The sequence below is a fragment of the Vibrio sp. B181a genome (genome assembly GCF_030248375.1).
Classification (GTDB): domain Bacteria; phylum Pseudomonadota; class Gammaproteobacteria; order Enterobacterales; family Vibrionaceae; genus Vibrio; species Vibrio campbellii.
Map to the genome: position 1 here is coordinate 115,343 of NZ_JAHGAD010000024.1, position 57,671 is coordinate 173,013.

Sequence of the window (57,671 nt, forward strand, 5' to 3'; positions counted from 1 at the left end):
GTACTCTTTTGCTTGATGATCAAGATTCCTATCATTCACTTATCAGCTTGAAGTCGCTTTCAATTAAGTTGACAATGTCAACTATAGTCACCTAGTTGACATTGTCAACTACTTTAGTTTGGAGTGTTACATGTCGAATCCAAAATCGCTGGATAATCTGTTCCATCTCGTGCACGTTTTAAAGCGCCAACTGCACGAACAGGTTGAGCAACTTGAACTCCCTATTGCGCCTATGCATGTGCGAGTTATAAAAATTATTAGTAAGCAATCACCTTGCACGGCAATGGATGTAGTGAACTTCTTAAACCGAGATAAAGCACAAGTCACACGCTTGATAAAAACGCTGATAGAAGAGGGGTTTATTGAGAAAAGACCAAACCCTGAAGATAAGCGCAGCCAATGTTTATTGACCACCGAGAAAGGCAATAGAGTACTTGATAAGATCAAAACTGTTGACGCTGAGATCTTTCAAAAAATGACGTTAGGCGTGTCAGACGAAGAACTAGCAGCATTTCAAATCACAGCTGGAAAGTTAGCTGAGAATTTGGCGAAAAAATAAAGTGAGTAACCTCACGTATCTTAAGCTGATGTTGAGTTTGATTGTTAGCAATGACCGCTTGTATTTACCTTAAACGACAAGGCCTCACCTTATCCAACATAGGGTAGATGAGTTTTCCATCTACCCGTTGGCTCGCCACTATCTTGTTATCTGAATACGAGTTTCTAACGTTTCCTCGTAAATATCTTCAACATGATATGGCTCTATCGGTTCATTAGAAATAAGCCATTCACCTAAGATAGAATCGTCTTCCGTTTTGATCGAGATACAATCGCCATCAACAAATACAATGTTGAAGCCAAAGTCATAAATGACAACCTCTGAAGAAGGGACAAAGACTTTATCAGTAAAGTTTTCTTTTACTGCTTTACGACTGCGTAAGCTAAAGACTTCTATAAATTCTATTGCCTTAGATGCTTCGAAAAGCTTTACGCCCTCAAGTTTCCCTGCCTTAACGTCTTTTGGATTCAATTCATGAATAAATCTTGCAATGGGCAAATGAAAGTCATGCCCTTGAGGGCTGGTATACCAATCGTTGCTTAACTCAATAAAACCGGTAGGTATCTGGAAAAATAAAGGAGACAGACTCGTCACTGTATTCGATTCAAAGCCAGCGCCCTCACTGCTCATCATCACTTTACATTCTAGTCCTATGATGGATCGCAGCGCCTGCACTGATTCACCATCCATCTGATAATTCAGAGTTTCCATTCTCTACCTTCCTAGCTCTAGCTAACACGATCAATAACGTAAATTTTATCCTGATGACTAACAAGTAACTTCTGCAATTGCTCGATAAATCAATTTACCCTCTACCGTTTTACTTTCCATCAGTGCGATAGCGTCAATCGGTAACGGCAGTGGTGAGATCTTTACATCATCCAGTGGCGCTTGCTTATCGATATGACGAGCTAATGTAATGTGCGGAACGTAGTGTCGTGACTCCGTCGCGAAACCATCCTGTTCCAATGCTTCTATCAGTTCATTTTGCAGATTGGTCACAGCACGATTGTCTTCAATACCCAACCACGCTAATTGTCTGCCATTTTGGTGAAACGAACCTAGATGGTCCACAGTAACCCGGTTGCAAGAAGGCTTCAGGTTATGAAGAATCTTCGTTAGTTGCTCAGACTCCTCCTGTGTCGATTCACCAATAAAAGCTAAAGTAATATGGAAGTTTTCCTTGCGAGTGTAGCGCCCTACTATCTCATGCTGTTTTAACTTTTCTTGAATTTGCTTGAGCTTTGATTTGCTTGTTTTATCAAAGGTAAGCGCGAAAAATAATCTCATCTACACGCTCCTAAAGCCACTCTAACCCTTCATAAGGCTGATGCTTTATGCTCTCTAATCGCGAGTATAAATCGCCAGTGTGGATTTCTAACTTGTGGCCATCAGGATCAAGGATGTATAACGAATCCCCTTCACTTTTATTCTCTTTCCATTGGCGAATACCCAACTCGATAATTGTGTTGGTAAAGTCGGTAAAATTTTGCTGTGAAACAGTAAAAGCAATGTGGGTGTAATCATGTTTTTCGTCGGGCTTGTCGACCGATAAACAAAGCCATAGGTCACCCAATGAGAGATACGCACCGCGCTTCCACTTTACATGCCCTTTAAAACCGAGCGCTTTAATATAGAACGCTAGCGACCGTTCTAAATCACTCACCGCTATCGTAATGTGGTTCAATCCTGTCAGCATGACTCGTCCTTGGTAATTCATCATCGCTATTGTGGCAAACAACTATGCAGAATTGAATCGACAGATAAAAGAAAGCCCAGAACAATGTCTGGGCTTGGTATTTACATTGCCGGAGCAAGTCTAGGTTTATACAAACAGCATTCGCCATCCGGTCGTGTTTTAAAACGGCGATGTAGCCACATGTATTGACTCGGACTCGCCATAATGGACTGCTCGACAATCTTATTAACGAACACGGCCGCTTGGTCTGGGTCGTTTTTAGGGAAACCTTCAACTGGAGCGCTAATAGTTAAGGTGTATTGCCCATTACTTTCACGAACCATAGTAAATGGCACAATGGCACAATCCGTAGCATCCACCAGCAAACTGGTTCCCGTTGTTGTACAAGCGCGCTTTACCGCAAACAAAGGCGCAAACGTAGAACGACGAGTACCGTAATCATGGTCTGGTGCGTACCATACACGATGCCCCGTTTTGAGCGCTTGAAGCATCCCTTTAACGTTTTTACGATCGATTAAAGTTCGATTCGAACGAGAACGTCCTTTGTATTGAAAGTAATCAAAACATGGGTTGTTGTTTGGGCGGTAAACCCCAGAACCTGATTTTTTGATACCAAACGCACGAGCGCCTAGCTCTAGGTTCATCGAGTGAACCGCTAACATTAAAACGCCCTTACCTTGTTTTTCGAGCGCTTCAATGTGTTCCATTCCTTCAATCGTTACGTGCTTACTGACACGTCTGTCTGACCAAAACCACGCCATGGCGGTCTCAAACAAGGCGATGCCCGCGTTATCGATATTGTCTTTTAAAATCGCCTCACGCTCTTGTTGGCTTATGTCTGGAAAACACAGCTCTAAATTACGTTTGATCGTGACTTGTCGTTTTTTCATTAATCGCATCGCAATACGACCAATTCCGCTTCCTAGCGCGAGTTGTACACGAAATGGGAGGAGGCTAAGAAGGTACATGATGCTAATAATGATCAATGTGCCCCAGTAGCGAGGTGCCAAAAATTCTACCTTGAATTTTGGTGCTGTGTGCTTATTCATGAATGTGTCATCAGACGAAATCGTCTTATTAATCCTTAAAAACAATGCTAAATGCGAATAGCAGTTACCATTGACTGTACTTATTACAAAAACTAAAGCGCGCGGATTCTATGGCGCTTTAATACGTTACACAATAAGAACTTTCTGAGATTGCGGTGGACACTATCAAGTTGAACAAAAAGGGCGTGATATTCGTCGAATTGAAACAAATTGCTAACTATTTTGCTAAAAGAAGAGAATAGGAAGAATCAAGTCATAGGGAGAAAAGTGCACTTGGCTTCTTTTGGGGGCAGGTTTGCATCCTCGATGATATGCCCCTTCTTTTTCTATTAACACTACTCGATGTAAACGTTTGTTTTTCTGCATTCAGAAGTGTACAGTCTCGCTAACTAATCATTGATGCCAATCCTTTGCTGTAATTGGAACCTCCATGAACTTCGACACCTTGCTGGCTTTCGGCGGAATCGTCTTCTTTTTGGCCATTATTCCCGGCCCTAACGCATTACTCATTTTATTTACCGCACTTACGCAGAGTCGTCGCTTTGCTATTGCCAATATTTTCGGTGTGGCACTTGGCTTTCTGATCCACGCTTTTGTCTCCGCAAAAGGGTTGAGCTTGTTGCTTTCACAATCAGCGCTGGCGTTCAACATATTAAAGTGGATGGGTGTTGCGTACTTAATTTGGTTGGGCATCAATAACCTAAGAAGTGGACTTAAACTGGCAGACCAAAAGTTAAAACTCGACCGTAAAATCGAAGAACAGACTCTCAAGCAAGCCTTTGTGAAGGGGCTATTGACTAACCTGCTTAATCCAAAAATCGTGTTGTTCTACCTCTCTATCTTCCCTCAGTTTGTGCAACCTGAACATATTCTCGAGCAAAGCATCATGTTGGGTGCTCTTCAAGCAAGCATCGTTGCTAGTTGGTTTTTGTTTGTGATTTTCTTTGCCACTAAGGTTAAGGCCATGCTCACTTCTTCGAAAACCAGCAAGTGGCTAAACTACGTAAGTGGGGGTTTGTTTATTTTCTTCGGCATCGGTTTAGCTAATACCCGTTTTTAAAGCCAGCCTAAAGATACGAAAAACACGCCCACGAGCGTGTTTTTTATTGTCTCTGACTTAGCCAAAAACAGCGGCTAACACCAAGATCCCAACAAACAACACCGCGACTAACCCCAACAAATACGAAAGCTTGTCAGTGCCGCCCTTTGGCGCTTGATTACAACATCCCATGGTTTTCTCCACTTTCTGAATCACGCTAACTGCTCTTAATCTAGACCTTCCCCCAAGGTCAGAGTCAAACTTTGGCTAGCTTCCAATCAATTTCTAGATTTCCGGTAATAAATAATTCGCTATAAACACGTTTTTAATATGCATTTTTTAAATCGATTTTGCGTTTTTTAACCAGAGCAAACGTTTAAATTGATTACGAATAAACCATTGGCATTTCGCTTCATTTTTGGGTAAATACATACCGTTTTTGGCTATATACCCACAGATTCTCACAGCCCTACAATACGCCCGTCTTACTTGTAGCACGCGGGCTCTCCATCCGAGGCTCGTGGCTCGATCATTAAAGGTATCGAATGAGCAATATCGCCAAATCCGCCGTCAAACTCAGTGTCTTTTCTGTCATCATGATTACGGTTACTTCCGTCGACAGCATAAGGAACATTCCGGGTGCCGCCTTATTTGGTAGTCACGCCATCTCTTTCTTCTTATTGGCAGGTCTTTGCTTCTTCGTTCCAACCGCATTAGTTTGTGCAGAGTTGAGCACCACTTACCCGCAACAGGGCGGTGTGTACTTATGGGGTAAAGAGACCCTTGGGCCAAACTTTGGTTTTGCGACTGTGTGGTATCAGTACGCGGAGAACATCGTCTACTATCCACCGCTCATTTCCTTTATTGTTGCGACGGGCGCGTATCCTTTCTTTCCTGAACTGGCACAGAACAATATCTTCATGTTGATAATGATTAACGTGATTTTCTGGGCACTGACCTTAGTCAACATATTTGGTTTGCGTTTGTCCTCCCTCATTACCAACGTCTTTGGCACTTTGGGGCTTATCTTCCCTATCCTGCTGATCATCGGTTTAGGTGGTTACTGGGCTTATACCAACCCAAGCGAATCACATATTTCACTTCGTCATGCATCTGACTGGTTACCTGATTTCTCACAAGACGGTATCGGTGCGGGCTTTACTGCGGTTGTGCTTTCCCTAACTGGGCTTGAGATCACCACCTCTTACGCAAGTGAAGTCGATAATCCGCAAAAGACTTACCCAAAAGCACTGATCGCTTCCACCGTGTTGATTCTGGTATCTCTGACCGCGTGTTCGCTTTCCATCTCTTCCGTGGTATCCAGCGATCATTCAAGCTTGAGTGAAGGCGTGATACTGGCTTTCAAAGCCTTCTTTGATGATTTGAACATGTCATTCATGCTGCCAGTTATCGCTCTAGCAATTGTATTTGGTAGCTTAGCGAGCCTAAACAACTGGATTATTGCTCCGACCAAGAGCTTGCATGTTGCAGCAAAAGACCACTTCATGCCTTTGACGCTATCGAAAGAGAACAAGAACCAAGCGCCGGTTCCATTGCTACTCCTGCAAGGTGCCATCGTCAGCGTGCTCTCTTTGGTATTTATCTTGGTACCAAACGTAAACCAAGGCATGTGGCTATTGAACATACTCATGACTCAGCTTTACATGGTGATGTACATCTGTATCTTCGTCAGCTTCTTGGTGTCACGTCGTAAACATGCGGATATTGAACGTCCATTCCGTGTGCCTGGCGGCAAGTTTGGCATGATGTTGGTGGCTGCTTTAGGTTTGATGAGCTGTCTGGTGACCATCTTCGTTTCATTCGATGTACCAGCAGGTATAAGCGCTCAGACAGGTGCTTATGCATTGATTCTTGGTTTCATTGCCTTTAGTTTGCCAGCGATTGGGGCCGTGATGTACCGAAACCGCAAACTTCGCCGACAAGGTCAGTTGATTGAGGTGATGGTGAATTAGTTCATCCCTCTCATCAGATAGCAAAAAGCCGCGAACGAATCGCGGCTTTTTTGTGTTTGGAATTTCTAGGTTAGTGACCAACCGTCTTAGACAGCAAGTTCACAATCATCACACCAGTGAGGATGAAACCAATACCAACAAGTGCAGCAAGGTCGAGCTTTTGTCCGTACAGGAAGTAACCGACAGCTGCGACAAGTACAATCCCCGCCCCACTCCAAATCGCATAAACAATACCAACAGGCATGCTTTTTACTGTTACAGACAGTAGGAAGAAAGCGATACCATAACCAATGATAACCACTGTACTTGGCATCATTTTGGTAAACTGTTCTGTCTTAGGAATAGAAGAAGTCGCAATCACCTCACACACGATAGCTATAGATAAAGCAACCAGTGGAGGCATAGAAACAAGCATTTTGAACATAAGGCAATCAACGCTCAATTAACCTGAACTCGATGACATATCGAATCTCTGAGCGCCGCATTATAATCAAAATCCACTAGCGCGCTATAAAAAGTGATGCAACTCACATTTACGCCAGCGTAATAATCGTGGTTAAAAGTCAGTCTCTTCCAAGTTAATCACACAGGCAGACGTATCCGTTCGAGCTGCTAACAAGGATTCTGGATCCGCATAAACGATATTATTCAGCCCCAACTTTTGCATGTCATCAATGTGGTACATCCAAGCTGCTTTGCTCGCATCGCACCCAGCCTTTTGCAACTTCTCGCGCTTATTTAGGTGCCCAAACATGGTGATCTTTGGATTCACAGCGACCAAGGCAAAAAACGCATCTTCATGTTGTCGCCATAAGGTCAGTGACTGCTGCCATTGTTCGAGTTCTTCTTGGTCGAAGCCATCAGTGTCCCATTCATCTTTCATCGCACCGCCGAACCACAACACTTCTGAACCTTTCATCACCAAAGTACTTGGCGCAGCAGTAAGCACATAATTAGCACAAGCAGACGCACACGTGCCATTAACAATGAGATGAACTTGGTTATTGTAAAGCCATCGACCAAGCTCCATAGCTGGTCGGTATTCGCCAGAATCACTGTCTATCATCAGTGCAACAACACCGTCCGGCTGAATATTAGCTAGCTCTATGGCTTCTCTAACCTTTTCTGTACTTATCTCTCCATTGAAGTAAAGTGTTCTACCTTCCATGTAAATATCATCTGACAGGCTGCACGCGACTAACCCTAAAAGCGTGATCGCGCTGAGACACTTTCGCATATCGCTCTCCATGATCTTGATTCCAAAACTCGGCACTGAACTTCAAATGAGTATTGAACAAGTTAAATAAAAGCGAGACAAAAAGTGGCACATTTTTGATCAACGTCAAAATATGCATAAAGGTGCTCATAGGGTATTTAAATTTCGCTAAAAGAGAGAAACGATGATTTAAAAATCTAGCTTTGATGACTGCCAAACCATAATGGTAGTTTGAATGCCGTTATGTAGAGCGTGATGTAAAGGTCGAAAGCCATATTTCCAATATAAAGCTTCATTATGTTGTTCGCATTGTAGGAACAGTTTGGGAATACCAAGCTGAGAAACATGGTTTTGAGCACGGGCCACGAGCGCCGCAGCATAGCCTTTACCCCGAGCTGAATCCTCTACATATACACCACCTAACCAATGTTCGTATTCTGGGAAGTCAATGTTCTCTCTGATCTTAAGTTCTGCTGTCGCGACAAGCTTGTTGTTTTCATCATGAACAACAAATGCGAGTGGAAATTCGTGTCGGCTGTTGGCCTTAAGCAAGACTTTTTCATGAACTTGAGCGGGCGTAACACCAGGGACGGTATAAGCCCACTCGTCAACGTACCAGCGTGCAATAACGTAAGACTCATCTGGAAAATCTGCAAGAAAGTGAATTTGGAAGGTTTGCTCTGTCACTAGTAGCCCTCATCCGCGCTATCAACAACACTAGCCTCACCTGCTACATCAGAACTGGGCTGGCTAAAACGATGCTGCTGCGCAAGCTCGAAGTAGATGTGCATATCGATCGGCTCTGGAGTGTTAAGCAGCATTTTACCTACCTCTCTCTGGAAATAGCCGTAATTGCCTAACTCTTCGGTTAAACCTAACTGCTCATAACTCGCCAAGCTCGTAAACATGCCGTAAGCGTATTGATAACGCGCCTTGTCTTTCAGTTTATCGTGACCAAGTTCAGTCAACGCTTTGTCTACTTCATCCGGCTGGTAAACGTCTTTATCACCAAACTCTCTAAGTAACACGATAGGCACCTGATGTGCGATGCTCTGAATGGTCTCTTTTCTTTTAAACATGCCAAACATAATGTCCTCCACTGACGGTAATGAGCCAAACAACGCACTAACAGACGTGCTGGCGAGCCGATGAGTCTCTTTATTAGTATTTGGGCTCAAAATTTATACTAACTCGATCTCATAATCGTCTTCAAACGCTACCGTATCCGTTACACAAAAATGTACTCAGAAATCTTGCCGTAATCACATCCTGCTGATTGGGTTTTCCATGCAACCGAAAAGTACCGGCTCACGCTGCCGTGTTGTTAACTGGACCATTCACTTCGGTAAATGCTCGCTCGGGTAATTACACACATAAAAAAAGCCCAGCATAATGCTGGGCTTTTTTAGGTCCACGTCAACAAGATGATTTTTAACTGCATCAACAAGGATAGTTGATTATATTATTTTTAATATCCTCGCCACCATCTTTAATAAACCTTACCACTAACAACTGACGAGTTAATGAATGATGCATACGGTACTTAATATAACTTTATTCTAATATTAATTATTCAATCGGTTCGGCAATATACATGACTTATGAAACTCTCATAAATCTTAATTTTAATAAGGTTAATAGAATTTTCTGATATGATTTAAAGATTACAGGCCCAATAAAACAACATGCTGTAATACTCTAAAGACAACATCATACAAATCCATACAAACCAACATTAAAACAATACCTTAACCACAAACGAAGAAACGACTACCTAGGACTTCCACTTGAAAGCACAACGAAATCACCACTCTCGTTTAATGGTGCATGAACTCTAATTTATAAAACTTATTATTTCAATAGAACTCAGTTAATTAACTCAATTAAATATGTTTTAAAAAACACGGCACTCCATAAAAGTGAAATAAAACTGTAACAAATCTTTACAATGAAAAATATCAGATTAACTCTTGGAATATAAGTACAATTACGAAGATAAAAAATATATTTATAATTATTAAAAACCAGCGCTATTTTCATGATTTCCTAATAAAAGAGATGAGACCAATAAAATATCTATGAGTGTTATATTTTATTGACTGGCTATATGTTCAAAATATTAAAGCTTTAGATGTTCTAGCCATTTGGAAAGAAATCGAGTTCAAAGTCACATTTCGTATCGACATCCGTAGGCAATTGGGGTAGCTTTAGATGTATAGACGTCTAAAAAGTAAAGCTTAGGGAGAGAAAGCCGTGCCAATTAGAATTCCAGATCAGTTACCCGCTAGCGATGTATTAAGGACAGAGAACATCTTTGTGATGAGCGAAAGTCGAGCGGCAAGTCAGGAAATCCGTCCATTGCGAGTGCTTATTCTCAATTTGATGCCAAAGAAGATTGAGACAGAAACTCAGTTTCTGCGACTACTTTCTAACAGTCCTCTTCAAGTGAATGTGGAGCTGCTACGAATCGATAACCGACCAAGTAAGAATACGCCAACCGAACACCTAGATACGTTTTATCGTCAGTTTGAGATGGTGAAAGGTAAAAACTTCGATGGGCTCATTATTACAGGTGCGCCATTGGGTTTGGTTCAGTTTGAAGATGTGATTTATTGGGATCACTTAAAAACCATTATGGAGTGGGCAAAACACCACGTCACTTCAACACTGTACGTGTGCTGGGCGGCACAAGCTGGGTTGAAGCTGCTGTATAACTTGCCAAAGAAAACACGTAAAGAGAAGCTATCGGGGGTCTACCATCACAAGATCCATCATCAATACCACCCTCTTTTGCGTGGCTTTGATGATACCTTCCTAGCACCACACTCACGTTACGCTGATTTTTCGCCTGAGTTTTTAGAGGAACACACTGACCTTGATATCCTCGCGACTTCTGATGTTGCTGGTACCTACCTGGCAACAACAAAAGACAAAAGGAATGTGTTTGTTACTGGTCACCCGGAATACGACTCACACACATTACACAACGAGTATATTCGTGACCTAGGTGAAGGTATGGAGCCAGCAATTCCAATCAACTATTACCCAAATAACAATCCGGATAACCCACCATGCGCAAGTTGGCGAAGTCATGGACACCTGCTGTTTTCTAACTGGCTTAACTACTGTGTTTACCAACAAACGCCGTATGACCTGGATCATTTCAGCGAGGATGCGTTCACAAAAGACGACTAACTCCCTGATTTTAGAGTGTGAACTAAGCCGCCAACTGGCGGCTTTTTTACGTCAGTTTGCCAACCTGATCGCATAGTGTTTTATCCTCGTTAGGCTTTTGCATCGGAATTCATATCATGCTTTGTGAATCAGGGATGTGGGGCATGGATATGAAGTTTGGAAAACTCAGTACGTTGGTATTAGCAAGTCAATTAGGCTTGGTGGGGTGTGTAACCGTTAATGAAGAAGGCAACAGCCCTGTCGTCAAAGCAGATCCTGTCTCAATGGCAGAGTCTCGAATCGCTCTAGGCTTAGGTTACTTGGAAAGCGGTAGCATGATCAGAGCACACGACAATCTCCAGCAAGCCCTCACCCACGCGCCAAGCTATTATCGAGCTCAGCTCTCAATGGCCCATTATTACGAAACCGTTGGAGAAGATGCTAAAGCAGAAGACATGTATAAGCGTTCTCTAAGACAAAATTCAAAGAACGGTAACGTGCTCAACAACTACGGCACCTTCCTGTGCAAGCAAGGCGAATACAAACAAGCTGACAAGATGTTTAATCGAGCGATTGAGCAACCATACTATTACCTGATCCCTGCCAGCTACGAAAATGCCGGATTCTGCGCCCTGAAATCAAACAATAAAGATAAAGCGAAATACTACTTCACTCGCGCTATAGACCATGACCCTCATCGACCTAAATCGATCCTTCAGCTTGCTAAGCTCGAAATCGACAGTGGAAATTACACTGATGCTCGTATTCGACTCATGCGTTTTAATCAAATGTACGGCGTGAAAAAGCCCTCTTTGCGCCTCATGGTTGAGCTCGAACGCGCGGCGGGTAATGAGGCTCTCGAGAAAAAGTACCAATATCAGCTCGACCAAATTTCCTAATGCCATCACGATGTATGAGCCGAAAAGATCAAATCGGCTCTTTACCTACAAAATAAAAAGTAAGTGCTCTTCCTTACTTTCTGACAAGTCATCTAACGTAATAATTGTGCCACTGCTGTTTTTGAGCCACTACGTACTACCTAACCTACTATTTATTAATGATTTGTGAATTTCCACCAAACTAATAACTGAGTTTTTACCCTAACTCGTATGATAACCATCACACAACAATGCTCATTATTTGTACAAGCATCATTAAAATTTATACATTCGAGTGGATTATAAGGATTTCATCAAAAACAACTAAATCTATAAACATCACAGATAAAAGGAAATTTATGTTGAAGTATAGAAACTTAGCGTTGGTTGCAACCCTGCCTATCGTATTGTTGCAAGGCTGTGGAGGTGGAGGTGGCTCCAGCGATACACCAACGAGTACTACGCCAACAGATATTGTCACATGGAAGTTTCAAGACTTTTCTGTCCCTGCTAGCAGTTTTGCTAACAAATGTAGTATCGCAAGAACGGGAATTGATCCTTACACAGGAAAAAGGTACCCAGATGAAGCTGGTTCAGCGTTGCACGAGAAAATGTTCCTGCGTGCATTCAGCAATGACACCTACCTTTGGTATGACGAAATTCCCGATAACAATCCAAGTAATTATCCGTCTGTTCTCGCATACTTCGATTCTCTTGTGACACCTGAAAAAACAGCTTCGGGTCAAAATAAAGACCGATTCCACTTCACTCGTTCATACGACGATTATATGAAGTCGCAACAGGCGGGCCTCGTGGCTGGCTTTGGTTTTAACTGGAAGTTTGTGCAAAGTACTGAGCCACGAGAAGTCATCATTTCTTACACCGAAGACAATTCTCCAGCATCTTCAAACGGTGTTGCTCGTGGTGATAAGCTACTAAAAATTAATGATATTGATGTTGTAAACACATCCTCTCGCGCAGAGATTGACTTCATCAACGAGACACTTTTCTCCCCTGAACTAGGCAAAGATTTCACGTTCACATTCGAAACGGTAGACGGTGCGCCTAAAATAGTTACGCTTACCTCTGCAGACGTAGCGACAAGCCCAGTTCGTAATGTAAAAATCATCGACAACGATGGGACAAAAGTCGGTTACATGCAGTACAACGCGTTTGAAGTCACCGCACAACAACCACTTATTAACGCATTTAACCAACTATCAGCGGCAAACGTTGACGAAATTATCATGGATCTGCGTTACAACGGTGGTGGCTTAGTTTGGCAGTCTGCACAAGTTGGCTACATGCTGGCTGGTACGCATTCCACCTCCACGTTTGCTGAACTGATTTACAACGACAAGATCATGAACTCCGGCGAGGTAGAAAATAACGTTTATAACTTTGTCGATACCGAAATTGATTGGGGTAAAGGTATCTTGACTGACAATGCCCTACCGACATTAAGTGCGAAACGCGTTTACGTTTTAACTACAGATAACACCGCGTCTTCCAGTGAACTTCTTATCAACGGCCTTCGCGGTATTGATGTCGAAGTCGTTCAAATTGGCACGACGACAACGGGTAAGCCTTACGGTTTCTCCCCACAACAAAACTGCGGCAACATGTATTACACGATTCAATTTAAGTCCTCGAACGCTAAGGGCTTTGGTGATTTTGCCGATGGCTTTACACCTACAGCAAAAAGTCTAGTATCGTCTAATATTGGTATAGATGACAAAGTGGAAGGCTGCGTTGTTGCGGATGATTTAACCAAACCATTAGGTAATAGCTCTGAAGGCATGTTGTCTGCAGCATTAAACTACATGACCACAGGAACTTGTCCACCTGCACCAGCCGTAGCAAAAGCACCTCGCCTTATGCCTATGCTGGGTGGCACTCCACTAAATCAACAGCTTGATCCACTGCGACAAGAGGCTATTCATGTCAAAATTAACTAGAACAAAAGCATTGATCACCGGAGCAACGATGAGCCTGATGCTGACGGGGTGTGCATCGTCAAGTAACAGCGACGCCGTCAATGCACTCAGCATTAAGACATCAGGCGACACCGTTACGGAAATTCAACGAGCGATTACGACGATTCAAGGCAACCAAGTACCACCGAAAATTGCCTCCAATACGTTTGAAACGAACTCTCACTTGTTGATCGTTTCTGGACAATTGATGGAGAGTTACAACATGCCATTGAACGGCGCAGAGACCGAGTTGCCCGATCAATACACCTTGCAGCTCAGAGATGAGGAATGTGGCGTTTATTACGAGAAAGACGACAAGTTTATTCCACTAACCAACATACAGTGTCGACCTAATCCAATTCAGGATTAATCAAAAAGCGCTCCGTTACTTTATCCAAAATAACGGCGCGTTTGTTTTATTATCTGTTCACTGACCCACTTCTATTTATAAGAAGTGGAACGTCACGTTACCAGTGATGCTACTAACGGTATCACTATCACCATCAATATCCACACCAAATGCTTGATAACTTGCACCGAGAGAAATGTTATCTAACAGGAAGTATTCCGCACCAACACCGTACATGTAAGACACACCATCGTCTTTGTCCAAGCTACTCAAATTACCATTGTATTCGACGTTAAACGCGTTGATACCGCCCTTCGCGTAAACGTGCAGAGGACCAAAATCGATACTTGGTTTCGCCGCTAGATAGAATGAAGAGAAATCCACATCACCTTTGTTACCACCAAGATTTAAATCTACTTGACCATGGTTAAAGTAGCCAACCTCAATGCCGATCAGCGGTAAGATCCCCGTACCTACATGGATACCGTAAGTCGTATCACTTTCACTGTCGATGTCAGATTGACCGATTTGACCACCAGCATAAAGCCAAGAATCAGCCATCGCAGACGTTGAGCAAAGCGCTAAAGCCAATAACGAGAGTTTTGTTTTCATAGTTATACCTTTCCTGTTCGATTCCAGAACGGAACATCACGCGAACTGCATCGCGTTCCTTATTCAGTTTGGTAAATACTATATGCGAAAGTTTGATGGTTTTAAGACCAAGAAATGAATAATTTCTGTTCAATGTCTATTTGTGTGATTTACAGACAAAAAAACACCGGCGCGTTGCCGGTGTTTATCAAATAAATCTTCGAGAGGCTCGATGATTATAGGAAGTGCAACGTCGCGTTTACAGAGAACGTACCGATGTCGTCTTTACCCGCTGTGTAGTTCATGTAGCTTGCGCCAACAGACATAGGGCCGAAAATGAAGTATTCCGCACCTACACCGTACATTAGATCCACATCATCGTCGTCTTTGCCGCCAGAAACTTTCTTATCCCACTGGTGGATACCGCCTTTCGCGTAAACATGCAGAGGACCGAAGTCGATGCTTGGTTTAAGCGCAGCGTAGTAAGAAGTCAGTTTAGTTTCTTGACCAGCGATCTTGAATTCACCGTGTTGAGTAACACCCGCTTCGATACCGATGATTGGCAGAATACCTGTACCTACGTGTACAGAGTAAGACGTGTCTGTTTCGCCTTTGTAGTCAGACTGACCTACAGAAGCACCACCATAAATCCATGAATCTGCCATTGCTGCAGAAGAAGCACTTAGAAGTGCCACTGCCAATAGAGTTTTCTTCATCATCAACCTTTACTCTTTTATTATTACCCACATCTGCACCCGCAGAGGTTGGTACTGCAAACACAAGGGAGGCGAACCATTGCCTCCCTTATGACTTAAAATCACTTGTGGGTAAATAGCTGCAATTACTGTACCAATCACGCCTGTCACTGAACAAACCATTGATTACTCAGCAATCCCCACAAGAAAAAACTGCCGCTATTTTACTGAACGATTAGCAAGCATCAATCGCATTTTTGACACGTTTATCAGAAACTGGGTACGGAGTGCCCAATTGTTGAGCAAAAAAGCTCACGCGAAGCTCTTCGATCATCCAACGAATCTCTTTCACGTTCTCTGGAATCACCATGCCTTTCGGAATTTTGTTGAGCAGCTCTTTGTAGTCGCTCGTCACTGATTCCACTTTCAGCATGTGTAAACGGTCTTTGTTTGGATCGATCGGCAGCTTCTCCATACGACGCTCAATGGCACGCATGTAACGCAGAATATCTGGCAGACGTTTCCAGCCACATTCGGTCGCGAAGCCCTTGAAGATCAATCCTTCGACTTGTGCTTTGATGTCCGATAACGCAAACGCCATGGTGAAATCGATCTTACCTTTCAACTTCTTATTGATGTTGAAAGCGGTCGTCAGAATGGTTTCCACTTGCTGCGCAATTTCCACCACGGTATCACCAAGCTCAGCACGAACGTGTTCTTTCAGCGCGTCAAACTTATCAGGCTCCCAAACCAAACCGCCCTGTTCTTCGATTAGCTTATCGACACCACACGCGATACAGTCATCGATCAGATCCAGCACCTTACCGTATGGGTTAAAGTACAGACCCAACTTCGACTTGTTCGGCAAGTTAGAGTGCAGGTATTTGATTGGCGACGGCACGTTCAGCAATATCAGACGACGCTGACCCGCTTGCATTGCCGTGACCTGCTCGTATTCGGTCTCGTACAGTTTGATTTCAACACTGTCTTTAGAATCCACAATCGCTGGGTACGCTTTAACGTCGTAACCGCCACGTTTTTGTTGGTACACCTTCGGCAGCTCACCAAAGCTCCACGTATGCAGACCTTGTTGCTCGATGTCGTCATCCGCTACTTTTGAAAGGGTTTCTTGAACTTTGTCTTTCAAGCTCTCTTTCAATTCGTGAAGGTCTTTATTTTCCTTCAACTTGCGATTTCTATGGTCAACCGCGCGGAAAGTCACCTTTAAGTGCTCTGGAATTTGATCCATATTCCAATCTTCGCGCAGAACTTCCACACCCGTCATTCGACGCAACTCTTTCTCTAATGAGTCCAGTAGTGGTGCTTCCATCGGCGTTGCACGAGCTAAGAAAGCATCGGCGTAGTTTGGTGCAGGAACAAAGTTCTTACGCACTGTCTTCGGCAGCGATTTAATCAAACTCACCACAAGCTCATGGCGTAAACCTGGGATCTGCCAATCAAAGCCCGCAGGCTCAACTTGGTTCAAGATCGGCAGCGGCAAGTGAACCGTTACGCCGTCACTATCATCGCCCGGTTCAAACTGGTAGCTCAACTTGAGTTTCAGGTTGTTTTGGTACCAGAAGTTCGGGTAATCCAAATCAGTAACGTGGCTTGCATCGCCCTTGAACAGCATCTCTTTTTCAAAGTTCAGCAGTTCTTTGTTGTCTTTTGATGCTTTCTTCCACCACGTATCGAAGTGTTTGCCAGAGACCACTTCAGTGCCAACGCGTTGGTCGTAGAAATCAAACAGCTCATCGTCATCCACCAAGATGTCACGGCGACGAGATTTGTGTTCAAGTTCTTCCACTTCTTGAAGAAGCTTACGGTTTTGCTTGAAGAACGCGTGTTTGGTTTCCCACTCGCCTTCCACCAGCGCGCTACGAATGAATAACTCACGACTGACGGTAGGATCGATACTGCCGTAGTTCACCAAACGCTTCGGCACAATTGGCACTCCGTAAAGCATCACTTTCTCGTGTGCCAAGACTGCTGCACGTTTCTTCGACCAATGCGGCTCGCTGTAGCTGCGCTTAATTAGGTGCTTCGCTAACGGTTCAATCCACTCTGGTTGAATCTTCGCGATGATGCGGCCCCAAAGTTTTGAGGTTTCCACCAATTCAGCAGACATGATCCACTTAGGTTGTTTCTTGAATAGACCCGATGCAGGGAAGATATGGAAACGAGCGTTACGCGCGCCTTGGTATTCATTCTTCTCTTGGTCTTTCATACCGATGTGCGACAACAAACCAACAAGGATTGAGCTGTGTACGCCATGGTACGACGCAGGCTCATCGTTAAGTTTGAATTCCATTTCACGCATCGACTGGTGAATTTGGAAGTACACATCTTGCCACTCACGTACGCGCAAGTAGTTCAAGTAATCTTGTTTACATTGCTTGCGGAACTGGTTACCCGTTAGCGCTTTTTGCTGCTTCTGGATGTAGTTCCATAGGTTCACAAACGTCAGAAAATCTGAGTCTTCATGGAAGAAACGTTTGTGCTTGTCATCTGATGATTGCTGCTTGTCACTTGGACGCTCGCGCGGGTCTTGAATCGACAATGCCGCCGCGATGATCATCACTTCTTTCAATGCGCCTTGCTTTGGTGATTCCAATACCATACGTGCTAGACGAGGGTCGATTGGAAGGCGTGCAAGTTGACGACCAATGCTGGTTAGGCGTTTTTTCGATTCTTTCGCATCAGAATTGATTGCACCTAACTCTTCTAGAAGGCGAACACCGTCCTGGATGTTGCGTTTGTCAGGCGCTTCTACAAATGGGAAGGCTTGAATATCACCCAGACCAAGTGCCGTCATCTGCAAGATAACCGACGCTAGGTTAGTACGCAGGATCTCAGGATCGGTAAACTCCGGACGTGACTCAAAATCTTCCTCTGAGTACAGACGGATACAGATACCCTCTTCCACACGACCACAACGACCTTTACGCTGGTTCGCACTCGCCTGAGAAACTGGCTCGATTGGAAGGCGCTGAACCTTAGTACGGTAACTGTATCGACTGATACGCGCCGTACCCGGATCGATAACGTACTTGATACCCGGAACCGTCAACGAGGTTTCTGCTACGTTGGTTGCCAGAACAATGCGACGACCTGCATGAGGTTGGAAAATCTTGTTCTGCTCACCCGCCGACAAACGCGCGTAAAGCGGCACAATTTCCGTGCTCTTCAGATTACGTTTAGACAGTGCATCAGCAGTATCGCGGATTTCACGCTCACCGTTCATGAAGATCAGAATGTCACCTAAACCTTCATCGCACAGTTCATCTACCGCTTCGAAGATACCTTCAAGTTGGTCACGATCATTATCGTCATCACCACTTAGTGGGCGGTAACGCGTTTCTACTGGGTAAGTACGACCTGACACTTCAATGATTGGTGCGTTGTTGAAGTGTTTTGAAAAACGCTCAGGGTCGATGGTTGCCGATGTGATGATCACTTTCAGATCAGGACGACGTGGTAGCAACTCTTTCAAGTAACCCAAGATGAAATCGATGTTGAGGCTGCGCTCGTGCGCTTCATCGATAATGATGGTGTCGTATTGATTCAAGAAACGATCATGCTGAATTTCAGCCAGCAAGATACCGTCCGTCATCAATTTGATTTGGGTATTTTCAGAGATCTGATCGTTGAATCGAACCTTATAACCAACAAACTCACCAAGCTTGGTTTCCATCTCTTCGGCAATACGGTTCGCAACCGAACGTGCCGCAAGACGACGAGGCTGAGTATGACCAATCAGACCGAATTTACCGCGACCAAGCTCAGCACAGATTTTTGGTAGCTGAGTGGTTTTACCTGAACCGGTCTCACCCGCAACGATAACCACTTGGTTTTCTTCGATCGCTTTCGCAATGTCGTCGCGCTTTTGGCTGACAGGCAGGATTTCCGGGTATTCAATCGTTGGTTTGTAGCTACTGCGTTGCTCCACAACCATCATGGATTTGGCGATGTCTAATGCGATTTCATCAAACACAGCGTTACGTGCTGCGTCTTTTTTGATTTTGCTTGCACCAGAGATTCGTTTACTCAAGCGGAAGCGGTCACGCATCATGCACTGGTTAAGTGCCTTGCGCAGTGACGCTGCGTTATTTACTTGAGCCTGAGGCGCAGCATTCTGAGAAGCTTGTGCTTGAGATGCATTAGCCTTCTTCGCTTTGGCATTTTGCGCACCATTTGACGGTGTCGCTTGCTCTTCAGCGGGATTCTTTTTTGGGGGCTGTGACGAAGTCAAAGCGTTTCCTATTCTTTTCATTACAAAAACTGCGCGGATTGTAGCACATAAGGGCTAGAACAAGATAACGGAAAGCAGCATCCAGCAATCATTCAATTTTTTCGAACAATTCAAGCAAATCCATCGGGTTTTGAGTCAACGAGCATTGCCTATAATGCATCACATAGCCGAAAGCACTAATTAAAGGAAATCCATATGTCTCGTGTACTAGCCCTTAAATCAAGCATCCTTGGTGATTACTCTCAATCAAACAAACTGGTTGAAGACTTCATCAAAAATGTAGACCAAGATAAGCTAACGGTTCGTGACTTAGCTGCAAATCCACTGCCAGTTCTAGACTTTTCAGCTGCCACAGCACTTCGTGCAACAGAAGATCTTTCACAAGAGCAACAAGCGGTGGTTAACCTATCTGATACCTTGATTGAAGAAATAAAAGCAGCAGATACTTTGGTTATCGCAGCACCAATGTACAACTTTACGATTCCAACACAGCTTAAAAACTGGATTGACTTGATTGCTCGTGCAGGCGTGACATTCAAATACACAGAAAACGGCGTTCAAGGTCTGATTGAAGGTAAGAAAGCCATCGTAGTCACCACTCGTGGCGGTCTTCATAAAGACTCACCAACCGACAGCATGACACCATACCTACGCACAGTTTTGGGCTTTGTGGGTATCACGGATGTGGAGTTTGTTTACGCAGAAGCGCTTAACATGGGCGAAGACGCAGCAGCGAAAGGCATTTCAGACGCGCAAGGCCAATTGGCAACCTTGGCGTAAGATTGAATAGAATTGAATACAAACAAAAAGGGATTGGTTCGCGCCAATCCCTTTTTTATCGTTTTAAGTCAAAATTGATCATGCTGTTGTAGCAGCTTTGTGCGCATTGTCCGCAACCTTTGCATTTGGTGGCGTCAATTTTAGGTTTGGCATCATCTTGCCATTGCAAGGCATCATAAGGGCAACTGTCCTCGCAACTACCGCAATAACCGTATAAGTTTTCGCAACTGTTCTGGATAGTTGCTATCAAGCCTGTAGACTCTATTTGGTTTGAAAGAGCCAATGTAGGACACGCCGACTTACACGCGCCGCATAAATCGCATGCCGAGTAACTGATGTCTAACGCGGCAACGCCATCAACCATTTCTATGATTTGGCTTGGACATGCAGAAGCGCACTTTCCGCATCCATCACAAAGCCGAGTGAACATCGACTCTTCCACCGCATACGGCGGTCTCGCTTTTACACGAGGCTCTTGAGCTTGCTCCACTGGCGCGCGACGGAACGAAAACAGACGTCGCTTGCTTAGATCAACCGATTCAGACTGGCGCATCCGAGTAATCTCTTTTTGCTGGTACAACGACTTGGTATTGCTCACTCAAGGATTGAAGCAATTCTTCAGTAAGGTTCGACAGTTTTGAGTAAGGCGTGAGAGTCACCGCTTTTTTGAAGCGCTTGTTAAAAAAGCCAAACCACGTCATCAAGTGTTCGCGTAGCATTTCAGCCGCCAGTTTTTGCTGTTCAGTTTCAATCAACATGCCTAACACCATCAACATCAAGCCGATCTGGTCTTCTGGCTCACGTTGGTCAGATTCCAAAGCAAAACCACAACGCTGCAAGAAGTAACGATATTCAATGGTTGATTCACCAAACAACACCGCTTCTTTATCCAGATAAGCCGAGCCCCAAGGTGGCGCTGGCATCTCACCAATACCCGCAAACATGCGATCGTGCTCCATTTGCAGTGCCTCTTCGCTCTCATTTTGAAAGCTGCGTAGCATGTCATTAAGCGCTTCAATTGGTGTATCAGTATTGCTTAGCAACGTATCGAGATTTGCCGATGGGTAATCTTTTGGTTGGTAGTAAAACAGTGCACCAAACAGCTTAAGAACGATGCTGGTATCTTGTGGTTCAAGTTGAGAAATTTGCATGAAGTACCTTTGATGACTGGTGTTTTTATTCTTCGATTAAGTAAAACGGAAAAGAGGTGGGACGAACACTCGCCCCACTCTGCTAATTGTTATCAGTACAAATAATGGTTATCAGCACAAATAACGGTTATTAGTACAAACCAGATGTAAAGTGCATGCCGTAGAACACGTTACGACCCAGAATTTCTGCAACGAACAAGGCAACGAATGCCACGATAACCAGTAAATTCTTCTGACGACCTTCTGCGGTAAACAACTCAGCGAATACCCAAAGAGCAGCAGCAACCACAAGCAACAACACATGACCAGCAACATAGCCAGATAACATGGTGATTTGATCTAAGCCACTGTGAATCGCCGTTGAGATACCTGCGAAGTAAATCGTCTGCATTACTGAGAACGCTAGGTTCAGCGCAACCAGGCTTACACCAGCCCACATTAGGCGACGATTGGTTTTCTCAGCCGTCACGTCCAATACGTTGATCAGCGTGTAACCAAACATCAGACCCGAAGTCACGACCGTAAACCAAAACGCAACCGTGGTCATTGATGAGTACCATGCTGGTACCGTTTCGATTTGGTAAACATTCGCCATCGCGAACATGAAAATCACGCCAACCGCGATAGACAACCAGTTCACGATTTTACGCACGCCTTCGCTACCGATTTTTAGAATCGTCAGCAACCAGTACAAACCCGCTAGAGACAGAAAGCTTGCCCCCGTTAAGATCTCGTTAGATAGCGCCGCACTACCAACACGGTTTAATGCGTTGAAGGCACGAAGTGGGCTACCCAAGTGAGTGGTTGAGAACAAGAAACCCAATCCCATTACAACCAAAATTGCGAAACGTGCGATGTTCATACGAGGTTCTGTCACGCGTGGTGGCTTGCCGAATTTCTCGAACGCATTAACCGTTAGGTGCGCGCCAACCGCTGTTTGAGCAAGAACCGTAAAGGCAACTAATGGTGCTTCGTATAACATTATTTCACCTCTCTTGGATTCTGTAGGAAACCAGTGCGGTCATTGGTTGGGCGACCATTTGGATTTAGCTTCACGATCAGGTTCGGGCTCGTAATGCGAGAATCTGGCAGTGGTGCCACATCCGCGTTTGAACCGTATTTCGCGCGTAGCTCATCAATTGGACCAAACTCAATCGCACGCAATGGACAGCTATCAACACACACTGGCATTAAGCCTTCTGCGACACGTTCGTAACAGCCATCACACTTAGTCATGTGACCTTTTTCTTCGCTGTATTGAGGTGCGCCGTAAGGACACGCCATGTGACAAGATTTACAGCCGATACACACGCTTTCATCGACAACGACAAAGCCGTCTTCTTCACGCTTGTGCATTGCACCTGATGGACAAACCTTGGTACACGCAGGGTTAGTACAGTGGTTGCAAGAGATCGATAGGTAGTACGCGAACACGTTTTGACGGAACGCGCCATTTTCCTCTGTCCAGTTGCCGCCTACGTATTCGTAAACACGACGGAAGTTGCGGTCAATCCCCAGGTCTTTGTTATCTTTACAAGAGAGCTGACATGTTTTGCAGCCAGTACATTTGCTTGAATCAATGTAAAAGCCATACTGCTTCGCTGTGCTCATTATTTAGCCCCCATTTTCTTAATTAGCGTCACTTCAACGAGGTTGGTATGGCTCGGGTTTGATTTTGCCAACGGGCTTGGACGTTGTGTCGTCAGGACATTGATTGAACCCGCTTGGTCAACACCTTTACCATTTGGTGAGTACCATGCGCCCTCACCTAAGCCAACGATGTGTGGCATGATGCGTGGGGTTACTTTTACGCGAACGTTCATTTCACCGAACTTGCTACGCACGCTAACCAAGTCACCGTTATCGATGTTGCGTGACGCTGCATCAATCGGGTTAATCCAAAGTTCCTGTGGTGCCGCTGCTTTTAGGATGTCGACGTTACCGTACGTAGAGTGCGCACGAGCTTTGTAGTGGAAACCCGTTAACTGAAGTGGGTACTCTTTACGCTCAGGAGAATCCCAGCCATTAAACGTCGAAACGTATTCTGGTAATGGCTTGATAGATTCATCTTCGTCCAATTCCCATTCTTCGTTGATCTTCGCTAACGTCTCTGAGTAGATTTCAATCTTGCCCGATGGCGATGGTAATGGGTTCGCCTCTGGGTCACGACGGAAGTCTTCATATGCCACGTGTGGACGGTCGAATTGCTTCTTATAGATGCCCTGCTTTCTCATCTCATCGTAAGACGGCAAGTTTGGATCGTTGTTTTGTTTAACGGTCTGAGCGTACATCCATTGCAGCCACTCTTCTTGAGTGCGACCTTCAGTAAACTCATCAAACACGCCCATGCGTTTCGCCACACCAGACATAATGTCGTAGATAGGTTTACATTCGAAACGAGGCTTGATCGCTTGGCTTGCAAAGATGAAGTAAGGCATTGATGCAGCTGCACCATCCATACAGAAATCCGATTGCTCTGACGTTGTGCAGTCTGGCAATACGATATCGGCATACTTCGCAGAAGACGTCATGTGGTTGTCGATCACCACAATCATTTCACACGCTTTTTCATCTTGAAGAATTTCGTGTGTGCGGTTGATGTCTGAGTGTTGGTTTATCAGACAGTTACCTGCATAGTTCCAGATAAACTTGATGTTATTTTGTAGCTTCTGAACGCCTTTAATACCGTCGGTCAGATCTGTCATTTCCGTACCGCGGTAAATCGCGTCTGTCCAAAGGAACATTGGGATAGAAGCGCTGATTGGGTTTGGCACTTTCGGGAAGCGTTGGAATGGGTATGAGTGGTTACCTTCACGAGCACCAGTACCACCACCTTGCAAGCCAACTTGACCACGTAGCAATGACAACATCATGACCGCTTTACACGCTTGCTCACCATTTGCTGAGCGTTGTAAGCCCCAACCTTGGGTAATGTAAATGCGTTTAGCATCGCCAACTTCGCGTGCAAGTTTCAAAATCACATCCGCTGGAATGCCCGTGATAGGCTGTGCCCACTCTGGGGTTTTCTCGATGCCATCTGGGCCAGTACCCATAATGTAATCTTTGTAGCTGCCGTTTTCTGGCGCTGATGCAGGAAGCGTTTTACGGTCGTAACCTACACAGTAGCGGTCAAGGAAGTCTTGATCGACTTTATCTTCCGTAATCAATACATGGGCGATGGCTGCAATTAAAGCTGCATCTGTACCGTGCTTGATAGGAATCCATTGGTCTTCACGGCCTGCAGCGGTGTCAGTGTAACGAGGGTCGATACAAATCGTGCGAGTGTGACTGATGTTTTTCGCATCCACATAGTTGTGAACCTGACCACCACCCGACATACGGGTTTCTGCTGGGTTGTTACCAAACATCAGACATAGGTCTGCATTTCGAACATCGTCAATCGAGTTGTTATCAACGAATGAACCGTAGAAGTACTCTGACATACATTCGATGTTTGCTGCAGAGTAGTCACCGTAGTGATTTAGGTAACCACCACAAAGGTTCATCATACGAGCAACTAATGTCGCGCTCGGATCCCAACTCTTAGTTACTGTGCCACCAAGCGTACCTGTACCGTAGTTTAGGTACACCGCATCATTACCGTGGTCTTTAATGATACGTTTTAGGTTATCACCAATGAGGTCAAATGCTTCATCCCAAGTGATGCGTTTGAACTTACCTTCACCACGCTTACCAACGCGAAGAAGTGGGTATTTCAAACGGTCTGGCGAGTAAACACGGCGACGCATAGAGCGACCACGCAAACAAGCACGAACTTGATGGTTGTGGTTATACACATCATCACCCGTGTTATCGGTTTCTACCCATTTGATTTCACCGTCGACCACGTGCATACGAAGTGGACAACGAGAACCACAGTTTACGGTACATGCCGACCAGACAATTTTTTCGTTTGGTTTTGCTGGTGTTTCTTTGGCAACCGCTTTAGTTGAAAACGGGAGAGAAAGCGCGTTTCCTGCTAACGCCAAAGCGCCAAGTGCAGAACCGCCCTTTAAAGCATCACGCCGAGTAATATTAAACTTACCATTTTGACTCATGGTTTTTTCCTAAATTACGTTTTTGAATTTGGTCGTGGCGCTTAATTAATGGCTTTAAGTGGGGAAAGAACACTCGTTAGAAATAAAAGACATAGAGATTGTATTTTCAAAATAGGCATTCATTGAAAATATCTAATTTCACCTTAATTAATACACAAGGCAAATCAAAGCAACATTTCTACAAAACCATCAATTAAGCTAGATAGCACAAGCCTTGAGCAACTAAGGCATGGCCACCCGCCACTATTAGTATCCTTGTAGATTTAAGGGGTGATAATCTTGACCACAGTCAATTATTAAAAAATACAAAATGCAATCTTATATTTCATTTCAACGTTTTATATGAATGAAATATTAATAGGTCAGAGAGGTGTCAATTCAATTAAATATTAGAATGATTTTTAATTTGAATGAATAATAAATACTAATACAGAAGAATGGAAATAAGAATAATTGCCAATTAGCAGGAAATAAATAAGCCTCATGTCAAAATGAGGCTTATTTATATTTGTTTTCAGCTGAGCTTAAAAATCATACTGGAAGTAGATCGTGTTGTAGTTACTGCCGCCTTTGATTCGGCCAAACTGAGAAGCACTCTCGAAAATCGCACTACGGTGATGCAACGAGTAACCGACCCACATGTTTTCCCAATCTTTCTGGTTAAACAGATCGCCTACATTCACATCAAATGAGAAGTCGAGATAGTTCAGCAAATTACTTGCGGTGTAGCCCTTCTCTTCCATCTCGGTACCTTCGATGTAGGTGATGTTATCGATGTAAGACATACCCTCTGCAACACCGAAACGCCATTTGGTCGGCCAATTAAAGGTGTAGTAAGCCTTAATCGCCATCACATACTCAGTACTGGACGATTGAACCTCCGATGACCAATGGTGGACCAGACCTGGCGTCAGATAAATGTCGATCGGTAAACCAAAGATTTCATCCGTCAAAGGGTGTCCGTAGAATAATGACGTTAGCTGGTTGTTGTATTCATCCTTCTCGGCATTAAACTTGAAAATATCGCCGATATTGGAAGGCGTTGCCCAACCGTGAGCGACACGCAGATACGGACGGTTGCTCAACTCAGATTTGCGCGCCTTCCCTTTGTCATTGAAGAAACCGAAGCCAACAAAGACTTCACCTTGATAGCGGTCTTCAACAATTTGGCTATTATACGCTTCATTGTCTAAGCGCGTGACGCTGGTTTCGCCAAGTAAATACAGGTTCGAGATAACATGGTAACGCGCCTTAATGCCTAAGTTAGCATCAATCCCTGCCCCAATTTTCTCGCCCGTTACTTCATCAAACGAGTAATAAGTGCTGTTGAAGTCGGCGTCTTTATAACGAATGGTAAAGGAAGGTTCCAACTCCCAGTCGCCAAACTCGTAGTTCGCCGCGATACGGTAGTTAGAATGAAATTGAAATTCGTCATCCGTCATAACTTCGAATTCAGCGCGCCAGTTCTCGTCAAAGTTGTAACGAATTTGGCCACCGACATCGACGCGATCGCCCTCAAAAGCGTTTTGAACTGATTTAGGAATATCAACAAAGCGCAAGCGCATGATCGCACTCGCACGCCAATCTGAGTCGTCCTCATCAAACAAGAACACGCCACCTTCAAGGCCATCAATATAAAGGTGTTCATTCTCAAAGAACATCATTGGTACAAACGTGCTTACCGTCGAGTCATCGTCAGCTGTATAAAAAGGAATCGCAGCAGTGCGGTACATCGCTGCAATACCCCACTCTTGTTCTGCATGCTTCGACTCAGCAAATGCGGCTCCGCTTAGCAATAAGCCCGAACATACTAGCGATGTTCCTAGTAGGTGTTTCATAACTCTCCTATGTCGCTGTAATTAGAGACAGTATTCAATCACAAAGAGTATATCTGACTTTACCCGTCTATCGGTTAAAAATTCCTACAGGACTACGTAGCGTTACTATAACCGCACATATTTTAGGCGATTTATAAATTTGTTTTGAATTAACTTCAAATATTCAACCAATTGCACTTACGCATTTCTGGGTTTTATCTTTAATCTGCAATCGCATTTTTGCTATGAATACATACACATAAGAAAATACACAATCATAATAAAAGGTTAATTATGCGAAACGTCACTTTATTATCGCTTGTCCCTTTCGCGTTCGCCTCGCAGGCAGCACAAATTGTGGAACACTCTCAAACTGACCTCTCTGAAGCACTCAATATTGCTGGTGAATCATCCTACATGCCAGCAAGTACCGAGCTGAGCTATCAAAACATCAACCGAGTAGAAATTGGCCAACAAACGCTTGTTCGTAAACAGCAGTTGCACTACGGCGTACCTGTCTACGGCCACTCTGTCGTCGCAGATCTTTCCGCAAAAGGCTTTGCTCAATCGATTGACGGCAATGTCGTGGTTGGGATCGATAACGACTTGGACTCAACGCTACCAATGATCAGTGCCAACCAAGCGATTGAGATCGCAACGGGTACTGAGCAAGGCTTTGCATCTAACGAGTCTCCAGAGAATGATGCTCGTGCGGAACTAATGGTTTGGCTTGACGAACAAAATACTGCGCACCTGATCTACAAAGTCGATGCGGTTAAAATTGTGAATCTGCGTCCCTCTCGTCCTATCACGCTGGTCGATGCAAAATCAGGCGAGATCATGGACCAATGGGAAGGCCTTGCATTTCTTGAAGCAGAAGGCCCAGGCGGCAACCAAAAAAGTGGCCGTTATTACTTTGGCCCAAATACTAAATTTGGTGGATTTCAAGTTGACCAATACTGTCAGATGAACAGTGATAATGTCGAAACGATCAACATGAACAACCAACAATGGGGTGGCCAAGTTCATCGCTTCAACTGCAACGTGAATAACTACCGAGAAATCAACGGGGCATACGCGCCAATGAACGACGCACACTACTTCGGCCAACGTGTGTTTGACATGTACCGTGAGTGGCTTGGCGCACGTCCTATTCAACAAAAACTCACCATGCGCGTTCACTACGGCTCAAACTATGGCAACGCGTTTTGGGATGGCCGTCAGATGACCTTTGGTGATGGCAACAGCTCTATGTACCCTCTTGCGACTTGGGATGTTATCGCACATGAAGTCAGCCACGGTTTCACCGAGCAAAACTCAGGGTTGGAATATCGCGGCATGTCAGGCGGAATGAACGAATCATTTTCTGACGTCGCTGCTGCTGCACTTAGCCAATACGTGCATGGTAGTTTCAACTGGAAGATGGGTGAACACGTGATGAAATACTCTCCGGCAATGCGTTACTTCATCAACCCAAGTCACGACGGAGCTTCGATTGGTCACGTGAACCAGTACTACCGTGGCATCGATGTTCACCACAGCTCTGGTATTTTCAACAAAGCCTTTTACCACCTAGCGACAAGCTCAGGCTGGAGCATCAAAAAAGCATTCATGGCTTACGCAACGGCGAACCAGTTGTACTGGACGCCAAACTCAACCTTCCAGCAAGGTGCAGAAGGCGTATGTAAGGCAGCGCAAAAGCTGGGATATGAAAGTTCTGCGGTCACGTCTGCGTTCTCTCAAGTGGGTGTTCAGGTGATGAACTGTGAAAGCGGTCAACCTAATCCAAACCCGAACCCAAATCCAAATCCAAACCCTGGACCAGACACTGGCATGACCGAGCTTTCGCTCAACATGCCTGTCGCGCTCCAAAGCAACACGGCAGGTGAACAACAGTTCGTTCTGCGCAGAACCTCTAGCGATGATGTTTGGGTACAAACTTACAATGGCTATGGTAATGTGGAACTTTATGTAGCAATTGATCGCCCAGCAACACCTTCAGATTACGACTGCTCATCGACCAATATGGGTAATGAAGAAGCGTGTGGTTTTGGTGGTATTCAAGGTTCAGACATTTATGTCACTGTAACAAATACGCAGAGCGCTTCTGATGCCTACCTTGCCGTCAGTGAGGCATACGGAACGCCACAGCCAAATCCAGAACCACAAGACCAGTGCGCATCTCTGCAAGAGTGGTCACCTTACACTTACTACCCTGCTGGTTCTTCAGTGAAGTATTGGGGCAACCGCTTTGTTGCGACACAAGATAACTGGGGAGCAGACCCTTATCAGAACTACTGGTTCTGGACATTTGAAGGCAGCTGTAACGACTATTAAGCAATGATAAAGAGAGCCCGCTACGATAGCGGGCTCTGTGTTTGTTTTAACTATTCCAAATACCACTCACTGCCTTGTACATCGGCTTCAACAAGCCAAGTGCGGTCATTCCACTTCAAAGCATTATCAAGACGGTTCTTTATCTGCCCACCTTCCCATCGCCACTGCTGGGTAGGAAAATCGCCACACTGCTCAAGAGTAATCTCAATGCCTTGTTGATCAAGGCACAACTCAGGATTGCTTCGACTCACAAGCTTGCCTGCAGACGTTAACTTCCACTCTTGGTTATCTCCACTATGACAACGCCAACCAAACACTCTTGAGCCCTCACCTGATGCGCTGTACTCCACATCAAGACACTGCGAGCCACTCTCCGTGTTGGTTTTTATTTTTTTCCATCCACCTTGGTCATCTTGCTTACCTGACGAAGCGGCAAACAGAGCTTCGACAACTGCCGTCATTGGCTGCGTGTAACGAGAAGCACGTGGGGCTTGGTACTGCCAGTTCTGGGGAATCGGCAATGACATATCCCACTCGCCGTAGCCATCGTAGTATGATTTTGCTACCGCCATTGGTGTTGGTGTCCAGAGGAAGTCTGGGTGACGATTTTGATACCACTCCCCTCCAATCACTTGTCCATTTGCATCGATTTCAAGGTCGTAGTAATACGTCACTCGTGATACGCCATCATAACGAGGCATGTCAGTCGAACGATGCGTAGGGTTAGTTTCAACCATGTATTCAACTTGCATTTGAACACCAACAATGGAAGCTGCACGACGTGAGCGATATGTAGAGAAACGATCTTTGTCGTAAGATTCCAAGCTGATCATGACATCTGCAGGATCAGAGGCCGACCGGTACGTTTGCGGATTAAAATATTGCAAGTTGTAGCCTAAAACAGGCTGGTTCCAAACTTGATAATCGTAAGTAGCATCCATGATCAAGCTACGGCCAGATAACCCCAACTGGTTTAACACCGCTAAGTGCCAACTGGCTGGGTTGGTGTCATTACAGTCCGGTTCAATCACTCGCCCATTTTCATCTTTTGCTGGGTTCTTTATGTTGCACCTCCCACCAATAAAACGAGTTTCAAACGGCGCTTCTGCCCACAATAAAGTTCCAAGTGCTTTGATATCAGAAGGGTAAAACTTTAAAGGCTCACCATTAGCGTCTGGCACAGTGACAGATTGCGTTGGCCTCGGAAGCATATACGCAGCCGCAGCCCAACCATGGCACAGTCCCATCCAGCGTTCTACACTGCCATTCGATTCGTAGTACCCTTTGCCAGAATCCCAAGAACGCTTTGATAGCGTAAATTGGGTATCCCCCACCAGCAAATCGTATTTTTCTGCCGGAGATAAGTCCTCTCGATCCTGTCCTTGAACCGTGACTACCGGCTTTTGAATGTGCGAAAAGTCAAAATACTCTTGCCAATTACTCGCACTGAGCTCCCTGTCGCCATAGCGCCAAGCAGCAGCACCAGAATACAGAGGCCAGTATGTGTCGGACCAAGGTTGTACATCAAGTCGTTTGAAGTTTGGTGTCTGACGGTGTAACTCATCGAGATTTCGAATCAGGCCATTTCCTAAATCCACCAAACGTGCAGGATTGTCATTATTAAGATTCGCAGAAAATGAGTGAGGAGATTCTGATGCCGCTCTCTTCATAATGGCATCGCGCACGGATGCTCGAATGGATTCCGATTCTTCAATATTAATGATGGGATACGTGTCGCCCTCCTTTTGAGGTAACTCGTTCATCACTTCAGTTGGGTTTTCATGAAAAGCACTCATGAAAACTTCAATGTTATTGTCAGCAGCCATCACCCCAAATGCGGGGGAAAGACAAAGTAAGGTCATTATTCGTTTCATTTCGGAACTCTATTATACGTCAGTTAAATTTATTATCGATAATCATTCTCATTATCGAATGGTGACGTAGAGTGCTTAGTTCCCGCCATGAAATCAATCAGCACATCGGACCAATCATTCGATTCGTGATTCCACCTATGAAGATTTGTTGGATTTATCACCAAATTTATTTAAAGCGAAACTTATCGATAATTGCGCATTTACTGGGGCTAAAGATGTGATGACAATGCAAGCAATTAAGCCCCCACAATGATTAAATGGCTTAGTTTTTTCCCATTTCGCCGATACAATAGAAAACCAATGATCAAAGCCGCAGTGAACCGTGAAAGCATCTGAACTCATCACCATAATCAACAACTTGCCTGAAGGTAGTAACCCCGATATCGTCATGGGAGAAGAATGGCTACCTGAGCGCTTGGAAAGCACCACACTCGATGGTGACATGCTGTTCATGCACTTCGATAACGCACCAGAAGATGGCCAAGGCGAAGAAGAAGGCCGTGGTTTTGTTGACCATGAAATTGACTTGATTCGTACTCGCCTACAACAAATCCTTGATGAAGATAGCGATAGTGCGTCAAAAGCCGATGCCATGTTAGGTTTGTTTCTGATGGGACATGAACTTAGCAGCTCACAAGTTATCGAAATACTCGAAGAAGATTCAGAACACTGATTTAAAATAATAGGAAACCGCTTTGCCAACATCGCTCAATACCAACGAACATCCCTCTCTTCCCCTAATTATTGCCGGTCCAATTTTAAGAAAAGTCACCGCAACGGAAGTGAACATTTGGTTGGTGACAACGCAACCTCTCGAAGGCTTGGTTGAAATCAGCGATGCTGGCACGGGTGAACAATACTATTCTCAGCCTGTTTCAAAAGAGCATCTATTACAAGTCGGTAAACGTGCTTGGGTTTGCATGCTGACGCTGCAAGGCGAATTTCCTACCCACCGTGCACTGCGTTATCAGCTCCATACTCAATCCGGTTTGTTAACCGAGTTGATGCCCCATCTTATCTATGACGAACATAAGCAATCAGCACAAGGTGTGGAGTTCTTGATCAGCGAGAAAGCTGATTATGTATTGCACGGTTCTTGTCGTAACCCACATCATTTCAGTAAGGACACACTCGTCCAAGCAGACGCAAAAGTTGCTAGCCAGCAGATAGAAGACCGCCCAGATATGCTGATCATGAGCGGCGATCAAATCTATGCCGATCATGTAGCGGGACCAATGCTGGACGCCATCGAACAGTTGGTCGAGTTATTGGGCTTACCCGATGAAGAGTTCGAACAAGCGCCGATTAAAAACACGCAAGAGCTGTATCAAAGTCCAGATTGCTTTTATGGCCGAGATAACATTCTGCCCCACTACGTCGACGATGGAAGCTTACTGAGCAAGTTCTTACCTCATCGTGGCACACCCATCTTCAGCTCGCGCGAATGTGAAAACCATCTCATTAGTTTTGCCGAACTGTTTGTGATGTACCTACTCGTTTGGTCTCCAGTGCCTTGGACGTTAGTCAATCGCGAGCGTTTATTGGATAGAAAATTCACCACGGGCGGAAAAGCACTAGAGCCAAAATGGCAGCAGCATTGGCGTGACGAGAAAGTTCACATCGATGCTTTTGTTGAAGGTTTGGGTAAAGTCCAGCGTTTGCTCGCTCACGTTCCTACTTACATGATCTTTGATGATCATGACGTGACCGACGATTGGAATCTCACGGTTGGCTGGGAAAAAGCAGCCAATGAAAACCTCTTCTCGCATCGCATCATTGGTAACAGTCTGATCGCTTACTGGCTGTGCCAAGGTTGGGGAAACGCACCCGAAAAATTCAACGCCCCATTTATGGATCATGCGCGTCGCTACTTTGAAGAGCTCACTTCAGAATCCCAAGACGAGTTCATAAAGTACCTCTATCGTTTTGAAGATTGGCACTACACGATTCACACCTCACCAAAAGTGGTGGTGCTGGATACGCGTACTCGTCGCTGGCGTTCAGAGTCTCGTATGAACAAACCATCGGGTTTGATGGATTGGGAAGCCTTGATTGAATTCCAGCAAGAGTTGATGCATCAAGACAAAGTGATCATTGTCTCTGCCGCGCCCATGTTTGGTGTGAAGTTTATTGAAACGCTGCAACGCATCATGACGGGCTTTGGTCAGCCATTACTGATTGACGCAGAAAACTGGATGGCGCATCCGGGCAGTGCGAATACCTTGATCAGTATTTTCACTCACACCAAAACACCAACTAACTTCGTGATTCTCTCTGGTGATGTGCACTACTCTTTCGCTTATGACATCAAGTTGCGCTTCCGCCGCAATAGTCCAAACATCTATCAGATCACTTGCAGTGGGATTAAGAACCAATTTCCTGCACAACTACTGAGCGCATGTGATGCAATGGATCGTCTGCTGTATAGCCCTCGTTCACCATTAAACTTGTTCACAAAGCGCAAGCGTTTAAAGATTTTTAAACGCGCCCCAAGCCATCACAATTTCTATCGTTTAGTGAACCAAAGTGCGATTGGGGAGCTGAGACTAGATGAAGATGGAAAGCCAAGTAATATCAGTATATTAACAGGCGAAGGCAACTCAATATATTTCCCTCCAACACAAGTTGAGGAATAAATCAGCGCTTTTGCGGTCAAACAAAGTATTGAGCAAAATCACCTTCTCAACCGTATGAGTTCTTGATCAAATTGCTTCAAGACCTTGAGATTTGCTCGAACCATTACCATCTTAAATAAATAGATAACAGCTTGGTGTTCAACATGTTTAATTCGCTTACTTCATTATTTAAACAACTTATTGAAGGCTCAGACCTTAGCCAATCCAACACACTGTCACCCAATATGGCGATAGCATGCTTGCTTTGTGAAGTGGCGGGTGCAGACCATCAAATCGATGAAAGAGAGCAAGCAACCAAACGTTCTCTGATAATGAAATTGCTCTCATTAACGGAAGAAGAGACCAACACCCTCCTAGCTCAAGCTCAAAGCAAATCGAGTGAGTCGACTTCCCTTTATGACTTTACATCTCAGCTGCGTGAGCTTTCTCAAGAAACCCGCTATGAGCTCATCAAGAGTATGTGGGAAGTAGCGTACGCTGATGGAGAAGTTGATCCACTGGAAGATGCCGTAATTCGCAAAACAGCGGAGCTACTCTACGTCGACCACAGTGACTTTATTCGAGCGAAGCTGCAATCTCAGTAAAGCAGCCTTAGGATAAGTAAGAACCAATAAAAAACGCGCTACATGAGCGCGTTTTTTGTGTCTCTATCTTGGATTCAGCCTAAACAAATCGCCTTCCTTCCAGAGCCAAGCCAACATTGTTGTTATCTATTAATAACTAATTTAGTACTGGCTTATGACGAGAAGACTGAATTCCAATGAAAGATTGATGAAAGCCTAGGTTTACAGCATGGTCAGTGCAAGTTTCGCTAAGTTGTACGCATCCACGTACCCCGAATGCTGGCGGCCTTCCCACTCAATACCTTTCGCTTCTTGCGCCGCTTTATGGCCAATACGTTTGTCTTTAAGACGGTTTTGAATGCGGTACAACGTCGCTAGGTTAATGAACTCGGTAAACGGGGCATCAATGCCCTTTTGTTGACACTCTTCTAGCAGAATAAGATCATCACGTCCCCAAGACGCGTAAATCTTGTTACGACCGCCGAAGTTCTTTAGCATCGACTTGAGCACTTCTTCTAGTGGTCGACCTTGTTTTTCAATCTTACGAGGCGTGATACCGGTTAATTCAGCACAAAACAGAGAGACTTCATCATGCTCTGGTTTCACGTAGTATTGCGCGCGTTTTACGATTTCACCTTTCGACAAATCTATTTCAGCCAAACCAACTTCAATGATCTCGCCCGTGCTACCCACGCCGTTTTCATTCCAGCAGCACATTTCTAAATCGAAGCAGACGATACGGTTATGGTTCATAGTTTGTCTTGATTCCTAACGTAAATTTGAAAGCGTGAGATTCTACCGTAACCAAACTCAAAACTCGAATTTGCTCGCTGAATTAATCACCGATCGATACAGAGTTTCGACCATTTTTCTTACTTTGGTAGAGCTGCACGTCCATTTTGTGGAACAAACTCTCAGGATCTTCCCCTTTGTGCACCGCGGCCCCGATACTCAAGGAGCAAATGATCGGCGTGCTTTCGTAGTCAAATGGTGAACTCGCCACGATGCCACGCAACTTGTCTAGATAGATGGCAAGCTCTTCTTTATCCGTTACCTGCGATAAGATACAGAACTCATCACCACCAGCTCGGTAAAAACGGTCACCATCAAGTAGATTCGCATTCACCAGTTTCGTCACATGCAATAACGCTTCATCACCAGCCAAATGGCCATATTTATCATTAATCAGTTTGAAGCGGTCGATATCGAAGCCAACCAAAGAGAACTTAACGTCACCATTAATGTAATGCAGCAAGTTATCGTTAAATACGCGTCGATTGAGCAATTGGGTCAATGGGTCTAATTCCGCCATGCGCTTTAGCTCCACGGTTTTACTATCAAGCATGACCGCTAGGCGTTCTTTCTCACGAGATTGAAGGTTGACGATATAACTGATCAACAAAGCGATCACTAAGCCTGCGATGCCTGTGCCGTAAAGCACCGAACGCTCCCAAGCAGAAACCGATTCTGACAATTTAAACTCAACTTGCCATTCACGATTTGGCAGCGGAATGGTCCGACTGATAACTTTACCATTCAACCCATCCCAATCGGCGCTTTTGAACAGCACAGGATCGTCGTAAGCATCAAAACCCAAGTCCTCAACTTTGACCGACATATCTAGCTCTGTGGCAGTTTTAGTAATCAGTTGGTCAAAGTACACGGTGCTTCGTACCACACCAATGACCACACCAAGCAGTTCGTGTTTGTCGTAGCTAAAAACTGGGTGATAAACCAGCAAGCCTGACTTTTCTAAAGATTGATCGTATCCATCTTGTAGCAGGCGAACTTTGTCAGAAATGTTCGGTCGATTATTCTTAATAATGTCATCAAGGATCAGTTCAAATCGCAGACGCGATGAGTAAAAGCCCAGTAATGATAAATTGGTTTCGGTTCTTGGGTAGATGTCTGTTGCTATAAAGGCTGGCGCGCTGTTTTCAAGGATATAACCCTGAGTTCTTGGACCGTCTTTTGGTACAGTAAAAATCTCGAAAGCAGGAAAAGTTTCGCGGGTCTTTTCTAGATACGTATCAAGCTCATTTGGCGCTACACGCTCCATCCACTGCAAACCAATTAAGCTCTGTGAACCTTCTACCACTTGTTTCGCGTAGTAAGGAAATTGCGTCCAGTAAGACTTGTCGACGGAATGAAAGAAGTTGGCACCAGCACCAATGAATTCGAGATCGTTTTCCACCGCAAGTTTGAGAGATTCCGCTTGGCGGTCAGCCAAGGTATCAAAGATGGTCATGGTGTAACGCTGTTGGATTTTGTAGGCAACACCCACCATGCCTGCGGCAACAATAATGACCGTAATAAAGGCTACAATAGAAGCAGAATATCGTTTGAAAATGCTCTGTTGAGCCGTGCTATATGTCATTTACTGTTCCACGTTTTTTGCGTGTAATGCTTCGATAATGATGGAAATACTGCGCTACATGTGGATAAACATCAAGCAACAACGTTTGTAGCTCCGTCTAATCGTTGATTTTTCATGCTAATCATGCGGTATATTCACGAATTATTACAGTCTTAAGCCTTGAATATGCTACCATCCACCATCATTTTAATGTCTAAACTTGGTGCAGGTCGCAAAGACGATCCTTTTAGTAAACATATGAGCCAATACTGAGCGCCAATAAATCAATAGAAAGAGAAAAATGTCATGAACATTGATTTGAACCTAATTCCTCAAACGTTCGATATGCTTCACGCAGGCCTTGCGGCTTCGAGCGTTTTACTTCTTCTTATCGCGGTATCTCGTAAATCTAAAGTGATCGAGAAAGTGGTAGAAAAACCAGTCGAGAAAATCGTCGAGGTTGAGAAGCCAGTTGAGAAGATCGTGGAAGTAGAAAAAGTAGTGGAAGTTGAGAAAGTCGTAGAACGTGTTGTAGAAGTTGAATCTAAGCTTGCTACTGCATCTACAGATTCTGCAATGCAGCTGCTTTCTATCATGCAGCAAGAAGCTCGTCTGATTGACTTCCTAAAAGAAGACCTAACGTCATTCTCTGATGAAGAAGTTGGCGCAGCTGCTCGCGTAATCCACACTGGCGGTCAGAAAGTGCTGAACGACTACGTGACGCTAGCACACGTTCGCAACGAAGACGAAGAAACTCGCATTACGGTTGAAGAAGGCTTCAACCCACAAGAAATCCGCCTAACTGGCAACGTTACAGGCAGCGCGCCATTCAACGGCACGCTAGTTCATAAAGGCTGGAAAGCAACATCAATGACGTTGCCAAAACTAGCGGAGAACTACGATGCATCTGTGATCGCTCCAGCTGAGGTTGAGCTGTAATGGAACACATGAACCAAGAAAACCATTCTCAAGAAGCGTCTGTTGAAACTCAACAGACGCCTAAATTCAGTGTTGGTATCGACTTAGGTACAACACACTGTGTCATGTCTTTTGTTGATACACACGATGAAGACGCTCGCGTTGAAGTTATGCCTATCCCGCAGCTTACTGCGCCAGGCACGGTAGAGACTCGCAGCCAATTAGGCTCTTTCCTTTACCAGCCGCACGAGCACGAAATGAACCCGCAATCACGCGTTCTTCCGTGGTCGAGCGAGCCAAAAGCTCTGGTTGGTGCTATTGCACGTAACCTAGGTTCAAAAACACCAATTCGTCTTGTTGCAAGTGCGAAATCTTGGCTTTGCCACGCTGGTGTGAACCGTCGTGATGCATTCCTGCCAGCAGGTAGCCCAGAAGAAGTGGAAAAAGTATCCCCTCTTCGCGCGACAGAGCTTTACCTAGAGCACCTAAAAGACGCTTGGAATCACACCAATCCAAATCACAACCTTGCTGATCAAGACGTAACTATCACGGTTCCTGCTTCTTTCGATCCTGCTGCTCGCGATCTAACAGCAGAAGCAGCTCGCAACGTTGGTTTTGTGCACCTAACGCTTCTAGAAGAACCACAAGCTGCACTTTACAACTGGATCGATAACAGCAACGACAAATGGCGCGACGAAGTTGAAGTTGGCGACATCGTACTTGTGGTCGATATCGGTGGTGGTACGACTGACCTTTCTTTGGTTGAAGTAACTGAAGACGACGGCAACCTAACTCTGAACCGTATCGCGGTAGGTGAACACATCCTACTTGGCGGTGACAACATGGACCTTGCACTTGCGTACCGCTTGAAGATGAAGCTAGCGCAAGAAGGCAAAGAGCTTCAGCCATGGCAAGTTCAGGCAATGACGCACGCATGTCGTGACGCGAAAGAAGCGCTATTGAACGACAGCGAACTTCAGTCAGTGCCAATCGTAGTACCAAGCCGTGGTTCTAAACTGCTTGGCGCAACGTTGAAAACAGAACTGACTCAAGAAGAAGTACAACAAACACTGGTTGATGGCTTCTTCCCTCAAGTTGCGATTACTGACCACCCTGTTCAACGTAACCGTGGTGCACTGACGCAAATGGGCCTACCTTACGCACAAGATGCAGGTATTACTCGTCACATCGCAGCGTTCTTGTCTAAGCAAGCCAATGCCCTTTCTGCGTCAGGAAATGGCGCAGAAGCAGCAGCTCAAGACTTCAACCCATTCGCAAACATGCCTGGTATGCCAGGTGCGGATGCAGCGCAGTCAGCTGACTTCATCAAGCCAACCGCAATCCTATTCAACGGTGGCGTTCTGAAATCGAAACTTCTAGCAACTCGTCTAGAAGACACGATCAACGAATGGCTGCTTGAAGCAGACGCTGAAATGGCGAAACGCCTAACAGGTGTGGATCTCGACCTTGCGGTTGCTAGCGGTGCGGCTTACTACGGCTCTGTACGTCGTGGTCAAGGCGTTCGTATCCGTGGTGGTATTGCTTCGGCGTACTACGTGGGTATCGAAAGTGCGATGCCAGCGATTCCGGGCATGGCGCCGCCAATGGAAGCACTGTGTGTAGCACCATTTGGTATGGAAGAAGGTTCAAGCGTTGACGTACCAAGCCAAGAGTTTGGTTTGATCATCGGTCAGCCAGTTAACTTCCAATTCTTCGGCTCAACCGTTCGTCGTGATGACCTAGCAGGTACTCACCTAGACTACTGGGCACCAGAAGAGCTTGAAGAGCTACCAGAAATCCAAGTAACGCTGCCTGTATCTGAAGGTCGTCGTGAAGGTGAAGTGGTTCCGGTAACCCTAGCCTCTCGCGTCACAGAGCTTGGTACGCTTTACTTAGAAGCCATTGCCGCTGATAACGGTCAAAAATGGCATGTTGAGTTCGATGTGCGCGAAGACGCGAAAAGCAACTCAAACGAAGAAGAATAAATAGAAATCAAACGGCATCCAATCGGGTGCCGTTTTTAAATACACGAAGGTTTGTATGGCATCTCCTCGTTTTCTTGTTGGTATTGACCTTGGCACCACAAACACTGTGGTGGCGTATTGTGAAATCACCGACAACCTTGAACAATCCGAAGTATCCCTATTCGACATCGACCAATTGATTGGTCCAGGTGAAGTGGTTCGTAAGCCACTGCTGCCCTCTTTCCGCTACCATCCTGCGGTTGGTCAAATCTCCCCTTCTGACCTGACACTTCCTTGGGAAAACGAACCTGTTTCTGGCGACATTAGTAATGTGATCGTGGGTGAATGGGCTCGTGAATTAGGCGCTAAGGTGGAAGGACGTCAGGTATCCAGTGCTAAAAGCTGGCTATCGCACCAAGCAGTGGATCGTAGCTCAGACATTCTTCCTTGGGCTGGCGCGCAAGACGTAGATAAAGTCTCACCCGTTATTGCCAGCGCAAGCTACCTCAACCACATTCGTCAAGCATGGAACTACCGTCACCCTAGCAACAAGCTAGAAGACCAAGATGTGGTTGTGACCGTTCCAGCGTCGTTCGATGAAACCGCTCGTAAGCTCACGCTTGAAGCTGCACAGCTAGCTGGTTTGAAGAAAATCGTCCTGCTCGAAGAGCCACAAGCCGTATGTTACGACTGGTACGCACGCCACCAGCAAACCGCAGCTGATGAACTCAAAGAGCTGCCACTGATTCTTGTGTGCGATGTGGGCGGTGGTACTACCGACTTGAGCTTGATTGAAGCCAGTTTCTCTTCTCAAGATGAACTAGCCCTTGATCGTATTGGTGTTGGCGAACACTTAATGCTGGGCGGTGATAACCTCGACTTAGCATTAGCGCACCTTGCAGAGAGCCGCCTTTCTCAAAATAAAGGGGAACAAAGCAAGAAGCTCACTGCAGCAAGCCTGACTAAGCTGATTCAGCAAACTCGCAAGGCGAAAGAAAACCTACTTTCAGCAAGTGCACCTGAAGAAGTAAAAATCACCATGCTAGGCAGCGGCTCGAAACTTCTTGGCGGAACAAAAAGTATTGGGCTGAGCAAACAAGAAGTGCACCAAATCGCTTTGGATGGCTTCTTCCCGCTTTCTGATTTCAGTGAAGTGCCCGACAAACGCCGCAGCGCCGTTGTTGAGTTTGGTCTTCCATACGTCGCTGACCCAGCAGTGAGCAAACACGTTGCCGAGTTCTTAACTCAGCATCAACAAGTGTCTCGTGCCGCTCTTGGTATCGAAGACGACAAACAAAATGCCATTCCAGTCGGTTTGCTACTCAACGGTGGTGTGTTCAACAGTGAGCTTGTGACTGAGCGTGTCACTACCCTCCTTTCCGATTGGCGCGGCGCACCGGTTACGGTATTAGATAACCCGCATCCAGATTGGTCAGTTGCGCTGGGTGCCGTTGCCTTTGGTAAAGCACGTCGTGGTGCACAGCTTAAAATTGGTGGTGGTGCAGCGCGTTCTTACTTCTTGCATCTTCAAGAAAAGAACAAGATGGGCAAAGCGCTCTGTTTGCTTGCAAAAGGTACAGAAGAAGGTCACGAGATCCGCTTAAGTGGTCGTCGTTTCTCACTTACCCTAGGGGAACCCGTTCGCTTTAACCTGCTGACTTCTACCCACGACACCTTAACCAATAACACTGCCATTCAAAACGGTGTGATGGTGGACGTTGATCCGGACTTGTTTGCGCCTCTGCCGCCTTATATCACCACCCTTGAAGGTGAAGGTGCCGAACTGCAAGCCAACCAGAAAGAGCGCGTAGAAGTGCAACTGGCGTGTCAGTTGACGGAAGTCGGCACGCTTAAGATGGAATGTGTCAGCGCAGAAGACGACAACAAACGTTGGGAGCTAGAATTCGAAGTTCGTAACAAGCAAACCGACGACAGTGAACAAGTTAAACTTCACCCTAAGTTGAACGAATGTAAGGAGCTGATCGCTCGCCTTTACAGCGGCAATAAGAAAAGCGCGGAAAGCAAAGAGATCAAAACCTTAGCCAAAGATCTTGAGAAGAAACTTGGCAAGCGCGACGAGTGGGACTTCACGACCCTACGTCAACTGTTCGATACCTTTGCACAAGGTCGTAAGCGTCGTCGCCGTTCTGAACAACACGAGAAAAACTGGCTTCGTTTGGCAGGTTTTGCACTGCGTCCGGGCTTTGGCGATCCAACCGACTCATGGCGCATTGAGCAAGTTTGGGGTCTCTACCAACAAAACATTCAGTTCAAGAACCATCAGGGTTGGACTGACTGGTGGGTGTTCTGGCGCCGTATCGCAGGTGGTTTAAGCCAAGAGCAACAAGAGAACATCTTGGCGGACATCGCGAAATACCTACACCCTGGCGCGATGAAAAACCCACAATCAGCCAAAGCGGCACAAGACATGGGTTATGAATCCATGGTTCGATTGGCGGCATCGCTTGAGCACCTAGAAGTCGAAGACAAAGTTCTATTGGCAACGTGGTTCTTGAGCAAAGCCATCAACCACAATCAGTTCGAACAAGCGCACTGGTGGGCAATGGGTCGCTTGGCATCACGTACCCCTTTGTATGGCAGCCAGCACAATGTCATTCCTCGCGAACAAGCGGAACAATGGTTACCTAAGCTGTTAGAGCAGAACTGGCAAAAAGAGCCAATGATCGCTTTTGCGGCCGTAATGATTTGTCGTAAGACGGGCGACCGCCTATTCGATATCTCTGACGACTACCGTGAACAAGTTCTCACTAAGCTGAAGCAAAGCAAGGTGCCTGAATCTTGGGTTTCACTGGTTGAAGAAGTCAAAGAGCTTTCTGAGAGCGAATCGAAGCGTATCTTTGGTGATGCACTACCAAGTGGTTTAACGCTGGTAAACAACTAGGCTCCCATACTTATAAACGCAACAAAGCCCTTCTCGTGAAGGGCTTTGCTTTATCTGGTTCTACTTGCTGGCGAAAGACGAGTCATTAGTTCATTTCAGTATTGATCACCACATCACGTGTTTCATTGTCCATATCGCTGATACCTACCACCGATACTTCTCGGTCTGACAGGTTCTCAATCATGCTGTCTTCTAACCCACCATCGGTCATCCACGCATAGAATTTTTCTGCAATACGATCCGAACCTTCCCCGACAAACGTTAATGTGACCTTCTTCATTTGTGACACTCCATCAATTTACGATTCAGCCACTTAAGCGTAGTATGTTTCGTAAATATCGACATAAATCAGGACTAACTTCTTTTATGAGTATCGAAAAATTTGACGCGATTTATCAGCGCGCTGCCGAGCGTAAAGGTGGTGAAGATCAACTTGAAGCGCTTTTGTCTCATCCACTAAGCAAAGAAGAATTGGCAGCGATTCCCGACGACCGTTGGTTGGCCGCTTTTTCGATGAAGGTATTCCAAAGTGGGATTTCGTGGAGCGTGGTTCGCAACAAATGGCCGAACTTCGAAGAAGTATTCTTCGGATTTAAGATTGAGCCGTTGTTGATGCTGTCAGACGAGCAATGGGAAACCAAAGCAACCGACAAACGCATTATTCGCCACCTCACCAAAGTCATGTCGATTCCTGCCAACGCTCGTATGATCCACGAAGCAAAAATAGAACACGGCTCGTTTGGTCAAATGGTCGCAGATTGGCCACAAGGAAAAGTCACCGACTTGTGGGCATATTTAAAGAAAAAAGGTAATCGCTTAGGCGGAAATACTGGCCCTTACACACTTCGTCAAATGGGCGTCGACACTTTTATCCTATCTAGCGACGTTGAAGCTTATCTGCGTAATTGCAAGATCATTGAAGGTGGCAAAGATACTAAGAAATCGCTCGATGCAACTAACAAAGCCTTTGTTCAATGGCAGCAAGAAAGCGGTAGAAGTCTGACTGAAATCAGTCAAGTCATTGCATTCAGCACTGGCGATAACCGCATTTAATCCAGACTGAACACAAAGTAAAAACGGCGCACTGATCATTGGATTTAGAGCGCCGTTTTATGTTCATTGGTTCAAGTACAGACTTACTTTGAAGCCAGTGATTCCCACTCAGTCAGTAGCTGCATAATACGGTGAGAATCGTCCCATGTTGCACAAGGGTTTTCTAACGAGGTACGCCCTGCTTCAACCGCTTGGCGAATAGTGCGCACTTGATAGAAGAAAGCGTCCCCAGCTGCCGGTACAGACACTTCACGCTTCGACGTCTCGTAAACTTCCGCACTAAACTGGTTATCTTGCGCTGGTAGCCATGGGTTCGAGTCTAACGTAATACAGCCTTTGCTACCAAGAATGGTGAATTGGTGTTTCAATCCGTGATCTTCGGCAGTGTGTACGCTCGCCGTTTGCTGCTCTCCGAATTGCATCATCAAGCTCGACTCGCAGATGTTCCCATCGTTACCTCGTCGGCCAATCGCTGTCACAGAGCGGTTCTCAAAAGCTTGCTCACCCAACATGGTTTTCACCACCAAGTGCACCAATGACATTGGGTAACAGCCCAAGTTATATAAAGCACCTTTGCTGTCTGGGTTCACAAACTGTGCAATCGACGCGATATAAGAAGTATGGATGGAGCGAAGTTCACCAATCTCTCCCGATTTAAGCACCGAAACCAACTCGCTGATCAACGGGTGATGTAAATACATTAAGCCTTCAGCAAAGAACACCTTGTGCGCTTCTACTGCTTGAAGTGCCAGCTCGGTTTTTTCCATATCTACCGAAAGTGACTTTTCACACAGGATCGCTTTGCCCTGCTCCGCCGCTTTAACGATAAAGTCATGATGAAGGTGATTTGGCAATGCGATATAAATAATGTCGACTTGCTCATCGGCAATCAACGCATCGTAATCGGTGAACGTATTCTCGATGCCATATTGCTCAGCGAATGTCTTTAAGTTATGTTCCGAACGCCCAGCAACCGCGTACAGTTCACTCTTGTCATCGCCTTGGATTGCCTCAGCCATGACACCTGAGATAAAGCTTGTGCCTAAAATGCCCCATTTCATGTTCACGTCTCCTATTGAGCTTGGGTTTCGAATGCTTGGACTAACTCTGCCACTTCAGCAGCAATGAACGCTTGTGTATGCGGCATAGCAAAATGCGCTTCAATCGCGGCGCGGTTTTCATATCGCTCCCAAAGAATCACACGTTGTGGATCTGTAGAATCGTAGGTCGCATTCGCTTGCAAGCACCCCGCTTCGCTTTGCATATCAAGGCAAAATTGTTCAATGGCTTCAACCACTTGTTGTCTTGGCTTATCGGCATTCATTTTCAGTTCGGCGGTAACAAAAATCGTCTCGCTCATGATGGCTCTCTTTCTCCATTCTTAATCATACGCCCACTGTAATTAACCTCATTTGATTGATAAACTCTGCTTTAGTTATTTCTTTATCAACTCAGGGTGTGCAATGGATAAATTAACAAGCATGAAAGTTTTCGCTTACGTGGTCGAACACGGCAGCTTTCGTAATGCTGCACACCACTTTGATATTTCACCGACTATGGTTGGCAAGCACGTGAGCTTTCTTGAGCAAAGCTTAGGTACACAGCTGATTCATCGCACCACGCGTAAACAGTCCCTAACTGAAGCTGGCAGACTCTACTATCAAGAGTGCCACCGCATTATTGAAGACATCACCAACGCAGAGAACCTAATCCAGACACTGATCAACCGTCCAACCGGAACGGTGAAAGTTAACTGCCCTGTCACTTATGGCAAAAAGGTCATTGCACCCATCGTGGCTGACTTCTTAGCAGAATTTCCCGATTTGAACGTTGAGCTGATGTTGGATAACAATTTGATTGACCCATATCGAAGTGAAGCAGACGTGATTATTCGAATCGGAGAGTTAGTCGATTCGTCGTTAGTCGCGAGAAAACTGGGTGAATACCACATGACTTACTGCGCCTCACCCTCTTATCTTGAGCAGCATGAGCCTATCCAATCACTTGAAGATCTGGAGCATCATCATTGTTTGGGATTTCAGTATCACCAAGGGGAAAGCCAACAAGTGGTCAACATGCCTTCTAATACCTTTGGAAACAGCAACACCCGATTAACGTCTAATAACGGTGATGTGCTGAAGTTTGCCGCGTTAAAAGGCTCTGGCGTTCTGCTGCAACCAAAGATCTTAGTTGAACAAGAAATCCAATCTGGCGCATTGGTGGAAATTCTCCAGCAACATGCTCCCAAGCCAAAACCGATCCATCTGCTTTACCGTTCAAAACAGCTTTCCCTTAAAAATCGTACTTTTGTCGAATTTGTTCTTTCTGAGATGAACTAACCCACCTCTCGTCGCCAAAAGCCGATTTTATTTACCCTGATAAACTTCTCCAGTGCGTTAGTGATACAAATGCCACACTCACCAGAGGGAATTCACGATTGAGGGCATCATGTTCCACGCCTTATTCCAACACGTATTTCATCTCTTCTTATTGAGAGAAAACTTACTTTTTGTGTGAGAATGAATGAGTTTCCCCTGCAATTTTAAGCAACTTGTTTTATATATTAGAACCGAACCATTCATCGCATAACTTCATTCTTTTTCAATACCTTTACAACCATAATTTTGTTCCAGAATAGCAGACTATAAAAACACATATTCGGAGGTTGGTTGTGCGTAATACCAAAGGTTTTACACTGATAGAATTGGTGGTTTGTATCGTCATTCTTGGCGTGGTAAGTGTCGTTGCGCTCCCAAAATTTCTTGGTATCCAGAAGGATGCTCGCATCGCTGTCTTGTATGGTGCCCGTGAGGCGCTGATGACCGCCAACAATCAGGTCTACGCAAAAGCCGTGATCCAGTCGCAAGAAAACGTCGATTCTGGAGAGCTGATGAACATTGACTTGGACAACGACGGCGTTAACGATTTGATTGGCTATTACGGCTATATTAAGAATGTGATTCCGGCTCACGATTTGGCGGGATTTGATCCTCAGTTAACCATCAATCGATGGTATGGCGTCGAAGACGAAGAAGAGCCCTACTTTCTTATCGGCTTCGCAAACAAGCCTGTCGACATTTTTCATCTTTGCTACGTAGAGGTGTATTATCCGAAAACCGCAGGTGGTCAAATAAAATACGGAATTCAAACCAGAGACTGCTAAAACCGATAAAAACCAGCTTCAAGAGTGATACTTTTGGAGCTTTTTCCCTTCTTAGGGACAGAACTCCTTAAAAATGGCATTTAACAATAATTTCACAATATCTTGTTACATCCTCGCCTTTCAGCAATACATAAGGTTGCGATTCATAGAGCCTCTATAAAATCGATACATTGTGTTGTTTTTCATTTCGCTCAAAAATTATGCTTGTAAACTCATCCATTCGCTCAATAATGGTTCCATAATAAATTCAATAATTTAAGCAGGAGGCGAAATGAGAATATTCTGGCAGCTACGTTGGTATTTCCAACTAAAGTGGAAGCAGTATGTGGGGTCAATCCTACTATTTGCCGTCATTTCCGCCCTTCAGCTTGTCCCTCCCAAAGCGGTCGGCATTATTGTTGATGGCGTGGTCGATAATACCCTCGAAACCAGTACCTTAGTGATGTGGTTATTAGGCCTTATCGTGCTATTTTTTGCGATATATGGCTGTCGAATTCTATGGCGTATATGGTTATTTGGCGCGAGTTGGGAATTAGGTACTATTTTGCGTAATCGCCTCTATCGTCATGTCTCTACTCAGCCTCCTCGATTCTTTGAACGATACAAAACCGGCGATCTGATGGCTCGCGGTACGAACGATGTGCGCAACATTGTTATGACCGCAGGTGAAGGCGTGTTAACTGCAGCCGATTCTCTGATCACTGGTATCGCAGTACTGATCATCATGGTGACGCAAATCAGTTGGAAGCTAACCGCAATGGCACTAATGCCGATGCCGTTTCTTGCCATCATTATCTTCTTCATCGTACGTATTCTGCATAAACGATTCAAAATCGCACAAGAAGCCTTCTCTACGATGTCAGACATGACTCAAGAGTCACTAAATGGCGTGCGTATGCTGCGTGCTTTCGGGTTAGAAAACCAAGAGCAACAACGTTTTGAAGAGGTTGTCGATGATACGGGTGAGAAGAACATCGCCGTTGCTCGTGTCGATGCACGCTTCGACCCAGCGATTCAGCTGACCATCGGCATGTCTTTCTTTTTGAGCGTGGCGTCTGGTGCCTATTTAGTTGACCAAGGTGATATCACACTTGGGGATTTGACCGCCTTTACCATGTATTTGGGCCTTATGATCTGGCCGATGCTGGCATTCGCATTCCTATTTAATATCTTGGAAAGAGGATCTGCTGCGTGGAACCGTCTGCAAGAAATCTTCGACGAGAAGCCAGAGATCGTCAGTGGTGAATCGCCATTAGGCACCCAACCTTTGCCTTTGCAAATCAAGATTGACGAATTCCACTGGTCTAAAGATCTGCCACCAGCACTAACTGATCTTCACATCACCCTTGAGCCAGGAAAAATGCTCGGCATTGCGGGACCTGTCGGTAGTGGTAAATCCACGTTACTAACCTTACTGCTTCGCCAACACGATATGGATAACGGTACGATTCAATTTGGTGATGTCAAAATTAAGGACGCAGTTTTGCCAGAGTGGCGAGACCGTTTCGCAGTGGTTAACCAAAGCCCGTTCTTGTTCTCAAAATCTATCTTTGAAAACATCGCTCTGGGCAACCCTAGCGCATCAAAAGAAGACGTTTATCGAGCAGCCAAACTGGCTTGTATTCACGACGATATTGAGAAGTTTCCTGAAGGCTATCAAACAGAAGTGGGTGAAAAAGGCATTACCCTCTCCGGTGGTCAGAAACAACGTATCGCCATTGCACGCGCCATGCTGCTCAATGCCCAAGTATTGGTATTGGATGATGCCCTGTCAGCTGTGGATGGTCGTACCGAGCACCAGATTCTAAAGAACTTAGAAACTTACTATCGTGAGCAGTCATTGATTGTCATTGCCCACCGCCTCACTGCTCTGGAAGCAGCAGAAGAGATTGTGGTGCTCAATCACGGACACATTGCCGAGCGCGGCCAGCATGGGACACTTCTGGAACGTCAGGGGTGGTATGCGGAAATGTACCAGTACCAAAAACTAGAACAGGCAATGGAGGACTAATCATGAAGCAATCGACAACGTTTAAACGGTTAATGTCTTACCCATTGTCGCAGCCAAAACCTATGCTAAAAGGCTTGGCACTACTGTTTATCGCGGCGTTAGCCAGCGCTGGTGGGCCATGGCTTGTTCAATACTTTATTGATGAACACATCGCTAAAGGGGATTACTCGCGCGACATTTTAATATCACTCGCAGCAGGCTACATTGCCTTACAACTTATCTCGGCGGTGTTTCAATACTTCCAATCATTGCAATTCAGTATTGTGGCAACTAACACGATCAAAACGATTCGCAAGCAGGTTTTCTCTGGTGTGATAAAGCAGCCTTTATCTGCATTTGACTACACTCCTGCGGGTAAGTTGGTGTCTCGAATCACCAACGATACTGAATCGCTGCAACAGTTTTATGAGTTACTTATCGCCACTGTGGTGAAAAACGCAGTGATGATCTTGGTGATGTTGGCTGTGATGTTTTACATGAGTTGGAAGTTGACCATCGTCGTGTTGGTACTGCTACCAATCGTGATCGGCTTTATGTACTTGTTCAAAAAGCTCAGTACAGAAAGCTATCGAAACATGCGTGACCTACTAACAGACATTAACGCCAATTTGAGTGAATCCATTCAAGGCATGAGTGTGGTGCAGTTAATGCTGCAAGAAGAACGTTTCAACAAACAGTTTAACGGCCTAACCGACGACCATTTAGTTGCCTCTAAAAAAGTGATTCGCTTGAATGGCTACCTATTGCGCCCTCTGATGGATTTGCTTGCAGGCCTTGCCCTACTCTCTCTTGTGGCTATTTTTGGCTTTAATGGTGTCGAACTGATTGGTGTGGGTGTTCTATACGCTTTCATCAGTTACCTAGCGCGCGTAACCGAGCCTTTGATTGAGATGACACAGCAGTTAGCTTTACTTCAACAGGCATTAGTATCGAGTGAGCGTGTATTCGAGTTGATCGATGCGAAAGAGCAAACTTACGGCGATGATCATAAGCCACTGCAAACAGGTGCGATTGAGCTTAACAACCTGACTTTCAGCTACGATGGCAAACAAGACGTCTTGAAAGACATTTCGCTGAAAGCATCGCATCAAGACTTTATTGCGCTTGTTGGCCACACTGGAAGCGGTAAAAGCACTCTCGCTTCTTTGCTCATGGGATTCTACCCAACCGAAATCGGTGAACTGCTGATTGATGGGCGTCCGTTGAAATCTTTAGGCAAAGATGTACTGCGCAAAGACGTCGCCATGGTGCAGCAAGACCCACACATTCTCCCTGCCAGTGTCCGTGAAAACGTCTCTTTGGGAAGAACGATAGAAGATGTGCAGATTTGGGGTGCACTTGAAAAAGTGGGATTAGCTGAACAGATTCGTCGTTATCCGAATGGATTGGATACTCAGCTTGGCCAAGGTGAAACAAACCTCTCGGCAGGTCAAAAACAATTGCTTGCACTCGCTCGTGTACTTGTCGCTAAGCCTAAAATTTTGATTTTGGATGAGGCGACGGCAAACATTGACTCAGGTACAGAAGCGTTGATACAAAAAAGCCTTGAAGTGCTTCGTCAAGATATGACACTTGTGGTAATCGCTCACCGCCTATCGACGATTTTGGATGCCGACCAAATCATCGTTCTTCATCATGGAGATTTAGTAGAGAGCGGCACGCACAGAGCGCTGTTAAAACAAAATGGTCGTTACGCGCAAATGTACCAACTTCAACAAGCGAATCGTCATATTCAGCAAATCGAAGAGGAAGACGACAAGCAATTCGAGGAAGCTGTTTAAACAGCCTACACGACAAGCCAACACTGACTTTAAGCCCGTTAGCCATGCTGCGGGCTTTCTTTATGCTAAAGTTCCGTTAATAATCTAAACAATTTCTTTATTTCTTACCTATTATTGACATAACCCCTCGCTATTATCTGTGAGGTCGTTGTAAAATCGCATTATTAACCGACACGACTAACCTCAAGTAAAGCGTTTTGCGCTTAGCTTGGTTGCTCGCGTCTGCCTATTTCCATATTGCATATTAATTTCATGACGGAAGTCCATGGACCAAGATAAGTTTACTAACATCTATCGCTTGCCAGGTTCGCTACAAATACGAATCGCTAAATGGCAAAAAACTTTCCGCGGCACATCTGATTTAGTTCTTCATCAGGTGCTAATGGAACGTAATAAGCAATTCAAGAAGCCAAGCTTTTTACCCAAGAGCTGGTGTATTTCTCCTATCGATGAGAATGACATCACCATTACTCATCACGGTAAATACATTCAGACCGTCATGCGCACCATGATAGACAGAAAGGTCTCATATAAGCGTCTTTTCTTGTCACGAATGGAGGCAGAGAAAGGTGAAAAAGTCCTGCATGATTACAAGCTTGAATGGGTGAGAAAGCACAATCAGGTCGCTAAAAAGTACAACCAAATAAAGAAAAAGCAGTACATGAACTTTGCGAGAGAAGAGGAAGAGACACTTTACCCTTCTATCCCTAAAGGCGAGTTTGACAAAACACTGTGGAATAAATTGGTGGTTTCGACTTTTGGCCCCGAGAAAAAGTACAAGAACCCCCATTTTGTACGTAAAGCAGATTTCTAAAAAATCCCCCGACTGTTCGGGGGATTTTTTTATGCTTTCGATATGTTAATAGTGACATTGTCACTAAAGGGTAAATCATGATTGTTATTACCGGAGCGAGTGTGGCAATTGCACAGCACCCGCTGGTGATAAAGCTGCGGCGGTGAGAAAAGTAAGATGAGAGCCGCAGCGTTGTTGAACCAGTTAATGACGAGCGTCAGCGCCAAACTCTACTTCTTTATAGATATCGGCCAGTGACTTCTTACCTTGTTTGTCCTTGGCTGAACGCTTTCTTGGTTGGTAATGATACTCTTGGTCTTGCAAAGCTTCTTCATGTTCCTTTGCAGACTCTACGAATTCAGCATTCGCAAGTGCTTGTTGGCGTAAGCGGTTTACTCTTTCTAGGGTTTCCCACAACATACTTCACCTCCAAACGAGTTGCTGTATATATATACAGTATTATTTATTCTGACCTCCTAGTCAATCTTTTGAGTCCCTTCACGGTTTGCTCCTCTACTCTCACATTAAGCCCATACCAGCATAGTGCTCTGGGTACTTGTGAATGATTTGCTTTAGATAGCCTTGATGTTCGCGCAAGGCATTCACGCACTCTCGGGATAACACGCCTTGATAAACACGTTTCTCTAGTTCTAACAAGGCATACGGAATTGACCACGCTTGACGATATGGATGATGAGTGGTCATGACATCAAACACATTGGCGACGGCTGCTATTTGAGCGGCGATTGGAATACCTGAACGATCCAGCCCATACGGATAGCCGGACCCATCAAGGTTTTCATATTGATAAGACGTAATTTGCTGGAACAAAGTGACACTCGGATGAACCGGATTACCGATTCGCGCCACAATGTTATCGGCTGATTCCACGCACTGTTCAATGTGCTCCGTTAACAGCGCTTCTTGTTCTGCATTCATACAACGACGATTGCACACGATATCTGCCGGAAGCTTAATGTCGCTCAAAGCATGATAACGAGTGAACATGCCGATTTGCTCCACAACCTCGTCACTGAATTGGTATGTATCAGCGAGTTGGGTGGCAATCAATTGAGCGTACATGCCCATTCGTTTGCTGTGCGAGTAGACCTCTGGTGAATAACCTGGCATCAAGCACTGCATTCTTTCCGCTAACAACTCAATCGCGTTAACGACATGGTCTTCAGACTCCACTGCGAACTGAACCATTTCAAAGTAAGGCTTTAACCCATTCAAAGCTTCTGCACTGAACGCATTAGGCTGAATCGAATTGAGAAAGACGAAGCCAGTAAAGGTTTGACGATCGTAACAAGGGATCGCAACAGATGAGTGATAACCTTCTTTCAATAAGGTTTGAATGCGCGGACAGTGGTTAATGTAGTAGAGATCGTTAACAAGACGAGGAATGGCATTGTCAGCGGCAATGCTCAGATTGTGCAGTTTACGAAGTGGCGCTTCATGATGAGCCAAACACCAAGTGTCGAACTCACTCTCAGCAAAGGATTTTAGCATGCCTTGTTTTGGGTGGTATTTTGCAAAAGACACCCTATCGACACACGGTAAATGTGCCTGCATCCTATCCTTCAGTGTTTGCATTTGCTCATTGAGCGGTTTTGCAAACGGGTAAAAACTTCGGTGCGCCATACTTCACCTCCACACCAAGTAGAGAAATCAGAAGAAAAGGCTCATTAAAGTCAGCGTATTTGATGTGATTAGAGCGGCTTTTCTCCACCTAAATTATCGACATACCACAACTTAAGTGTACGAAATAAAAACAGTTTTTCGCCAATCTTTTCACCGAATATTCTACGGTAATTTAACCCAGATCAAAAAAAACCAGCGCACTTTCGTACACTGGCTTTTTAATACATGATGAGTTGTTTGTTATCTATCAGCTTGGTGATTAACCCAATGCAGGAAGTACACCCAAAGTAATAAGTAGCTGCGCCATCACAATGCCCGTGCCGGCAATGCCCGTTACTAATAGGGCCCCTTGTCCACCCGCAACGCGGTATTCACCAGTAAACTCATCAGAACGACGCACCTTCACCACCATCACTAGCGGTAGGAAGATAGCAAGAATAGCCAACGCAATCGCTGCGTAACCTAGTGCCATGATGAATCCTTGTGGGTAGAACAATGCAAAACCTAGTGGCGGTGTAAAAGTCACCACTGCAGCGATTAGACGATTTGGCTTTTCACTGTCACCTTTGATTGTGTCACCCAAGAACTCAAACAGACCCAAACTCACACCTAGGAAAGACGTCAGAAGCGCAAGGTCAGCAAATACGCCTACCACACTACCAAGATTTGACTGGTGAACAGTTTGAGACAATTGACCAATCAGCGCGCTCAAACCGCCGTTTTCAATCAAGGTATCTTGGCTTACAACACCCAGGGTTACGATTTGCCAGAAAATGTAGATCACGAGTGGAATCGTCGAACCAACGATAATCGCTTTACGCAGAGACGAAGTGTCACCATCTAGGTAGTTAACAATCGCAGGAATGCTGCCGTGGAAACCAAAAGAGGTAAAGATGACCGGAATCGCGGCAACGATAAGGCCTTGTTCAATCGGCATGCTCAGTAAGTAAGATTCGGTTACGTTTGGCGCAAGGAAAGACAACACAGCGATCATTGTCACCATCTTAAGGCCAAACAGCACTCGGTTTACCTTGTCTACCGTTCCGGTGCCAACCGTCACAACCATTGTTACGATAAGCGTGAATATAATGGTAGAAGTGGAGCCTGAAATATCCAGACCAAACCATTCTGTTAGACGGTCACCGAACTGAGCGCCGCCACCAGCGATGTAAGCAGCACACAATGAGTAGAACAAGAACAGCATCGCAAAGCTCGCAACCCACTTGCCCTTCTGACCAAGAATTTGCTTCGCCAGAGTATGAAGGGTTGCGCTGCTGTCCGCATATTGGTGGAGCTCAAGCATCAATAGCGCCGTAAACGCCATTAATGCCCACAGCCCTAACATAATGATCAGAGACGTTGAGAAACCAATGCCAGCAGAGGCAAGAGGAAGTGCCAGCATACCAGCACCTATTGTAGTCCCTGCGATAATCAGGGTGCTACCAAACACTTTAGATCGACTCATCGTATATTTATCTTTACAGCTTAATAAGATTTATCAGCATCAGATCGGGCAACGGCACACCAAACCTAACACCATATTTGGAATGATGACGATTCTGTAGGATCTTTCTAATAAGATCAAGCAAAGTGTAAGGATAAAAACCCACACGTGTAAACTATTTTATACACCCCTATCTAAGCTCTGATTTCTGCGAGCAATTGGGCGCACTCTTCTTCATTCATAAACTTAGGCACTGGGTAGTTCCAATGCGCTTCTTTGAGAATCAAAGTCACTAACTCGTTGGTGTCAGACGCTTGCAACAGTGACGAGGTTTGTTCGATGCCAATCTCGGTATACAACCCCTCCAGTCGATCTAAGAAGTCTTGTGCACTAGGCACATGCCCGACTTGCGTTCCTATCAGGGCTTCGCTTAGCTCGGTCAGTTGTGGCTCAATCTCAGAGAAAGAAAATCGGAGGACAGGCAGTAGAGCAAGACCATTTGCCATGCCATGAGGCAAGCCATACTTAGCCCCCAAGTTGTGCGCGAATGCGTGTACGTAGCCAAGACTCGCCTTGGTAAAGGCTAAACCCGCATAGTAAGACGCCATTGCCATTTTGTGTCGAGCTTGAGTGTCACTGCCCTGTTCGACAGCACGAGGTAAGAATTTGAATATCAGTTTGATGGCAGCAGCAGAATACGCTTTGGTTTCCATCGTCGCGTTGCGAGAAATGTAAGCTTCTACCGCGTGTGTTAACGCATCAATACCTGTATCAGCCGTTATCTTCGCGGGCAAACCAACCAGCAAATTCGAATCCAATGCCGCCATCAAAGGCACTAACTTCGGATCCATTAATGGCGTTTTGTGGTGGGTATCTGGTTCAGAAACCACCGCAGCAATCGTCACTTCCGACCCAGTACCCGATGTCGTCGGAATCACGAATAAAGGAGCAGGCGCTCTCCACACTCGAAAGAGACCAGCGAGTTTCTTAATGGATTTCTTGTTGGTGACTCTGGCTGCAATGACTTTGGCACAATCCATGGCCGATCCTCCGCCAAGCGCTAAAATGGCGTCACACCCCGAATCGAGATACATCGCTAAACCATTCTCAACTTGATCGTATGTGGGGTCTGGTTTTACCTCAGAAAACAATGCAACGTCTAAACCTCTGGCTTTTGCGCTTTCAATAACTTGTCCTGCTATTCCTATTTTTACTAACCCTTCATCGGTGACGAGGAGTAGCTTTTTGAATCCAAGGTCAGCAATCGCTTCTGTCAATTCATGAAGGCAATCAGGACCCGAGAACAAGGTCGGTTTAGGAAAAGGGAGAACGTAGGCTGCTACCTTCAATCCATTGGTGTAACCGCGATAAAGCAGATGTTTCAACATACACAGTCCTTTTGTTTTTGAGCATTCATTCTAGATGCTTTTTTAACCAACTCGAACTGGTAAGGTCACAGAATCACCTTTCAATAAAAGTACTTGATCGTAGAAACGCGAAAGACCTAAACGCAAACAGGGACAATGCCGAAACACTGTCCCTGTTTTAGGAATGATTCAATTACGGACTTAGTACGTCAATTCAGGGTCGACACAATGGAAGATCTCCCCACTTCCCTCGCCTTTTTCAAGCATCTCAAAAATCAACCGAGCCACTTCTTGACGGTATACCAAACCATGCACTTCTTTAGGTTCAATCAACGCACCATTGCCTGTTACTTCGCCATCTTTCAAGCCACCGGGACGAATAATGGTGTAATCCAAGTCGCTGGTTTGTAGCCATGCTTCCGCCAAGGATTTCTCTCGCACTACACCGCCAAACCCCGCTTTAGAACGGTCAGAAAGATATTTCCAGCTATCACCGCAACCAAGTGACGTCACTAGTACAAAACGCTTGATCGATGCTTTACAGGCAGCATCAATAAGGTGACGATGGCCAAGGTAATCTACCGGAATGTCTGCACGGTAGCTGCCCATCGTGCTGATGATGATGTCTTCTTGATCGAACTGCTCAACAACGCGGTCAACCTCTTCAGAAACCGTGGCATCACATGCAAACGTTGACTGACAAATCACCTTCAGTTCTGGGCTTTTGTCTGGATTTCTCGCGACACCGACAACTTCTGCACCTTTTTCTGCAAAATACTTAGCAACTGCCAAACCAAGGCCGCTACTTGCACCCCACACTACGACTCTTTTCATAACTTACCTTTACGACACAATATGATAATGAGAATACTTTACATCACTATTTATGTGGTTTTCAAAGGAAGTCAATCAAACCAAAAGAAATCTTTCGAAATCAATAAGTAGTTCAAAGAAATGACTAAGAGTGGCGAGCTTGAGATGAATTTTACGTGCGACAAGCGGTATTATTCCCAATATAACTATAACGAAGCCATGTGCACCCTTTTTAGGTATTAATTCGCTGTCGCATTCCCCTAAAAACATCAAAATAAAATCAGCACAGGCGAGTAAAAACGTCGGTAATTACAATGAAGCAACCTTCCTACTCCGATTCTTCTTCGGGATTTGAAGTCGACCTAAAACAAGCCCTTATCTGGGTGGCGCGTGCGTTAGATTACGTAGGCGTTGACGATACACACCATAGCCATCGCGTCGCTTATATTGCCTACCAATGTGCGCTGGAGCTTGGTTGGGCCGAGAATAAAGCAGAGTTCTGTTACTTTGCCGGTATGGTTCACGACTGCGGAGTTTCCGAAACACGTGAACATACCATGCTACTTGAACAGCTCGTCCCCCAAGATGCAAAAGCCCACTGCATTCGCGGCTACCATACCCTCAAGCAATGTCGACTACTCTCTCAATTCGCCACCCCAATTCTTTATCATCATACTCACTGGAAAGAGCTAGAACACATCGATATTCCGGCATTTGAAAAAGACGTCGCGGCTCTGCTTTATCTCTCTGATCGTCTCGATTTTATGCGCGCTCGCTACGTTTCCAACTGCCACAG

Annotated in this window: 51 protein-coding genes (1 of these 51 cut by a window edge); 23 read left to right on the top strand and 28 right to left on the bottom strand. The window is 45.3% G+C overall.

The features are described 5' to 3' along the window. Positions 1 to 130: 130 nt before the first annotated feature. Positions 131 to 559 carry a MarR family winged helix-turn-helix transcriptional regulator gene (locus tag KIO97_RS12370; RefSeq protein WP_050905165.1) on the top strand — a complete coding sequence of 143 codons (429 nt, stop codon included), beginning with the start codon at positions 131 to 133 and terminating at the stop codon, positions 557 to 559. Between the two features lie 138 nt (positions 560 to 697). On the opposite strand, the gene KIO97_RS12375 is transcribed toward KIO97_RS12370, so the two are convergent. The 4 genes from KIO97_RS12375 to KIO97_RS12390 form a co-directional block, all read right to left on the bottom strand. Further along, complete coding sequence (locus tag KIO97_RS12375) at positions 698 to 1,270, bottom strand: hypothetical protein (RefSeq protein ID WP_285382745.1); 573 nt, start codon at positions 1,268 to 1,270, stop codon at positions 698 to 700. A 57-nt stretch (positions 1,271 to 1,327) separates the two neighbouring features. Next, a complete protein-coding gene (gene thpR, locus KIO97_RS12380) occupies positions 1,328 to 1,849 on the bottom strand; it encodes an RNA 2',3'-cyclic phosphodiesterase (protein WP_285382747.1) in 522 nt (173 codons plus the stop codon). A 10-nt stretch (positions 1,850 to 1,859) separates the two neighbouring features. Further along, positions 1,860 to 2,258 (bottom strand): fosfomycin resistance glutathione transferase, encoded by a 399-nt coding sequence (gene fos / locus KIO97_RS12385; protein WP_285382749.1) that lies wholly within the window; start codon positions 2,256 to 2,258, stop codon positions 1,860 to 1,862. Between the two features lie 101 nt (positions 2,259 to 2,359). Continuing rightward, positions 2,360 to 3,307: an LpxL/LpxP family Kdo(2)-lipid IV(A) lauroyl/palmitoleoyl acyltransferase gene (locus KIO97_RS12390; RefSeq protein ID WP_285382751.1), complete on the bottom strand. Its 948-nt coding sequence runs from the start codon at positions 3,305 to 3,307 to the stop codon at positions 2,360 to 2,362. Positions 3,308 to 3,737: 430 nt separating this feature from the next. Between KIO97_RS12390 and KIO97_RS12395 the strand changes: the two genes are divergently transcribed. Beyond that, the gene (locus KIO97_RS12395; RefSeq protein WP_045401778.1) at positions 3,738 to 4,367 is read left to right on the top strand and encodes a LysE family translocator; all 630 of its coding nucleotides are present in this window, start codon (positions 3,738 to 3,740) and stop codon (positions 4,365 to 4,367) included. A gap of 57 nt (positions 4,368 to 4,424) precedes the next feature. Here KIO97_RS12395 and KIO97_RS12400 read toward each other — a convergent pair whose 3' ends face one another. Continuing rightward, the gene (locus tag KIO97_RS12400) at positions 4,425 to 4,562 is read right to left on the bottom strand and encodes a hypothetical protein (protein ID WP_155399482.1); all 138 of its coding nucleotides are present in this window, start codon (positions 4,560 to 4,562) and stop codon (positions 4,425 to 4,427) included. Between the two features lie 329 nt (positions 4,563 to 4,891). Here KIO97_RS12400 and KIO97_RS12405 point away from each other — a divergent pair, with 329 nt between their 5' ends. Beyond that, positions 4,892 to 6,319 (top strand): APC family permease, encoded by a 1,428-nt coding sequence (locus tag KIO97_RS12405; RefSeq protein ID WP_285382752.1) that lies wholly within the window; start codon positions 4,892 to 4,894, stop codon positions 6,317 to 6,319. Between the two features lie 70 nt (positions 6,320 to 6,389). On the opposite strand, the gene KIO97_RS12410 is transcribed toward KIO97_RS12405, so the two are convergent. Beyond that, entirely contained in the window at positions 6,390 to 6,722 is a 333-nt protein-coding gene (locus KIO97_RS12410) for a multidrug efflux SMR transporter (protein WP_005534982.1), read from the bottom strand. Positions 6,723 to 6,943: 221 nt separating this feature from the next. On the opposite strand from KIO97_RS12410, the gene KIO97_RS27035 reads away from it, so the two are divergent. After that, the gene (locus tag KIO97_RS27035; protein ID WP_373417320.1) at positions 6,944 to 7,078 is read left to right on the top strand and encodes a hypothetical protein; all 135 of its coding nucleotides are present in this window, start codon (positions 6,944 to 6,946) and stop codon (positions 7,076 to 7,078) included. Between the two features lie 646 nt (positions 7,079 to 7,724). On the opposite strand, the gene KIO97_RS12420 is transcribed toward KIO97_RS27035, so the two are convergent. Together KIO97_RS12420 and KIO97_RS12425 are read right to left on the bottom strand one after the other, a co-directional pair. Further along, positions 7,725 to 8,222, bottom strand: a complete 498-nt coding sequence (locus tag KIO97_RS12420) for a GNAT family N-acetyltransferase (protein WP_285382756.1) — start codon at positions 8,220 to 8,222, stop codon at positions 7,725 to 7,727. Continuing rightward, the gene (locus KIO97_RS12425; RefSeq protein WP_050917944.1) at positions 8,222 to 8,623 is read right to left on the bottom strand and encodes a hypothetical protein; all 402 of its coding nucleotides are present in this window, start codon (positions 8,621 to 8,623) and stop codon (positions 8,222 to 8,224) included. The genes KIO97_RS12420 and KIO97_RS12425 overlap by 1 nt, the downstream gene beginning before the upstream one ends. 1,165 nt (positions 8,624 to 9,788) lie before the next feature. Between KIO97_RS12425 and metA the strand changes: the two genes are divergently transcribed. The 4 genes from metA (at position 9,789) to KIO97_RS12445 (ending at position 13,933) form a co-directional block, all read left to right on the top strand. Next, positions 9,789 to 10,730 carry a homoserine O-succinyltransferase gene (gene metA, locus KIO97_RS12430; RefSeq protein ID WP_005433939.1) on the top strand — a complete coding sequence of 314 codons (942 nt, stop codon included), beginning with the start codon at positions 9,789 to 9,791 and terminating at the stop codon, positions 10,728 to 10,730. 149 nt (positions 10,731 to 10,879) lie between these two features. Next, positions 10,880 to 11,608 carry a type IV pilus biogenesis/stability protein PilW gene (gene pilW, locus KIO97_RS12435; protein ID WP_045384174.1) on the top strand — a complete coding sequence of 243 codons (729 nt, stop codon included), beginning with the start codon at positions 10,880 to 10,882 and terminating at the stop codon, positions 11,606 to 11,608. Between the two features lie 338 nt (positions 11,609 to 11,946). Next, positions 11,947 to 13,545, top strand: a complete 1,599-nt coding sequence (locus KIO97_RS12440; protein WP_285382757.1) for a S41 family peptidase — start codon at positions 11,947 to 11,949, stop codon at positions 13,543 to 13,545. Then, positions 13,529 to 13,933: a hypothetical protein gene (locus KIO97_RS12445; protein ID WP_012128133.1), complete on the top strand. Its 405-nt coding sequence runs from the start codon at positions 13,529 to 13,531 to the stop codon at positions 13,931 to 13,933. Before KIO97_RS12440 ends, KIO97_RS12445 begins: the two co-directional genes overlap by 17 nt. Positions 13,934 to 14,008: 75 nt before the next feature. On the opposite strand, the gene KIO97_RS12450 is transcribed toward KIO97_RS12445, so the two are convergent. From KIO97_RS12450 to hrpA, 3 genes are all read right to left on the bottom strand, one after another. Beyond that, positions 14,009 to 14,524 carry a porin family protein gene (locus KIO97_RS12450; protein WP_005433757.1) on the bottom strand — a complete coding sequence of 172 codons (516 nt, stop codon included), beginning with the start codon at positions 14,522 to 14,524 and terminating at the stop codon, positions 14,009 to 14,011. Between the two features lie 215 nt (positions 14,525 to 14,739). Further along, positions 14,740 to 15,219 (bottom strand): outer membrane beta-barrel protein, encoded by a 480-nt coding sequence (locus KIO97_RS12455; RefSeq protein ID WP_010648533.1) that lies wholly within the window; start codon positions 15,217 to 15,219, stop codon positions 14,740 to 14,742. Positions 15,220 to 15,433: 214 nt separating this feature from the next. Next, the gene (gene hrpA, locus KIO97_RS12460; RefSeq protein WP_373417319.1) at positions 15,434 to 19,471 is read right to left on the bottom strand and encodes an ATP-dependent RNA helicase HrpA; all 4,038 of its coding nucleotides are present in this window, start codon (positions 19,469 to 19,471) and stop codon (positions 15,434 to 15,436) included. A gap of 174 nt (positions 19,472 to 19,645) precedes the next feature. Between hrpA and KIO97_RS12465 the strand changes: the two genes are divergently transcribed. Continuing rightward, positions 19,646 to 20,230 (top strand): FMN-dependent NADH-azoreductase, encoded by a 585-nt coding sequence (locus tag KIO97_RS12465; protein WP_285382761.1) that lies wholly within the window; start codon positions 19,646 to 19,648, stop codon positions 20,228 to 20,230. 55 nt (positions 20,231 to 20,285) lie between these two features. Here KIO97_RS12465 and KIO97_RS12470 read toward each other — a convergent pair whose 3' ends face one another. From KIO97_RS12470 to KIO97_RS12495, 6 genes are all read right to left on the bottom strand, one after another. Then, complete coding sequence (locus KIO97_RS12470; RefSeq protein WP_285382763.1) at positions 20,286 to 20,783, bottom strand: 4Fe-4S binding protein; 498 nt, start codon at positions 20,781 to 20,783, stop codon at positions 20,286 to 20,288. After that, on the bottom strand, positions 20,770 to 21,381 hold the full coding sequence (locus tag KIO97_RS12475; protein ID WP_285382765.1) for a molecular chaperone: 612 nt from the start codon (positions 21,379 to 21,381) through the stop codon (positions 20,770 to 20,772). The genes KIO97_RS12470 and KIO97_RS12475 overlap by 14 nt, the downstream gene beginning before the upstream one ends. A 130-nt stretch (positions 21,382 to 21,511) precedes the next feature. After that, positions 21,512 to 22,363, bottom strand: a complete 852-nt coding sequence (locus KIO97_RS12480) for a DmsC/YnfH family molybdoenzyme membrane anchor subunit (protein ID WP_285382767.1) — start codon at positions 22,361 to 22,363, stop codon at positions 21,512 to 21,514. Continuing rightward, positions 22,363 to 22,992 carry a DMSO/selenate family reductase complex B subunit gene (locus tag KIO97_RS12485; protein WP_005433785.1) on the bottom strand — a complete coding sequence of 210 codons (630 nt, stop codon included), beginning with the start codon at positions 22,990 to 22,992 and terminating at the stop codon, positions 22,363 to 22,365. The genes KIO97_RS12480 and KIO97_RS12485 overlap by 1 nt, the downstream gene beginning before the upstream one ends. Further along, a complete protein-coding gene (locus KIO97_RS12490; RefSeq protein WP_285382769.1) occupies positions 22,992 to 25,439 on the bottom strand; it encodes a DmsA/YnfE/YnfF family dimethyl sulfoxide reductase in 2,448 nt (815 codons plus the stop codon). The genes KIO97_RS12485 and KIO97_RS12490 overlap by 1 nt, the downstream gene beginning before the upstream one ends. A gap of 524 nt (positions 25,440 to 25,963) precedes the next feature. Next, on the bottom strand, positions 25,964 to 27,277 hold the full coding sequence (locus KIO97_RS12495) for a MipA/OmpV family protein (protein ID WP_045384151.1): 1,314 nt from the start codon (positions 27,275 to 27,277) through the stop codon (positions 25,964 to 25,966). 273 nt (positions 27,278 to 27,550) lie between these two features. On the opposite strand from KIO97_RS12495, the gene KIO97_RS12500 reads away from it, so the two are divergent. After that, positions 27,551 to 29,593 (top strand): M4 family metallopeptidase, encoded by a 2,043-nt coding sequence (locus KIO97_RS12500; RefSeq protein WP_285382772.1) that lies wholly within the window; start codon positions 27,551 to 27,553, stop codon positions 29,591 to 29,593. 50 nt (positions 29,594 to 29,643) lie between these two features. Here the strand turns inward: KIO97_RS12500 and KIO97_RS12505 are convergent, their stop codons facing one another. Continuing rightward, on the bottom strand, positions 29,644 to 31,455 hold the full coding sequence (locus KIO97_RS12505; RefSeq protein WP_285382821.1) for a ricin-type beta-trefoil lectin domain protein: 1,812 nt from the start codon (positions 31,453 to 31,455) through the stop codon (positions 29,644 to 29,646). Positions 31,456 to 31,789: 334 nt separating this feature from the next. Between KIO97_RS12505 and KIO97_RS12510 the strand changes: the two genes are divergently transcribed. The 3 genes from KIO97_RS12510 to KIO97_RS12520 all read left to right on the top strand — a co-directional run bounded on the left by KIO97_RS12510 (position 31,790) and on the right by KIO97_RS12520 (position 34,687). Next, positions 31,790 to 32,140, top strand: coding sequence for a hypothetical protein (locus tag KIO97_RS12510; RefSeq protein ID WP_043883652.1), 351 nt, complete (start codon positions 31,790 to 31,792; stop codon positions 32,138 to 32,140). Positions 32,141 to 32,162: 22 nt separating this feature from the next. After that, entirely contained in the window at positions 32,163 to 34,103 is a 1,941-nt protein-coding gene (locus KIO97_RS12515) for an alkaline phosphatase D family protein (protein ID WP_285382775.1), read from the top strand. A gap of 143 nt (positions 34,104 to 34,246) precedes the next feature. Then, the gene (locus KIO97_RS12520; RefSeq protein ID WP_005433825.1) at positions 34,247 to 34,687 is read left to right on the top strand and encodes a TerB family tellurite resistance protein; all 441 of its coding nucleotides are present in this window, start codon (positions 34,247 to 34,249) and stop codon (positions 34,685 to 34,687) included. A 201-nt stretch (positions 34,688 to 34,888) separates the two neighbouring features. Here KIO97_RS12520 and KIO97_RS12525 read toward each other — a convergent pair whose 3' ends face one another. After that, on the bottom strand, positions 34,889 to 35,419 hold the full coding sequence (locus KIO97_RS12525; RefSeq protein WP_005433656.1) for a 3'-5' exonuclease: 531 nt from the start codon (positions 35,417 to 35,419) through the stop codon (positions 34,889 to 34,891). A gap of 82 nt (positions 35,420 to 35,501) precedes the next feature. Then, positions 35,502 to 37,043 carry a sensor domain-containing diguanylate cyclase gene (locus KIO97_RS12530; RefSeq protein ID WP_285382777.1) on the bottom strand — a complete coding sequence of 514 codons (1,542 nt, stop codon included), beginning with the start codon at positions 37,041 to 37,043 and terminating at the stop codon, positions 35,502 to 35,504. 285 nt (positions 37,044 to 37,328) lie between these two features. Between KIO97_RS12530 and KIO97_RS12535 the strand changes: the two genes are divergently transcribed. From KIO97_RS12535 to KIO97_RS12545, 3 genes are read left to right on the top strand one after another with little or no spacing between them, the layout of a single operon-like run. Next, positions 37,329 to 37,961 carry a DUF2760 domain-containing protein gene (locus KIO97_RS12535; RefSeq protein ID WP_005434042.1) on the top strand — a complete coding sequence of 211 codons (633 nt, stop codon included), beginning with the start codon at positions 37,329 to 37,331 and terminating at the stop codon, positions 37,959 to 37,961. Next, positions 37,961 to 39,925: an Hsp70 family protein gene (locus KIO97_RS12540; protein WP_285382778.1), complete on the top strand. Its 1,965-nt coding sequence runs from the start codon at positions 37,961 to 37,963 to the stop codon at positions 39,923 to 39,925. The genes KIO97_RS12535 and KIO97_RS12540 overlap by 1 nt, the downstream gene beginning before the upstream one ends. A 55-nt stretch (positions 39,926 to 39,980) precedes the next feature. Beyond that, on the top strand, positions 39,981 to 42,806 hold the full coding sequence (locus KIO97_RS12545; RefSeq protein ID WP_285382779.1) for an Hsp70 family protein: 2,826 nt from the start codon (positions 39,981 to 39,983) through the stop codon (positions 42,804 to 42,806). An 85-nt stretch (positions 42,807 to 42,891) separates the two neighbouring features. Here KIO97_RS12545 and KIO97_RS12550 read toward each other — a convergent pair whose 3' ends face one another. Continuing rightward, entirely contained in the window at positions 42,892 to 43,086 is a 195-nt protein-coding gene (locus KIO97_RS12550; protein WP_285382781.1) for a hypothetical protein, read from the bottom strand. Positions 43,087 to 43,172: 86 nt separating this feature from the next. On the opposite strand from KIO97_RS12550, the gene KIO97_RS12555 reads away from it, so the two are divergent. Beyond that, positions 43,173 to 43,859 carry a DNA-3-methyladenine glycosylase I gene (locus tag KIO97_RS12555; RefSeq protein WP_045419266.1) on the top strand — a complete coding sequence of 229 codons (687 nt, stop codon included), beginning with the start codon at positions 43,173 to 43,175 and terminating at the stop codon, positions 43,857 to 43,859. An 83-nt stretch (positions 43,860 to 43,942) separates the two neighbouring features. Here the strand turns inward: KIO97_RS12555 and KIO97_RS12560 are convergent, their stop codons facing one another. Next, positions 43,943 to 44,920 carry a Gfo/Idh/MocA family protein gene (locus KIO97_RS12560; RefSeq protein ID WP_285382784.1) on the bottom strand — a complete coding sequence of 326 codons (978 nt, stop codon included), beginning with the start codon at positions 44,918 to 44,920 and terminating at the stop codon, positions 43,943 to 43,945. An 11-nt stretch (positions 44,921 to 44,931) separates the two neighbouring features. Beyond that, the gene (locus KIO97_RS12565) at positions 44,932 to 45,219 is read right to left on the bottom strand and encodes a putative quinol monooxygenase (RefSeq protein ID WP_285382786.1); all 288 of its coding nucleotides are present in this window, start codon (positions 45,217 to 45,219) and stop codon (positions 44,932 to 44,934) included. 103 nt (positions 45,220 to 45,322) lie between these two features. Between KIO97_RS12565 and KIO97_RS12570 the strand changes: the two genes are divergently transcribed. The 5 genes from KIO97_RS12570 (at position 45,323) to KIO97_RS12590 (ending at position 51,628) form a co-directional block, all read left to right on the top strand. Beyond that, positions 45,323 to 46,198 carry a LysR family transcriptional regulator gene (locus tag KIO97_RS12570; RefSeq protein WP_285382788.1) on the top strand — a complete coding sequence of 292 codons (876 nt, stop codon included), beginning with the start codon at positions 45,323 to 45,325 and terminating at the stop codon, positions 46,196 to 46,198. Between the two features lie 332 nt (positions 46,199 to 46,530). Next, on the top strand, positions 46,531 to 47,022 hold the full coding sequence (locus tag KIO97_RS12575; RefSeq protein ID WP_005433764.1) for a type II secretion system protein: 492 nt from the start codon (positions 46,531 to 46,533) through the stop codon (positions 47,020 to 47,022). A gap of 271 nt (positions 47,023 to 47,293) precedes the next feature. Continuing rightward, entirely contained in the window at positions 47,294 to 49,033 is a 1,740-nt protein-coding gene (locus KIO97_RS12580; RefSeq protein WP_285382790.1) for an ABC transporter transmembrane domain-containing protein, read from the top strand. Positions 49,034 to 49,035: 2 nt separating this feature from the next. After that, a complete protein-coding gene (locus KIO97_RS12585; RefSeq protein WP_285382792.1) occupies positions 49,036 to 50,814 on the top strand; it encodes an ABC transporter transmembrane domain-containing protein in 1,779 nt (592 codons plus the stop codon). A 265-nt stretch (positions 50,815 to 51,079) separates the two neighbouring features. Next, positions 51,080 to 51,628, top strand: a complete 549-nt coding sequence (locus KIO97_RS12590; RefSeq protein ID WP_005433911.1) for a hypothetical protein — start codon at positions 51,080 to 51,082, stop codon at positions 51,626 to 51,628. Between the two features lie 183 nt (positions 51,629 to 51,811). Here KIO97_RS12590 and KIO97_RS12595 read toward each other — a convergent pair whose 3' ends face one another. The 5 genes from KIO97_RS12595 to KIO97_RS12615 all read right to left on the bottom strand — a co-directional run bounded on the left by KIO97_RS12595 (position 51,812) and on the right by KIO97_RS12615 (position 56,896). Next, positions 51,812 to 52,027: a hypothetical protein gene (locus tag KIO97_RS12595; RefSeq protein WP_005442113.1), complete on the bottom strand. Its 216-nt coding sequence runs from the start codon at positions 52,025 to 52,027 to the stop codon at positions 51,812 to 51,814. Positions 52,028 to 52,126: 99 nt separating this feature from the next. After that, complete coding sequence (locus tag KIO97_RS12600) at positions 52,127 to 53,251, bottom strand: HD-GYP domain-containing protein (RefSeq protein WP_285382794.1); 1,125 nt, start codon at positions 53,249 to 53,251, stop codon at positions 52,127 to 52,129. 259 nt (positions 53,252 to 53,510) lie between these two features. Continuing rightward, positions 53,511 to 54,716 (bottom strand): aromatic amino acid transport family protein, encoded by a 1,206-nt coding sequence (locus KIO97_RS12605; protein ID WP_038889447.1) that lies wholly within the window; start codon positions 54,714 to 54,716, stop codon positions 53,511 to 53,513. Positions 54,717 to 54,889: 173 nt separating this feature from the next. Then, a complete protein-coding gene (locus KIO97_RS12610) occupies positions 54,890 to 56,083 on the bottom strand; it encodes an iron-containing alcohol dehydrogenase (protein WP_285382796.1) in 1,194 nt (397 codons plus the stop codon). Positions 56,084 to 56,263: 180 nt separating this feature from the next. Continuing rightward, a complete protein-coding gene (locus KIO97_RS12615; protein WP_285382798.1) occupies positions 56,264 to 56,896 on the bottom strand; it encodes an SDR family NAD(P)-dependent oxidoreductase in 633 nt (210 codons plus the stop codon). Between the two features lie 293 nt (positions 56,897 to 57,189). On the opposite strand from KIO97_RS12615, the gene KIO97_RS12620 reads away from it, so the two are divergent. Then, a protein-coding gene (locus KIO97_RS12620; protein ID WP_285382800.1) for an HD-GYP domain-containing protein crosses the window boundary here: on the top strand, positions 57,190 to 57,671 show its start. Its footprint extends 790 nt past the window's final position; 482 of the gene's 1,272 nt are visible here — the first part of the coding sequence; its start codon is at positions 57,190 to 57,192; its stop codon lies off the right edge, out of view.

Excerpts from the sequence above, each read along its gene's own strand:
- KIO97_RS12585 (WP_285382792.1), top strand. The coding sequence starts at position 49,036 with ATGAAGCAATCGACAACGTTTAAACGGTTAATGTCTTACCCATTGTCG.
- KIO97_RS12440 (WP_285382757.1), top strand. The coding sequence starts at position 11,947 with ATGTTGAAGTATAGAAACTTAGCGTTGGTTGCAACCCTGCCTATCGTA.
- KIO97_RS12550 (WP_285382781.1), bottom strand. The coding sequence starts at position 43,086 with ATGAAGAAGGTCACATTAACGTTTGTCGGGGAAGGTTCGGATCGTATT.
- KIO97_RS12395 (WP_045401778.1), top strand. The coding sequence starts at position 3,738 with ATGAACTTCGACACCTTGCTGGCTTTCGGCGGAATCGTCTTCTTTTTG.
- KIO97_RS12605 (WP_038889447.1), bottom strand. The coding sequence starts at position 54,716 with ATGAGTCGATCTAAAGTGTTTGGTAGCACCCTGATTATCGCAGGGACT.
- KIO97_RS12425 (WP_050917944.1), bottom strand. The coding sequence starts at position 8,623 with ATGTTTGGCATGTTTAAAAGAAAAGAGACCATTCAGAGCATCGCACAT.
- fos (WP_285382749.1), bottom strand. The coding sequence starts at position 2,258 with ATGCTGACAGGATTGAACCACATTACGATAGCGGTGAGTGATTTAGAA.
- KIO97_RS12480 (WP_285382767.1), bottom strand. The coding sequence starts at position 22,363 with ATGTTATACGAAGCACCATTAGTTGCCTTTACGGTTCTTGCTCAAACA.
- KIO97_RS12410 (WP_005534982.1), bottom strand. The coding sequence starts at position 6,722 with ATGCCTCCACTGGTTGCTTTATCTATAGCTATCGTGTGTGAGGTGATT.
- KIO97_RS12455 (WP_010648533.1), bottom strand. The coding sequence starts at position 15,219 with ATGAAGAAAACTCTATTGGCAGTGGCACTTCTAAGTGCTTCTTCTGCA.
- KIO97_RS12600 (WP_285382794.1), bottom strand. The coding sequence starts at position 53,251 with ATGGCGCACCGAAGTTTTTACCCGTTTGCAAAACCGCTCAATGAGCAA.
- KIO97_RS12555 (WP_045419266.1), top strand. The coding sequence starts at position 43,173 with ATGAGTATCGAAAAATTTGACGCGATTTATCAGCGCGCTGCCGAGCGT.
- hrpA (WP_373417319.1), bottom strand. The coding sequence starts at position 19,471 with ATGAAAAGAATAGGAAACGCTTTGACTTCGTCACAGCCCCCAAAAAAG.
- KIO97_RS12465 (WP_285382761.1), top strand. The coding sequence starts at position 19,646 with ATGTCTCGTGTACTAGCCCTTAAATCAAGCATCCTTGGTGATTACTCT.
- KIO97_RS12615 (WP_285382798.1), bottom strand. The coding sequence starts at position 56,896 with ATGAAAAGAGTCGTAGTGTGGGGTGCAAGTAGCGGCCTTGGTTTGGCA.
- KIO97_RS12530 (WP_285382777.1), bottom strand. The coding sequence starts at position 37,043 with ATGACATATAGCACGGCTCAACAGAGCATTTTCAAACGATATTCTGCT.
- KIO97_RS12390 (WP_285382751.1), bottom strand. The coding sequence starts at position 3,307 with ATGAATAAGCACACAGCACCAAAATTCAAGGTAGAATTTTTGGCACCT.
- KIO97_RS12445 (WP_012128133.1), top strand. The coding sequence starts at position 13,529 with ATGTCAAAATTAACTAGAACAAAAGCATTGATCACCGGAGCAACGATG.
- KIO97_RS12375 (WP_285382745.1), bottom strand. The coding sequence starts at position 1,270 with ATGGAAACTCTGAATTATCAGATGGATGGTGAATCAGTGCAGGCGCTG.
- KIO97_RS12535 (WP_005434042.1), top strand. The coding sequence starts at position 37,329 with ATGAACATTGATTTGAACCTAATTCCTCAAACGTTCGATATGCTTCAC.
- KIO97_RS12590 (WP_005433911.1), top strand. The coding sequence starts at position 51,080 with ATGGACCAAGATAAGTTTACTAACATCTATCGCTTGCCAGGTTCGCTA.
- KIO97_RS12595 (WP_005442113.1), bottom strand. The coding sequence starts at position 52,027 with ATGTTGTGGGAAACCCTAGAAAGAGTAAACCGCTTACGCCAACAAGCA.
- thpR (WP_285382747.1), bottom strand. The coding sequence starts at position 1,849 with ATGAGATTATTTTTCGCGCTTACCTTTGATAAAACAAGCAAATCAAAG.
- KIO97_RS12525 (WP_005433656.1), bottom strand. The coding sequence starts at position 35,419 with ATGAACCATAACCGTATCGTCTGCTTCGATTTAGAAATGTGCTGCTGG.
- KIO97_RS12505 (WP_285382821.1), bottom strand. The coding sequence starts at position 31,455 with ATGACCTTACTTTGTCTTTCCCCCGCATTTGGGGTGATGGCTGCTGAC.
- KIO97_RS12500 (WP_285382772.1), top strand. The coding sequence starts at position 27,551 with ATGCGAAACGTCACTTTATTATCGCTTGTCCCTTTCGCGTTCGCCTCG.
- KIO97_RS12520 (WP_005433825.1), top strand. The coding sequence starts at position 34,247 with ATGTTTAATTCGCTTACTTCATTATTTAAACAACTTATTGAAGGCTCA.
- KIO97_RS12475 (WP_285382765.1), bottom strand. The coding sequence starts at position 21,381 with ATGCAAATTTCTCAACTTGAACCACAAGATACCAGCATCGTTCTTAAG.
- KIO97_RS12570 (WP_285382788.1), top strand. The coding sequence starts at position 45,323 with ATGGATAAATTAACAAGCATGAAAGTTTTCGCTTACGTGGTCGAACAC.
- KIO97_RS12565 (WP_285382786.1), bottom strand. The coding sequence starts at position 45,219 with ATGAGCGAGACGATTTTTGTTACCGCCGAACTGAAAATGAATGCCGAT.
- KIO97_RS12540 (WP_285382778.1), top strand. The coding sequence starts at position 37,961 with ATGGAACACATGAACCAAGAAAACCATTCTCAAGAAGCGTCTGTTGAA.
- KIO97_RS12545 (WP_285382779.1), top strand. The coding sequence starts at position 39,981 with ATGGCATCTCCTCGTTTTCTTGTTGGTATTGACCTTGGCACCACAAAC.
- KIO97_RS12485 (WP_005433785.1), bottom strand. The coding sequence starts at position 22,992 with ATGAGCACAGCGAAGCAGTATGGCTTTTACATTGATTCAAGCAAATGT.
- KIO97_RS12470 (WP_285382763.1), bottom strand. The coding sequence starts at position 20,783 with ATGCGCCAGTCTGAATCGGTTGATCTAAGCAAGCGACGTCTGTTTTCG.
- KIO97_RS12370 (WP_050905165.1), top strand. The coding sequence starts at position 131 with ATGTCGAATCCAAAATCGCTGGATAATCTGTTCCATCTCGTGCACGTT.
- KIO97_RS12495 (WP_045384151.1), bottom strand. The coding sequence starts at position 27,277 with ATGAAACACCTACTAGGAACATCGCTAGTATGTTCGGGCTTATTGCTA.
- KIO97_RS12560 (WP_285382784.1), bottom strand. The coding sequence starts at position 44,920 with ATGAAATGGGGCATTTTAGGCACAAGCTTTATCTCAGGTGTCATGGCT.
- KIO97_RS12450 (WP_005433757.1), bottom strand. The coding sequence starts at position 14,524 with ATGAAAACAAAACTCTCGTTATTGGCTTTAGCGCTTTGCTCAACGTCT.
- KIO97_RS12405 (WP_285382752.1), top strand. The coding sequence starts at position 4,892 with ATGAGCAATATCGCCAAATCCGCCGTCAAACTCAGTGTCTTTTCTGTC.
- KIO97_RS12580 (WP_285382790.1), top strand. The coding sequence starts at position 47,294 with ATGAGAATATTCTGGCAGCTACGTTGGTATTTCCAACTAAAGTGGAAG.
- KIO97_RS12490 (WP_285382769.1), bottom strand. The coding sequence starts at position 25,439 with ATGAGTCAAAATGGTAAGTTTAATATTACTCGGCGTGATGCTTTAAAG.
- KIO97_RS12610 (WP_285382796.1), bottom strand. The coding sequence starts at position 56,083 with ATGTTGAAACATCTGCTTTATCGCGGTTACACCAATGGATTGAAGGTA.
- pilW (WP_045384174.1), top strand. The coding sequence starts at position 10,880 with ATGAAGTTTGGAAAACTCAGTACGTTGGTATTAGCAAGTCAATTAGGC.